The organism is Methylomonas sp. Kb3, from assembly GCF_002834115.1.
GTDB lineage: Bacteria > Pseudomonadota > Gammaproteobacteria > Methylococcales > Methylomonadaceae > Methylomonas > Methylomonas defluvii.
This window is the reverse complement of sequence record NZ_PIZT01000009.1, coordinates 1-57,671: the sequence shown is the minus strand read 5'-3', so window position 1 is coordinate 57,671 and position 57,671 is coordinate 1. Positions and strand designations below refer to the sequence as shown.

Below are 57,671 nucleotides of genomic sequence, written 5' to 3'. Positions count from 1 at the left end.
TAGCGAATACCTGGCGCCGATACTGTCGGTGAAGGTCGTGGACGGCATTCAACAAGCCATAGACCATATCAACCGCTACGGTTCCGGCCATACCGACGGCATCGTCACGCAAAGCCTAAGCCTGGCTCGGCAGTTTGAGGAACAGGTGGATTCGGCGTCGGTGATGATTAACGCCTCGACCAGATTATCGGGCGGTGGCGATTACGGCTTGGGTTCGGTGGTCGGTATCAGCACCGATAAACTCCACGTCCGCGGCCCGGTTGGACCAGATGAACTCACCACCTACAAGTGGGTGGCGTATGGGGATGGACATTTGCGCGGCTAGGTAGCAACGCTAGAGACCTGTCCGCGATGTAACTATAGGAAATGCCGATTATTTTTCTATCCTTAAACCGATACCCATGTGATCGGTAACAGCCGCTGTATATCTGCCGCCGCCGCTCACCGGCGTCGATTGTGAGAGGTAGACGACTTCCGCCAGTTTCAGGCTAGTGGTGTTAAAAACGGCTACATCGTATTTTTTAGTGGCCGTGCTGTTAGTGCCTTCAAAGCTGCGTTGATGCGAGTCGAAGGGATTTATGCTGTCACCGGGGTGGGCGTCGCTAAATTTGATGCCCAACGCTCGGCTAAGCACTCTGGCGGTAAAATCGTTGGTCGGCTGATTCGTATCGCCCATTACCACGTCAATCGGCCCCAGTCCGGCTTGAATCACCACGCTGTTAATTTTTTGGTAATAGCTCATCAGGCTATTTTCATCTTTGGCGATGGAATTTGGCACGTGTACGAATACCACGATGATGTTGTAACACGCTATCGCCAGCCAACCGTCGCCTTCGCCCAGAAACTTGTTGGCCGCATCTTTAGTGGAATGGACGCTAAAGCAATTACAAGCCTTGGCAGGCGAGGATGTATGAATCAATTGCCCGGCGTTACTATGCAGGGATGTCCAGTCCGAATGGCTGCTGTCCAGTTCGCCGCACACCAGTAAATCGGCGCCGCCGAAAGCGCGTATCAGGTTTTGGTAAATTTGCCGGACCTTATTGGCAACCATACTCGAAAAACTGTCGTTGCTGTGTTGGCCTTTATCCATGTATCCGGACGACGCTGTCGAACGCAATTCGGCCGGACCTTGTACCGGAATGTCCGGCGAAATATCGGGCGCGGTCGGCAGAACCAGATTCCAAGGGGCCGAATTTTGCGCCATATGCTCATGTGTCATTCTCGTGAAGTACTGAGAATTGGAGGCGCTGATACCGTGCTCGGAACTGGAGTTAGAGTTAAGGGATTGGTACGCAATAATCGGCATGTTTAGGTCCTTAAATCCGCTGAGATTTTGTTTGGAAGCAAAGAGAATATCGCGCTGAGATAGATCAATGAGGATATTGTCCGCCGATGGTAGCAGTTTGTCAGGCGGCTCTCAACAGCCTGTTTGGCGGCTTGGATAACCAGTCTTTGCGCAAATGGATTAACTAGGACTTTGCAGTCCGGAGCCTTTGGACCACGCCGCGATCCGGTATAGCCGCTGTGCTCCCGCCTGCGCGGGAGCGACGATACTGGCCTGGGCCGGATTAATAATCAGTTTTCGCCTCTACTGATATTATGCTGATGCTCAATAGATTCGGTTAAGTTATAGCCGTTGTCATTAAATAAATCGCCGGTAAAAAATAAGCGCATATCGATAATCCAGCCTATTTTTCTTTGCTTATTATTTTCGACAATAATAGTCGCCAGCTTTTGGTTGTTATCAATAACCTGCGTCACAATGGTCTTTGGATAATCAGGATCTTCTTTTAAAGCCCCGGATACTATGCGCTGAGCCGATTCTATGGTTAGTATCTGGGTGATATTAGGGGTTGCCGAGTTTTTATCGTTTATTAACGATTGCGCTTTAAAATAACCAATATCGTAAGCCAGTTTGGCAATCAGGCTAATGACAATAGCCACGCCCCAAACGGACAGGCCGATTTTTAATCGTCTTCTAACGCGAGGATGAGATAGTCTTTGCAGAAAAACTCTAAATTTCATTTTGATGTGATTATCCGGCCTTATCGGCCACTATTGAATATTAATGGTTGCAGTTTTTGCTCAATAACGCCCGAGCAACTGATATAACGCCAGTGCAAGACGGGTTATTGGAATCTTGGTTTAGTTCGGCAGTTGCACAAAACCGTGTTGGTCGATTGGAAAAAAAGGATTGAAACAAACTTCCCAGAGAAAGCCGTCGGGGTCGGAAAAATAACCCCTGAAGCCGCCCCAAGCCGCTTTTTCGCCCGGACGAACCAGCTTACCTCCCGCCGAAACCGCTTCAAGCAAGGTCGCGTCAACTTCTTTTGCCGATGCGACGTTGTGAGCCAGCGAAAATCCGGGAAAACCTGAGCCATCGGCCGATACCATCGCATCGTCTGCTAAAGCTTCGCGGCCGAACAACGCAAATGCCAGGCTCCCCACCTGGAAGAATGCCACTTCCTGCTGGCTGCCGGAGGATTCTTGCCAACCCAGCGCCTTATAAAAACGTCGGCTTCTAGCCAAATCGGCTACGCCTAGTGTGACAAAACTAATGGTCTGTTTCATGACGCTCCCTGTTACGTAAAAAGGCCGTCTAGTCGGCCCGTGCGACGCCGACTAGCTATAACCGTCAGCGCAGACCGTAAGCTTAACCAATTGGTTCCACTCTGCCAACAACCGGACGGTCCGGTTTCAACGTAACGCTGAAGGCTTCTTTGACGGAAATGTCGGTTTCGAAGGTAAATGCCTTGAAAAAACTGGCTATGACCAACAGCATTTCCAGCTCGGCAAAATGACGCCCTATACAATTATGCAAACCGCCGCCGAACGGAAAAAAGGCGTATTTGTGTCCGCCGGGCGTCGCGGTTTCCAGAAATCTGTCGGGATTAAAAGCGTCCGGGCTGTCCCAAAGCCGGGCGCTATGGTGAGTGGTGTGCATGCTCAATAACACGATGGTGCCGGCGGGAATCGCGTAATCGCCCAGCTCTATGTCCTGAATGGTTTGCGTGGACAGCGCCGACGTGGGCGGATACAGGCGCAGGGTTTCGTTCAACGCGGCTTTGGTATAACTCAGCTGGCCCAAGTGCGCGGCGCTTAAGGTTTCGTTCGGCAAGCTGCGGATTTCGGCGGCGATCTTGTCGCGTACCTCCGGGTGCCTGCCGGTTAAATAAAAAAACCATACCAAGGTATTGATGGTGGTTTCCTGGCCGGCGAAGAACAGATTGACGGCTTCGTCTTGCAGCAAATTGTCGGGCATCGTGTAACCGGTACTGCGGTCGCTGGCTTGCATTAACTGCGATATCAGACTTTGTCCCGGATTCGTCCGCGTCTGCGCAATTTCCGCACCGATAAAGGTTTGCAGATAGTTCACGGCGGCCAGATAACGCTTGGATTTTAGCGGGATGAAGCGTTTCAAACGGCGGCCAAGCACAATTTCGCTGCCCAACTGTACCGGCAACTCCTGACAGATGATTTCGATCACCTTGATCAGCTCCGCGCCGTTGCTTAGCTGATCCACGGACTTGCCCAGCAGGATACGGATAAAAATCCGCTGAATCAGCCGCTTTATTTCCGTGCTTAAATCAACTTGGCCGGACGCCGCCTTTTTCAACTCTTCCGCCATCGCCGCCGCTTCTTCGACCATGATCAACTCATAGTTTTTAACCGTGTCCTTGGTAAACAACGGTTGCATCAAGCGGCGCTGTTTACTCCAAACCTGGCTTTCGCTATTGACCAAGCCGTTCCCGAACAGCGATTTCTTGGCGCCATAAAGAAAATTTCGGTTCAACTGGCCTTTGCCCTCCAGATTGAAAATCTGCTCTATATATTCCGGGTCGCAGACGAACAGAATATATCTGCCCAACAGCCGTCCCAACACCAGCTCGCCGTATTGCTTATGAATTCCGGCCAGCGTCGCCAGCGGCCGCCAAATCAACTGCATCATCGGTAAAAGCACCGAATGTTCCGGCAGTGAGGTTTTTTTCGAACGGTTCAATAAAGTCGAGTTTTCCATGGTTTCAATCGGTCATAGACTGCAGTTTTAACGAGCGTTCAGCCCGCGGCCAGCATGTTAGGCGGGCGCCGTTGAATTGCCTTCCTCATATGCAAGCGGGCTGGAGTCAGGAACGTAAAGTAAGGTTAAAGCTTTGTTGAGCCCATTATCACCGGCATCTCCCAAAGGGCAATGGCAGTTTTTGCCTGTCTTAAGCAAGGCTGGTAAGACAAGGCATCACCTTGCCAAGTTTAGCGGGTAAAAGTGTCATCATGAGGCTGGCTTTATAGGTTTTGGCAAACTCAGTCCGGCCCGTAAAGGTCAGCCCGGTCACGCTTGAAAAACTGGTCTAAGCTGTTAGCGACAAATCATCAGGGATAGAGATTTCCGCCATGCATCACCTCGACAAAATCGTCAAACTCCACGGCTTGCTGAAAAGCCGCCGCACACCCATTTCCGGACCGGAAATAGACAAAGAACTAGGTTGCTCAAAAGCCACCCGTCAGCGCTTGGTGGACGACTTACGCGACCGTTTGAACGCGCCGCTGGTCTGCGACCGCAGCGCCGGCGGTTACTACTACGACCGCGACGACCCGCGCCACCCGTTCGAACTGCCCGGCATCTGGCTCACCGCCGAAGAGCTGCAAGCCCTGATCGCTTGCCAACACCTGCTCGGCAACCTGGCGCCGGGCTTATTGCAAAATGAAATCGGCCAACTCCGCGACCATCTGCAAAAACTGCTGGACCGCTCGCCGGGCGTTAAGACCCCGCAATTGGGCCGCATCAAAATCCTCAGTCAAGCCTACCGCAGCCGCAACGACGACTTGTTTCTAACGCTGGTCCAAGCCCTGTTCAATCAACACCGGCTAATTATCCAGTATCACGCCCGCAGCGACGACCAAACCAGCGAAAGACCGGTATCGCCGCAAAACCTGGTTTTGTATAAAGACAACTGGTACCTCGACGCCTACTGCCACCAACGCAACGAACCGCGTACCTTCGCGCTGGACCGCATCAGATCGGCAACCGCCAGCGGCGAACCGGCGCAACTGCTGGACCCGGCCACGCTGCAACAACATTTTGGCTCCTCCTACGGCATCTTCGCCGGCACGCCCAAACACACCGCCATCCTCAATTTCTCCGCCAAAGCCGGCCGCTGGGTCGCCGACGAAACCTGGCACAGCCAACAAGAATCCGAGTGGCTAACCGACGGCCGCTACCAACTGCGCATCCCCTTCAACCGTCACGAAGAGCTACTGATGGATATTTTGAAATACGGCGCCGAGGTGGAGGTAGTGGAGCCGGGGTTTTTGCGGGAGTTGGTGGTTAACGAGATAGCGAGGTTGAAGGATATATATTTTTAAAAATCTTTTCTCTTGAACTATTTTTGCATTTATCGTTATCTTGACCTATCATCTCACACGAACCCACTCAAGTACCGGAGGATTACGTGTTCAAAAAAGCTTTGGATTTTCTTATGGACTTCATCTTCGAGAAGTTGAAAGGCAATCCCAAAACCAGCTCTGGCAATGACGAAATCGAGATAAATATTTCGGTCAAGCTCAAATAGCCATTCTTTGATTCAGTTCTGAATCATCTACTGCCCCAGGATTTATGCAAGGAGGTTCTTGCCTTGGGCCTCATTGAAGCAAGAGCAGAGATTTTTATCCCTTCAGTCTCTGATTTATTTTCCGTGGCACTTAGGTGCCACGGCCTCATAGGCATTAACTTAAAAAATAAAAATTCTCGGTATCGGGTTTTGAGACCGAGACGTTGTAAGTTAGAACGCAGAGCACCCACGCATTAACCACCAAACTAGGTACGGTATGGCTATTGACGAAAAATTAGAGACGTATTTTCAAGAAATAACCAACTTTCCGATGTTGCGCTGGCAACGCCGGTTATTTCGCGAATTGACTGAAAACCGTTTGCGGGAGGCTCTGGATTTACCGACCGGCTTAGGTAAAACCTCGGTCATGATTTTGTGGTTGTTGGCGCGAGCCGTTAATCCGGCATTGCCCAAGCGGCTGATTTATGTGGTTGACCGGCGGGTGGTGGTCGATCAGGCCACAAAAGTTGCCGAGGACTTACAAGAAAACTAAAACAATTGCCGGAACTAAAGGCATGGCTTGGTCTAGGTGAAAAAGAACCCCTAGCCGTCTCGACTTTGCGCGGTCAATTCGCCGACAACCGCCAATGGTTGGCCGATCCGACCAAGCCGGCGATCATCGTCGGCACCATCGACATGATAGGCTCGCGCTTGCTGTTCGAAGGCTATGGCGTCTCGCGCAACATGCGCCGCTACCATGCCGGCTTTCTGGGCGCCGATAGTTTGTGCGTGTTGGATGAAGCGCATCTTTGTTTGCCGTTCCAAGCCTTGTTGCAGAGCATTGGTGCCGATAAAACGCTACATCCAATCGACGGTAAGCAGTCTTTGATTCCGCCTTTTAAATGCTTGTCGCTGTCGGCCACAGGCAAACGAACCGACAATCAGGCCTTTGGCTTGGAAGACGAAGACTACACCGACAGCGAAGTCGTCAAACGTTTAAATGCCAAAAAAGAACTTTCTCTCGAAATCGGAAACGAAGGCGATCCATTGCCGGAGCTGCTAAGCGAAAGCGCTTGGCAACTCAAAGACAGCGGCAAGCGGATTTTGATTTTTTGCCACAAACGGGAACACGCTCAAAAAATCAAGGACGATCTGGATAAGCGCATCAAGCAAGACAAAGCTAATCACCAAACCAATCTGCTGGTTGGCGGCTGCCGGGTGGAAGAACGGCGAACTTTGGCCAATTGGCTGACGGCCAAGGGCTTCCTAGCCGGAGATCAAGCTCCACCCGATACCGTCGCCTTTTTAATCGCGACTTCCGCCGGCGAAGTCGGCATCGATCTGGATGCCGATCACATGGTGTGCGATTTGGTGGCTTATGAGCGCATGGTGCAGCGGTTTGGCCGGGTCAATCGGCGCGGCGAGAAGCAGGCGCAAATCAAGGTGATTGCCGTACCGCCGAAACAGCCCAACATCAAGCGCCCGCTAAATCCGGATTTAATCGAGCCGCAACCGCCTGCAATTCCGCCGGAAAACGCCGATAAAACGCTGCTGAAGCAATACAAACAAGACCAAAAAGCCTTCGAGAAGGCACAAAAAGACTATTTGAAAGCGCAAGAAGATTACGCGCAGCAACTCGCCGCTTACCAACAATCGACCAAAGCATTTCAAAGTTACCAGGCGCAACTTGGCGTCATAAAGCGATTAGAAGCTGATGCCAGCCCAGGTGCAATTGTCGCGTTAAAAAATGCCATCCCCGTTGACGAATTAAATCGTGCGCTTTCGGAAGAACCTTTGCGACCTTCGTTAACCCGCGCTGTAGTCGATGCGTGGTCAATGACCTCGTTGGAACAGCATAGCGCTCGCCCGGACATTCAACCTTGGCTGCGCGGCTGGCAATCCAGCGATGAACCTGAAACCACGCTGGCGTGGCGCGAATGCTTACCCTGGCGCGAAAGCGATACCTTACCGAATGCGGCTGAAGTGGAAGTCTTTTTCGAAAGCGCGCCGATTCATCTGAGTGAAACGCTCGAAATACCAGTTCGCGAGGCAATGAAAACCCTGCTCAAACGCGCGCAAAAACTATTGAAGGAAAACCAGCAGGATTCGGATAAGCCGGCACTGATAGTCCTTAACCGATCCGGCGAATTGATGCGTAACAGTGCCTTAACGCTCCGGCAACTAGCGGAACAAAGCACCGACGAGTTGAAAGTATTGCTGACAAATCGCCATGCCGTCATCGCGCGCTGGTTAGGTGGCCTTAAAGACGGCCTGCTAAACGACGCTGCCGACAGCGAGGAGTTAACGACACTCGACTACCAGTGGACTGGTGACTTGCAAACAACCATTGGTTATCGAATTCAAAACGATGCCGAAGCAGAGCAGGACAACGCCGATTGGCATACCGTTTACCGTTTCATCGCCAAAACCGACACGGAAAGCGATGCGGCGGAAATTTGGCGAATCCAGGTTTATCGCGGTGCCAATTCCCAACGCCAGGGCGATCCGGCTGTTTCGCGATTCACACAAAGCCTGGAGAAACATCACGAATTAGCGGGCCGGGAAATGGCGGCGATTGCTCAAGGCCTATCGCTCTCTACGGAATTTGTCGATTTGATCGTCGCAGCCATGCGCCGCCACGACCTGGGTAAACAGCGTGACCTTTGGCAAACCGCGATGAATGCGCCGCAAGACGGCCGCCCCTACGCTAAAACCTTGGGCGGTGGCAATCCGCGCCTGCTAGCAGGCTATCGGCACGAATTCGGTTCATTGGCGGATGTCGCCAACGATGCCGAACTGAACCAGCTACCTGCCGAGTTACAGGATTTAGCCCTGCATCTGATCGCCTCCCATCACGGATACGCCTGCCCGGTGATTGCGCCGGTCGATCCGGGCGCGCCGCCGTCGGTTTTGGCCGAACGGGCGCAACAAGCGGCGCTACGTTTTGCCCGCCTGCAACGACAATGGGGGCCATGGGGCTTGGCCTGGTGGGAAGCGGTGTTTCGTGCCGCCGATCATCGCGCCTCGCAAATCAGCGACGAACAAGCGGAAATGGAGGGCAAGGCATGAGTATTTACGCAATACCGGTTGATTTGACCAACCCCGGCCAAGTGTTGGCATGCATGGGTTTTTTGGAGGCATCCGAAGCCTTGTTGGGCTATACCGAAGCGCGTTTCGATTGGCAACCGGCAACCGGTACACAGTTTCAGTTGAGAACGGAAATTTCGGAGAATCCATTTACCGACGTGCTTGCTTTTTTGGTCGATGCCAAAGCCATTGCCATTGCGCCCCGGGATTGGCTGGTGCCAAGCAAAATAACCGAATTCACGATTGCCGATACCTTTCCCGCGCTTGAGGCCGACGCAACTTCGCTACCGATCCTGTTACGAGACGCAACGGGGCATAGTGCTTTGTTAAGCCATTGGGCCGATGGCGGCGTGGATGAAACCTTCAAGTTGTATGCCGGCAATCGTAGCGCGCAGAAAATCGCCAACGACATGTTGCGGGAAATTACCACGCTCTGGAACACGAGGCACGACGCACTGTTACTCGATCCGCTCAATGTGCTGTGCAGCATGGGCGGCAGTTTCAATTTCGACCCGAGAGGCGCATGGATGGGCCTGGATGTCGGTTACTCGATTAACGATCTGAAAAGCGTTAAAGAGCTGGAGCAAAAAGTTGTTGCTTCGCCAGTCGTCGAGTTAATGGCGGCATGGGGGCTACAAAACGCTCGTCCATTTGAGCTGTCGCTACGCCAATACCGCTATGCCGTTTGGAACGACTGGTTGCCACCACAATTGGCTCGGCCTGCTTTGAGCGGGCAACTGCCTATGGCGCGCAAGCGTCAATACCAATTCGCGCTCGATTTGTCGGGCAAAAACAAAATCGTCTGTTACGCCATTCAGGAGAATACGCCATGAGCCAAACCCAAGCACTCAGCCACGACATCATCGACCAATGGGCGGACAATCCCAAAGGCCCGGTGGCATTGATACTCAAGCAAAAACTGTTGCCGGTGGACGGCGAAGGTGGCGTGATTTTTCCGCCCACCTACGCCGATATTGGTTACTCGATAGACACCTTGTCGGACGGCACTAAAGTCGCGCAAATCGACTCTGTACCTTCGCAGGCCAACCGCAGCGAACCGGTCTTTATGGATGAAGAGTACAAACAGTTGGTGCCGCAAATTGAAATCAACTTGGGCAACAAGGACGACCCGGAACGCAAGGTTTCGATTCTGGAACTGGCGCACCGGGCCGGTGATGCCGTGGTCAGGTCCACCGACAAATTGGCCGGCGAAATCGACGAGGCGTTTAAAACCCTGTTACGAACGCATAACGCCGTGCCACTGGCAAAACTGGCGCCGACTTCGTTGGTCTTCGGCGCCTGGGATTCCAGAGGCACCCAAGTCAAACGTCCGCGCTTGATTCGCTCCATTATCCGTGCCGAGGATGTGGAAGTCTTACACAATGCTTCGCAGTACAACAGTGTTTGGAAGTTATTAGACGACAACCAAAAAAAGGCGCTCTCTGAAGAAGCAAAAAAACAAAAAATGAAATTATCTGATAAAGGCTATAACGACGTGCCTGCCGTTTTCCGCAAAACCAATTTACCTAAATTGACCAGAGACGGACATTTCAACGATGACGCGAGGACACTAGGCGGCATTATTGCCCGTGGCCCCATTACCCGCCAGGTCACCATCAACCTGATTGCCTTGCAATCGATCAAAGGCGACAGCGAAGAATCCACCCGGCAACTAAAACGCTATTTGCTCGGCTTGGCACTGGTCGCCGCGACGGCCGAAACCGAACTGTATTTGCGCGAAGGCTGTTTGTTGCGTTGCGCCGATGACGCGGACATTTGGGAAGCGGTGGCCAGACGCGGCGCTTCGCAGTTTTATAGCTTGTCGGCGGATCAAGAACGCTTGCTGATTAAAGATTACGCGGAGCAAGCGGCGGCTAACTTCGGCATCGAACAACCGGAAAAGACCTACCAATTCAACATCAAAAAAGCCAAGGAATTACTCGCGAAAAAAGAAGAAGCGGACAGCGATGCCGGAGACTAAGCCATGAACGATCAAGCCTTGCTTATTTCCGTTCGCTTGTTGGATGACCGCTATCACGGAAACGGCACTTGGCCGCCGTCGCCCTTCAGGTTGTTTCAGGCCTTAGTCGCGGCGGCTTTTACCGGCCGCACCGTTTCCGACGCGGAGGCAGCGGCGTTGCGCTGGTTGGAACAATTGCCGCCGCCGGTGGTACTGAGTCCAACTTACCAGCAATCGGCATTGACCACTTATTACGTACCGCGTAACGGCGCCGATGCGCAACAAGGCAATTTGGCGGCGGCCGCGAAAAAGCGCGATGCCAAGCTAGCCAAGCCTTGGCTGTTCGAGAGCCAACAGCCGTTGCATTACGTGTGGTTCTTTCCCGAGCCAGCCGAGGAAGCACAAACACTGGCTGAACTAAGCGAACGCCTGTATCAGCTTGGTCGTGGCGTCGATATGGCGTTTGCCTGGGCGGAGCAACTCACTGCCGATCAAGCCAAACAAATCATTGTTCAACATGCCGGTCCGGTGTTTAGACCTACGCCGCAAGGCGTCAGTGATACGCTGGATTGTCCGATTCCCGGCCAATCGTTCGATTCCTTGTTAACCCGTTACCAAGGCCAATTAAAACGACTGCGCAACGGCGAATTTCACAAGCCGCCGCTACCGATATTCCAGCCCACCGGCTATAACTGCCCATCGTCGTTGCTGTTATTCGACATTCAAAATGAAAAAGGTGCGTTGACCGCGCAAGCTCTAACCGATGCGGGCCGACTAACCCAGCGTTTGATAGAACTGGCAAAAAATCGTTTGAAGCCGCATTTTCCGGAGTACTCCGAACGTCACTTGGCCGGCATTGGCGCTAACGACGCGGACAAAGCCTTGCGCATTCGCGTGATTCCGTTGCCGTCGATAGGTCATGAACACACTCAACCCGACATTCGCCGGGTGTTGGTCGAAGTGCCGGCCGATTGCCCGCTGCAATTGGCTGACGTTGAATGGGCATTCGCCGGCTTGCCGCTGGAAGTCGATCTGGAAACCGGGGAAATCCTCACCTCATTAGTAAAATCCATCGACCGCAAAATGCTTGACTACTACGGTATAGGCAAGCAAAAAGCAGCGCATGTTTGGCGAACCGTGACGCCGGTTGTCCTGCCGCTTGAACAGAGTCTTACAGCCCAATCCGGCGCCGAGCGGGTTTTGAAACAAAGCCAATTGCATCACGCCGCTCGTCAAGCGTTGCGGCATTGCGGCATTACCGCGCCGGCGCAAATCCTAAGAATTCAACGCGAACCTTTCGACAGCACCGGCACCTTGGCCGAGGATTTTGCGTTCCAGCGCTTCGATCGCTCTCGGCTTTATCATCTGGAGCTGGTGTTTCCCGAGCAGGTGGCCGGCCCGCTGGTCATCGGTAACGGACGCTATGTTGGACTCGGTTTACTGCGGCCAGCGGCCGAGTCGCATCGTTCGGTTATAAGCTTTGGCATCAATCCAAGCAATCGACCGACGCTGCAAAGTCGGTCGGACATGCTGCAAGCCGTTCGTAGAGCGTTGATGAGCTTGGATCGGCAATTGTTCGGGCAAGCAAGCCGCCTAATCTCCGGTCATGAAAAGGACGGTTCCACTGCCCGCTCCGGGAATCACCGGCATATTTTTTTAGCGGCGCATGACAACGATGGCGACGGTTTGCTGGACCGTTTGCTGGTCGTGGCTCCTTGGGAGGCCGACCGCAACGCCAAACCGGCGAGCACCGAGCGGGAACGCTTCGAAAGGGTGGTTAGCCGATTGACGACTGTTCGGGCCGGTGCGTTGGGAGTTTTCGACTTGCAAATGCAGGGCGACAGGCCTAACCAAAACGATCCACTGATGGGTTCGGTAAGACGCTGGAAAAGTATCTCTGCCTATCGGCCCACCCGCTGCCCTAAAACGTTAGCTCAAGCGGACGAAACCATACGCGCCGATGCGGTTAACGAATGCCTTCGCCGTGGTTTACCCGAACCCAAGGTGGAAATTTTGAGTATGCGCCAAGGCCCCAAAGGCGGCATCAAAGCCCGTCTCTGTCTAAGTTTTGCAGTCGCCGTCAACGGACCGCTGTTACTTGGCAAAGACAGCCACGAAGGCGGCGGATTGTTCGGAGCGGACTGATGTTCTCACCACAACCCCATCACCCCGCGCAAACTCTTCTCCACCGCCGCCAGTTCCTCGGCGGTGACGGTGGCGAGGGGGCCTTCGCCGAATCGGGAGCGGTCGATGGCGCGCAGTTGTTCGGCCATAACGTAACTGGCGGCTTTCAATCGGCCTTGCGGGGCAATCGGTATCCGCAACGGCGCCAGGTTTGGTCGAAACTGGCTGGTCAGCGGCACCACCACGATGGTGGGCAGGCCGCCGGTAATCAGCGTATCGTCCTGCAACACCAGCACCGGTCTAATTTTGCCGATTTCGGCGCCCTTGTTGGGGTTCAGATTGGCGGTCCACACCTCGCCGCGTTTCATCATTCCCACCATTTTTCGTCGGGGTTTATGCCGGCGGCGCGTTCATCAGCAATTATTCGGTCGAGACCATCGTCCACCGCGTCGAAATCCGCGGCAATTTGTAGCGCTTCCGCTCTGGCTTGCGGATCGTTGGCCAAGGCGCGCGCCGCGGCCACCATTTCCGCCATAAACCGCTCGCGTTCGCGGCGGGCCAAGTATTCGGTGATCGCCAGGCGGGCGATTTCCGATTGGCTTTTGCCTTCCAATTGGGCTTCGGCTTTGAGGTTGGCTTCCACATCGTCGGGTAAACGCAGGCTGATGGCGGGCATGGCGGGCTCCTTCAAAAGACAAAATGACAGACAAATTGTATGACAAAACGTATAACAAGCCTGGTTTTTTAACATGTGCGATGCAACGACAAGCGATTGGCCCGAAGACGCGCCTGTGCCCTTAGATCATCCGGAGATTCCGCCGTTAATCCTTGAAGCCGTTTTACAGTATTGGCAACCGGGGTATGTCTTGCATCGAATGGTCACAAAGCAAGGCTTGGAGTGGTGGCTGCTCGATACCGAAGGCGGGTTGATCGAAGCGTTTTGGCTTAACTAAATTTTAAGAGCAATCGAGCGAATCATGTCCGACGACCAAGTACCCATCCAGCTAGAGCTACCGCTACCGTTCCCGGAGCTATCCGGCGACATGCCCTTGTTGCCGGCGCGGATGATCAACGAATACCAGTACTGCCCGCGCTTGGCTTATCTGGAATGGGTGCAGGGCGAATGGGCGGCGTCGGCGGACACCGTGGAAGGCGACCACGCACATCGCCGGGTGGATACGCCGTCCAAAAGCTTCCCGGAAGCGGACGAGTTGGAGGAAACCGATAAGCTGCATGGCCGCTCTATCACGTTATCGTCTAACCGTTTGGGTCTGATCGCCAAGCTGGATTTGATTGAAGCCGAGGATGGCTTGGTCACGCCCATCGATTACAAACGCGGTAAACGTCCGCATGTGGCGCGCGGCGCTTACGACCCGGAACGGGTACAGCTTTGTGTGCAAGGCATGGTGTTGCAGGAACACGGTTATGTCTGCGAGGAGGGCGCCTTGTACTTTGTGCAAAGCCGCGAGCGGGTGCGGGTGGCTTTCGACGAAGAATTGAAGCAACTCACTGCCAATGCCATCAACGGTTTGCGCTTGATTGCCGCCGGTGGCCATATTCCGGAACCCTTGCAGGACAGCCCCAAGTGTTCGGGCTGTTCGCTGGTGGGTATTTGTCTGCCGGACGAAGTCAATTACCTGCGCCACGCCGACCTCGAACCCCGGCCGCTGGCGGTGATGCGCGACGAAGCATTGCCGGTTTACGTGCAAGCCTGGAAGGCCAAGATCGGCAAAAAGGGCGAGGAGCTGGAAATCAGCATCGACGACGACAAGGTGCAAACCGCGCGGCTGGTGGACACTTCGCAAGTGGTGGTAATGGGCAACGTCTACATCACTACGCCGTGTTTGCAAGACCTGATGAAGCGCGAGATTCCGGTCAGTTGGCACAGCTACGGCGGCTGGTTTGTCGGCCACACCATCGGCACCGGCCATAAGAATGTCGAGTTGCGCACCGCCCAGTACAAAGCCAGTTTCGACGACAAAACCTGTCTGGCGATAGCACGCAACCTGGTGCGCGCCAAAATCCAGAATTGCCGAACCCAGGCCCGGCGCAATTGGCGCGCCGACGAGCCGGTGGAAATGTTGCTGGAACCGCTGAAGTCCCTGGCCGACAAATCGCAACGTGCGCTGGATTTACCGCAATTGTTGGGTATCGAAGGCGCGGCGGCGGCCTTGTATTTCGGCGCGTTCGATAAATTGATCAAAAAGCCGGACGACAGCAAACAGATGAGTTTTGACTTCAACACCCGCAACCGCCGCCCGCCCACCGATCCGGTCAACGCCTTGCTGTCGTTTGCGTATGCCATGCTGGTACGCACCTGGACCATGAATCTGAGCGCGGTTGGCCTGGACCCGTATCGCGGCTTTTACCACCAACCGCGTTACGGCCGCCCGGCGTTGGCGCTGGATTTGATGGAACCGTTTCGGCCCATCATCGCCGATTCCACGGTATTGCAAGTCATCAATAACGGCGAAGTGCGGCCCACCGACTTTATCTGTGCCGCCGGCAGCGTGGCCCTGAACGAGGGCGGCCGCAAGCGCTTCATCACCGCCTTCGAACGGCGCTTAAGCCAGGAAGTAACCCATCCCATCTTCGGCTACAAGGCCAATTATCGGCAGGTGTTCGAGATTCAGGCGCGCTTGTTCGGCCGCTATTTGCTTGGCGAATTGCCGGAATATCCCAACTTCACCACCCGCTGATGGCTGCCCTCGAACACCTGTATATCGTGACTTACGACATCAGCGATACCAAACGCTGGCGGCGGGTGTTTCGGCTGATGAAAGGTTATGGCGATTGGCTGCAATTGTCGGTGTTTCAATGCCGGCTGAGTCGTAAGCGCCATGCGGAATTAATCGCGCTGTTGGATGGCATCATCCATCATAGCGACGACCATGTTCTGATCATCAATGTCGGGCCGGCGGAAACGGTGAAGCCCTCGGTGGTCAGTTTGGGGAAGGATTTCGATGTGGTGGAACGTCAGCCGGTCATCGTCTGATGTGGATTTTCCGCCGCCGCTTTGCGAGCGCTGTAGTGGCGCGCAAAAACCGGTCAGCTCTCGCAAGCTGGCAGCTCTTTAACAATCAAATACTTAGCAAGTTGGATTGGCGCGGTGCAAACTTTTCCGCTAAAGTTGAACGGCCGTTTTACGTAGTCCTCGCAAACGGCCCGCGCAGGCCGCGCCAATCATGGCCTCCAGCCCGCGCTGCATTCCCCGGCCTCCCGCCGGGGCCTCATTGAAGCTTTTTGCCTTAGTTGAATTATTTATAAAACCTGTCGCATTCCCCGGCCTCCCGCCGGGGCCTCATTGAAGCAACTTTACGGAAAAAGAAGTCACCTGTAGCTATTGAGCATTCCCCGGCCTCCCGCCGGGGCCTCATTGAAGCAGTATCATAGCGACCAATTTGAGCGGGTATGTTAAAGCATTCCCCGGCCTCCCGCCGGGGCCTCATTGAAGCGGCATGGTATACGCGCCCGAGTTAAAAGCGGCGGCGGCATTCCCCGGCCTCCCGCCGGGGCCTCATTGAAGCGTTGTTCATTGTTTTTCCTTTTTATTGGCTCTGTATCGCATTCCCCGGCCTCCCGCCGGGGCCTCATTGAAGCTAAATAAGGCGCGAGAGCACTTTCTTTGTAGCCCGCCGCATTCCCCGGCCTCCCGCCGGGGCCTCATTGAAGCAACTGTGCTTTGACAAAATCCGCACCGACCGAGATCGCATTCCCCGGCCTCCCGCCGGGGCCTCATTGAAGCCAGACTGCGCTTTCGCTCCGGTCGTGCCGACTGCCGCATTCCCCGGCCTCCCGCCGGGGCCTCATTGAAGCTGCGAAGGAGGTTATATGGCTGTTGTTAATTTTCCGGCATTCCCCGGCCTCCCGCCGGGGCCTCATTGAAGCCAGGCTTACATATCCATCGCCTTCACATTCTTCGCAGCATTCCCCGGCCTCCCGCCGGGGCCTCATTGAAGCGAACAAGTAGACGCCGAACGAGTCACGCCAGGCGCCATGCATTCCCCGGCCTCCCGCCGGGGCCTCATTGAAGCAGCACTTTCGCATAGGGTTATTAAATATGCGGAGAAGCATTCCCCGGCCTCCCGCCGGGGCCTCATTGAAGCAACATGACGTAGCCATGGAAGTCATTATGTTGTTTAGCATTCCCCGGCCTCCCGCCGGGGCCTCATTGAAGCTTTGATTAAATCGGCGGTTTCCACCTTGCCCAGGTCGCATTCCCCGGCCTCCCGCCGGGGCCTCATTGAAGCTTGCCGACATGGCGCAATTGGTAGCGCAGCCCGCTTGGCATTCCCCGGCCTCCCGCCGGGGCCTCATTGAAGCGTATTCAACTTCGGCAATACCACCTGCTCGTTCAAGAGCATTCCCCGGCCTCCCGCCGGGGCCTCATTGAAGCAGGTGCCCTCGCCGGTACTGCTCCCCGCCTTTATTGCATTCCCCGGCCTCCCGCCGGGGCCTCATTGAAGCTGGCTATGCAATGTCAATTGTGATAGCGGCAATACTGGCATTCCCCGGCCTCCCGCCGGGGCCTCATTGAAGCTTGCGATTTGAACCCCTTGCTGCTGCCGTTCTCGGGCATTCCCCGGCCTCCCGCCGGGGCCTCATTGAAGCCCAATTCTATTTGTCGTGATAAGACCGTTATCCGGCGCATTCCCCGGCCTCCCGCCGGGGCCTCATTGAAGCGATTGCACGGTGTAGACTTCGCCGCCGTCGAAAGGGCATTCCCCGGCCTCCCGCCGGGGCCTCATTGAAGCTATTGGTTGGGGATTTGTTATTTGCACTGCTTCGGTGCATTCCCCGGCCTCCCGCCGGGGCCTCATTGAAGCAATTGTTCTTGCAGGTTAAAAACTTGTTCGCGCCACGCATTCCCCGGCCTCCCGCCGGGGCCTCATTGAAGCCTGCTTGCATGACTCGGAACAATATTTTGCCGTGCGGCATTCCCCGGCCTCCCGCCGGGGCCTCATTGAAGCGGCGAGCTTGCGGGGGTTTTTTATGCTTTATCGACTGCATTCCCCGGCCTCCCGCCGGGGCCTCATTGCAGCTCAGTTGGCAATTGCACGTTAAACCGCCGGGGTTGAGATTGCATTCCCCGGCCTCCCGCCGGGGCCTCATTGAAGCAACATCCCGACATTACCGACCAGACCAACTTAACCGCATTCCCCGGCCTCCCGCCGGGGCCTCATTGAAGCAATTCGGCTCCGGCGTGGTGGAGCTTCAAGTGGAGTGCATTCCCCGGCCTCCCGCCGGGGCCTCATTGAAGCAGTTATCCGGGAAATGAGTCTTGATGATGTGACCTCGGCATTCCCCGGCCTCCCGCCGGAGCACTCAGCCCGAACGGCACATCCGTGATAAATAGGGCCGGGTCAATAATCCAAGCGTATTCCCCCCAACCATCTACCTGCTGCCAGCATTTAATTCCACATAAAAAGTGGCTAAACCTTACGCTGTTTGGGCTAGCTGCTATGTTTAGTTGTATCGGATTTAGAGAATCCAAATGCGGGTTATGCGTTAGCTAACGGATACGGGGCGACGGTATGTCGTTCAAGTTCCCTAAATCGTGCAAATCACTATTACCGATCTTCCTGCCATGAATGACATTCTAAAGTTCCTGACCGACAATAATTTTATGCCGCATGGCTATTGCCTGAGCTGGTCGCCGGGTTTGTTGTGGACCTTCGTGATTAGCGATGGCTTGATATTCCTGTCCTACTTTTTGCTGCCGGTTGCCTTGGGTTATTTCGCGCGGCATCGGCAGGATTTTCCGTATGTCCGGGTGTTGTGGCTGTTTGTGGTGTTCATTCTGGCCTGCGGTACGACGCATCTGATGGATGTCGTGGTGATTTGGGAACCACTTTACGGACTGGATGCGTTTGCCAAAGTGGTGACGGCGATAGTTTCGGTGATAACGGTGGCGGTGCTGATACCGCTGATTCCCAAAGCGCTGCAATTGCCCAGTCCGGCGCAGTTACGCGAGGCCAACGCCCAGTTGCAGCAGGAAGTGGCCGAACGTGAGCGGGTCGAGCAGGCTCTGAAGGCGGCGAACGTATTGCTTGAGCAGGGCTTGGTGGCGGAACGTACCCAGTTGGCGGCGCTGGTCAATTCTTCCGACGATGCGATTATCGGCAAAAATTTGGACGGAATCGTTACCAGTTGGAACCCCGCGGCCGAACGTATTTTCGGTTACAGCGCCGTTGAAATTATTGGTCAGCCGATCACGCTGCTGTTTCCCGCCGAACTGGTGATCACGGAAGCCGACTTGCTCCAGCGGATTTTAAACGGCGAGCGGATCAGCAATTACGAAACCCAGCGGGTGCGTAAAGACGGCAGCCGGATCGAGGTCGCCTCGACGATTTCGGCTATCAAAGATGGCGACGGCAAGGTCATCGGCGCGTCGAAGATCGTCCGCGACATCACTGAGCGTAAGCGTATCAAGGCGGCGCTGCGGGAAAGCGAAGCTAATTTCCGTAAATTGTTCGATGTGGCGCCGGTGCCGATGGCGCTGGTCGCCGCCGACGGTACTATGCTGGCTTTGAACCAGTCTATTGCCCGGACCTTTGGTTATACCTTGTCCGACATCCCAACCGTCGAGGATTGGTGGCAGCATGCGTATCCCGATCCGGTTTACCGGCAAACAGTTTTCGACACCTGGCAGAATTTGCAGCAGCGCGCGGCCGAGCAGCAGGCACCGATAGAATCTCACGAATATCAAGTGACCTGTAAAAACGGCGACGTGCGCACCGCCATCATCTCCGGGGTGACGATAGGCGACAATTTACTGGCAACGTTGATGGACATCACCGAGCGTAAGCGTGCGGAGGAGACGCTGCGCAAATTATCCTTGGTAGTCGAGCAAAGCCCGGAGAGCATCGTTATCACCGACCTGGATGCGCGCATCGAATACGTCAACGAAGCCGTGATCCAGACCACCGGCTACACGCGCTCCGAGCTGTTGGGCCAAAAAGCCAGTCTGTTTAAATCGGGCAAAACCAAGCCGGAGTATTTTGCGGTGCTTTGGGATAATTTGACGCACGGCCGGTCCTGGCAGGGCGAGTTTATCAATAAGCGCAAGGATGGCCGCGAGTTTGTGGAATCGGCTATCGTGGCGCCAATTCGCCAGCAAGACGGGCGGATTAGCCATTACATGGCGATCAAGGACGACATCAGCGAGAAGAAGCAGATGCTCCTAGAGTTGGAGAGCTATCGCGAGCATCTGGAAGAATTGGTGGTTGAACGCACCGAACAATTGGCCGATGCGATGCAAGCAGCGGAAGTGGCCAATGTGTCGAAAAGTGCATTTTTGGCGAATATGAGCCACGAAATCCGCACGCCGATGAACGCGATTATTGGTTTGACGCATTTGCTGCAAAACACCACGCTGGATGCCAAGCAACGTGAACAGCTGGCGAAAATTTCGGTCGCTGCCCAGCATTTGCTGGGCATCATCAACGACATTCTGGATTTCTCCAAGATCGAAGCCGGCAAATTGGTGTTGGACATCGGCGATTTCGATCTCGACCAGGTTTTCAAAAGTTTGAACGACCTGATTTGCGACCGCGCCGCCGAGAAAGGTTTGGAAGTGATTAACCGTATCGACCCGGCGCTACCGGCGGTGTTACGCGGCGATGCGCTGCGGCTGGGACAAATTTTGCTCAATTTTGCCAGTAATGCCGTCAAGTTTACCGACGCCGGACACATCGTGTTTCGGGCTAAATTGCTAGCCAAAAATCCGGTGGGGATTGTGGCTCGATTCGAAATCAGCGACACCGGCATCGGCATGAATGCCGAGCAATGCAGCCGTTTGTTTCAAGCCTTCGAACAAGCCGATTCCACCACGTCGCGGCGTTTCGGCGGCACAGGTTTAGGCCTAGCCATCAGTAAGCGTCTGATCGAAATGATGGGCGGCACGGTGGGTGTGCAGAGCAACTTGGGGCACGGCAGTACGTTTTGGCTGGAATTGCCGTTTGAGTATGCGGTGGGGTCGGCGCTGCAATTGCCTAAGCCGGATATTCGTAAAGGTTTAAAAGTATTGGTGGTAGACGATGTGGCCGAGGCCCGCGAAGACATCGCCCACATGCTGACGCGGTTCGAGGCGCGGGTGAGCGTCGCCGATTCCGGTTTGGCGGCCGTGCAACAGGTTGTCGATGCCCGGCAAGCCGATGCACCGTTCGATCTGGTGCTGATGGACTGGATGATGCCGGGGGTAGACGGCATTCAAACCGCGCGCCGGATGGGCGAAATCCTCGGCGAGGCCTTACCGAAAATTGTCTTGGTGACCGCCTATAGTTACGACGGCAGCGCCGAGGACTTGTACAGCGTCGGGATTGTGGGGCATCTTGCCAAACCGGTGACGCTGTCGGCCTTACACGATACGATTGCCGGCGTGCTGTCGGGATGGCGGCAAAAAGCGCCCGCGGATGCGCGGCATCCGGATTTATCCCGCCTAAAAGGCCGACGGGTGTTATTGGCCGAAGACAATCTGATCAATCAGGAAGTGGCGTTGGAGTTGTTGCAAGACGCCGGTTTGGTAGTCGATTTGGCCGAAAACGGCCGGATCGCTTGCGATATGGCCGCCAAACAGTTGTACGACCTGATTCTGCTGGACGTGCAAATGCCGGAGATGGATGGTATGGCCGCCAGTCTGGCGATCAGGCGCATGCCGGGGCGGGAAAAGACGCCGATATTGGCCATGACCGCCAACGCCTTTGACGAAGATCGGCGCGCCTGTCTGAGCGCTGGGATGAATGATCATATTCCCAAACCGGTGAATCCGGAGGTGCTGTACGACGTGATGTTACGCTGGATGCCGCCTTTGCCGCCCAGCCCGCCTGCCCGCGGTCATAAAACCCCGGATGAGCAAAACGACGGCAACGCGGCGCTGCTCGAGCGTTTGGCGAACATTCCGGGCCTGGATTTGCAGGCCGGTTTACACAATCTGCAACACAAGCTGCCGTTTTATTTGCGCCAGTTACGCCATTTCGCGCAGCGGCATGCGGCCGAAGTCGACAATATCCGGCATTTATTGGCGGTGGGCGATGGGGAGTCCGCACAAAGAGCCGCGCATTCCTTAAAAAGCAGTGCCGCAACCTTGGGAATAACCCACATCCGGGAGACCGCCGAGGGTATTGAGATCACGTTAAAACAGCGCGCGGCCGCAGCGGCCGAGTCCTTGCAAATTCCGCTCAAACAATTGACGGAGCAACTCGCCTGGTTTATTGCGCAGATTCTCGATGTGTTGCCGGCTGAACCTGCGCTTCAAGACATTTCGCCGCCCATCTATTCCGAGGAAGCGCTGCGTGCGGTGGTCGAAGGCCTGCGGATATTACTGGAGGAGGGCAATATTCAATCGCAAGTTTATGTACAAAACCATCGGGAGCAATTACGGCAAGCTTTTGGCCACGAGGGTGTCGCATCGTTGCTGCGGCATGTCGAGGTGTTTGCTTTCGACCAAGCCTTGGATGTTTTGCAGCGCGATCCGCACCTTTAGCCGGCTGAGACGGGTTTACCCATTTTTACAATTTACCTGCGCCGCTTGATACCGCTGTCGGCGATAATGCCGCACTCGAACCTGTCGCCGATTTTTTGCCGGAGTTGCAAAGTCATGTCCCAAGCTAATAAATTTTTTATGAATCCGGCCCTGTTTATCACGGGTATGCCGTTCCGGCTGGATGCGTCCAAGCCCAGGCGGCGGCGTCCTTCGATAAACTCCGTACCTTCAAGGGCATTAAGGCTAACGGGATTTGAGGGCTGGGTTAGCCATAAAGCGTGCCGATTGCTGTTGGCCTGTGCGCTCATGCTGTTGGTCGCCTGTTCCTCCAGGCCGCCGCTGCCCAGTCAGGAAGATCAGCAAGAAAAATTGAGTGAAATATTGAGCAATGGCGGCTACAAAACCGCGCGGAATTTTCCGGTGGATGTTACGCACGACGTCTGGATTTATCAGCAAACGGAACTGGAAGTAGAGCTGGTCGGGCCGAGTGCGCCGGGAAGCTATCCGTTGATTATTTATCTGCCCAGCTTGGGCGAAGATGCTAAAGCCGGGCGTTTGTGGCGGGAAACCTGGGCCAAGGCCGGCTACCTGGTGTTTAGTATGCAGCCGATGCCGGTCAGCCAAGCCTTGAAGGCCTTGGAGGCGGAGCGGCGCTTCGATGACCCGGAGGAGATTCCGGACGACGAAAATGCGGAGCTGGCTGATGAAAATATGGCGTTGCGACCCGAGCCGGCTGATGGCGGTTGGTTTGGTGACAAGCCGCGTCGGCAATCGCGGACGGCTAGGGAAAGCGAATTGCGTTATGTCGGTCATCAATACTTTGGCATGGAGAATCTGAAAACCCGCTTGGCGCAACTATTTTGGGCCTATGCGCAACTGCAAACGCGCGCCGGCTTACGGCAAGCTTTGTATGCGTCTGCCGATTTCAGCAAGGTGATACTGGCGGGCTACGACCTGGGTGCGCAAACCGTGACGGCAGCCTTGGGCGAGAATTTTGGTAGCGGTTTGCCGCGCGGGGACCAGCTGAAGCCGGTGGCGGCGATGGTGTTGAGTCCGTCGGTGGATTTGGCGGAAGGCAATGTGCGCAGCCGGTTTCAGGCTTTGCGTCTGCCGATGCTGACGATTACCGGCAGCGAAGATAACGATCCTTACGCGATTAGTTCCGCCGCCGTGCGTACGGCGGTTTGGGAACAGGCTCCGGCCGGCGGCAAATATCTGTTGTTATTGCGCGGCGCCGGGCATCGTTTGCTGTCAGGTAATGAGTTGGGCGGGCGGTTTGGCTTGAGCGGGGTGCGGCGCGGCGACTTTGGCATGGATTCCGGCGGCGGTCCGGGCGGACACAGTGGCGGCGGGCGGCGCGGCATGAGTGGTGGCGGTGCAGGTGGCGGCTTATTCGGCAAAACGGAGCGCCGCGATCCGAACTTGGGTTATAAACAAGTGGCAGCCATCGCCAGCGTGTCCAGCGCATTTTTGGATATGCTGATTAAAAAAGACGAGTTTGCCCAAGCCTGGCTGAATGAAAAAGCCGGCAAATGGCTGGATAGGGCAGGTACTTTACAAACGCGATAGCCTGCAAAACCTAGGCGTATCGCCTGTTGGCCTTGCCAGTGGACGCGGGCGAAAGCTTGCCCGACCGCTGTGTTTTGCGGGCTAGAGCCCGGGTCACTGTGGCAGTTACCACGCGGGCGAATTAAGTCCTGCCAACCACTGGCTGCGTAATTGTTCACGATGAATATACAGCCATTGAATGGCGAGGATGGGAATGCCGGATTCGATCTTGCCGTCTTCCAGCATTTGAAATGCCTCGTCGAATTTGACGGCTGTGACGCGGATGTCTTCATCTTCCTCGTCCAGGCCGTGAATGCCGCCGACCCGGCTGCTATCGACCCGGCCGCAGAACAGGGTAATCCACTCCGATGAGCCGCCTGGGGTGGTGAAGAACTGTTTGATTTCGATGAGTTCTAAAATCTCGCAGCCGGCTTCTTCGCGGGCTTCGCGATAAGCGACTTCTTCCGCGGTTTCACCTTCTTCAATGGCGCCGGCCACAATTTCCAGCTGCCACGCCCGTTCCGGTTGCAGCACAGCGCCGACGCGGAATTGCTCTATCAACACCACTTCGTCGCGGTTCGGATCATACAGCAGCACGGCCACGCAATTGCCGCGGCGGAACAATTCCCGCTTTAAAGGGGGGCTCCAACCGCCGTTGAACAGCGTGTGTTTCAGGGTGTATTGCTCCAGCCGGAAAAAGCCTTCATAAACAACCTGCGTATCCAGTATTTGAAATTGTTTGTCGTTCATCGGCCGTAGGTTACCCGGTAGATGACGCCCAAGCTGTCGTCGCTGATCAACAAGCTGCCGTCCGGCATTTGAATAATGTCGTTCGGCCGTCCTAGTACTTGGCCTTCCGCTGTCAGCCAACCGCTGATGAAGGGTAGTTCATTATAGGCTTGGCCTTCACGGAATTTGACCACATTCACCTGATAACCTTGCGGTACGGTGCGATTCCAAGAGCCATGTTGGGCGACGAACAACTGCCGGAAATAAGTGTCCGGAAATTGTTTGCCGGTATAAAAACGCATGCCGAGCGGGGCAATGTGGGCTTTATATTTCCAGGCCGGGGCCTTGAATTTGTAGCATTGCTTGTCGCCTATATATTCCGGGTCTGGAATGGTTCCGGCATGGCAATACGGGAAGCCGAAATGCTCGCCTTTTTGGTTCCATTCGTTCAGTTCGTCCGGCGGCATGTCGTCGCCCAGATAGTCGCGGCCGTTGTCATTGAAAAACAGATGGCCGCTGCGGGTTTCCCAATCGAACCCCACCGTGTTACGGATGCCGCGCGCTAGGATTTCCATATCGCTACCATCCGGATCCAGGCGAATTAGTGAGCCGTAAATCGGTTTGTCCGGGTCGCAGACGTTACAAGGCGCGCCGACGGCGGTGTATAACTTGCCGTCGGGGCCGAAGCGCAGATATTTCCAGCCATGGTGGCGGTCGGAGGGAAACTGGTCGAATACCGTGACCGCTTTGGGCGGGCTGACCAAGCGCTGGCCAACCTCGTCGAAACGAATGATGCGGTGAATTTCAGCGACATATAACGTGCCGTCTTTGTAAGCCACGCCATTGGGTAGATTGAGCTGTTGAATGATCAGATATTTTTGTTCGGCAACACCGTCGCCATCCTTATCCTGTACCGCATAGACGCTGCCTTGGCGGGAACCGACATAGACCAATCCATTGTCGCCCAGCGCCATTTGCCGGGCATTGGGAACGTCGTCGGCGAATATTCTGATATTAAAACCCGGCGGCAGACGTAATTGTTTTAGCACGGCTTCTTGTTCGGGGGTGGCTGCCAAGCAAACCGGTACAGCGGCAAACAGCATCAACAGCGACTTTATAATTTTCATTTTTATGTCCCTCAAGTAAACTTTGGCAGATGTTAACACTCTATAGTCTTGAATTTAATCTTTCGGCTCCCCAGATTAAACCCACTTTATAACAACACAGGAAAGTTACGCCATGATGAGAATATTGCTGTTTTTGGCCACCAACGTGGCCATCATGATTGCGATCAGCATCATATTTAGTATATTTGGCTTGCAAGGCGCACTGGATGCTCAAGGCGTCAACTTGAACATCGAAGGCTTGCTGGCTATGTCGGCGGTCATCGGCATGACCGGTTCGGTGATTTCATTGTTCATGTCCAAATGGTCGGCTAAAAGTTCGATGGGTGTGCACGTTATCGAGCAGCCGCAAAACCAAACCGAACAATGGTTAATCAGCGTGGTCGAGCGCCAAGCCCGGCAAGCCGGAATCGGTATGCCGGAAGTGGGTATCTTCGATGCTCCGGAAGCCAACGCCTTTGCCACCGGCGCCAACCGTAACAATGCTTTGGTGGCAGTCAGTACCGGTTTGCTGCGCAGCATGAGTGCCGATGAAGTGGAAGCGGTGGTCGGTCACGAGATTAGCCATGTCGCCAACGGCGATATGGTGACGATGGCCCTGATGCAAGGCGTGGTAAATACCTTCGTTTATTTCTTCGCCACCATCATCGGCTACGTGGTGGACCGAGTCGTATTTAAAACCGAACGCGGTTACGGTCCGGCGTATTACGTGACGCAAATGGTCGCGCAAATCGCCTTGTCGATTTTGGCTTCGATGCTGGTGATGTGGTTCTCGCGTTACCGAGAATTCCGCGCCGATGCCGGCGGGGCGAATTTGGCCGGCCGGCAAAAAATGATAGGTGCATTGCGCGCGTTACAGCGTTCGCATGAGCCTGCCGAACTGCCCGGCGAACTGGCGGCATTTGGTATCAATGGCGGTGGCGTACAACGCTTGTTTATGAGCCACCCGCCTTTGGAAGAACGCATCGCCGCTTTGCAAAACGCCCGTTAGGACGCTCCCCTGCCGCGCCGGGTCTACCGGCGCGGCTTTTTTTATGGCCAATCAATTTATCCGTTTCAAACTCGATTTAACTTACGACCAATATCTGGCCGTTTATCAAGGCGTCGCCAAAACCGTGGTGACGATTGCCGATGACGGCCGGCGCATCGTATTTCCCGCGGGCAACATTCAGCGTTATCTCACCAAAACCGGCATTCAGGGCCATTTTGAAATGGAACTGGCTGCCGGGAATAAATTTGTCGGCATCAAAAAGCTGGCGTGACGGCTTAAATCTTAGCCATGTTCGCGTTAATCGTTGATGTCGTCCCGGCGGACTGGCGGGACCCGGAAACCCCGAGTGCACTGGATTTCGGCAATCCACGCCAATGATGGCGTTGACGATCCTTCAATGGCTAACGCAAACATTGCTTAAATCTTTCCGCTATCCCCTCAAGTTAACCATCATCCAAGTTCGCGCCGGCCAACATGCGTCCGGTTTGGTACAGCACCCGCTCGACTTGGCGCTCCGAGATCTGTAATTCGGCGGCAATGTGCTGATGGCGCTTGCCGTCTAGCCGACGCAAGCACCAGATTTGCCGATTGAGCGCGGGTAAGCCGCGCAGCCAGCTTTCGGCCGCCAACCATTGCTGCTCGCCTTGCACCAACCGCTCAGGTAAAGGACAGGGACATTGCCAGTCCTGGTCCAGCGCCCCGCCGTCCCGCGCCTGTTGCCGGGCTTTGCTGCGCAAATAATCCAAAGCCAGGTTGCCGGCCACCCGGTACAGAAATGCCCGGCAATTGGTGATGGCATCCTGCCCTGCATAGTCGGCAATATGCAAAAAGGTATCTTGCAGTAAGTCGGCTGCCGCCTCCCGGCAATTGACCTGGCGCAGCAGAAATTGCTGTAGCTCGGCTTGGTGGCGTAAATACGCGGCGGTTAAGGGTGGGTAATGATCGTTCAACATTGGGCATGCCTAATTTTGCCGCATTTATAGCTGTACGTTGACGCGCGTGAGCACCGAGCAACGCTATTCGCTTGGTGAGCAAGCCACCGGTAACCTAACAGCGATTTAAAAATGATCCCTTCCTGATGAGTAATCAGTAGGGTGGATAAGCCGTGCGCATCCACCAAGATTGCCGGATAATTTTCTTTTTTGCGGGTTGGGGTGAGGTAACGAACCCCAACACGACAACCGTTGAACCACCAGCCAAACGTCAAAGCGAGACATCGCGACCCAAAAAATTATCAGCAAGGAGCAACGGGCAAACCGGTCGAAAATGTTGGGGTTCGTTACCTCACCCCAACCTACCAAAACCCAACTTACCAAGTTACGCAAACCCAACGTACAAGGTTAAAATTTCATTGTAATTTTAATGAAAACAATGAAAATTAAGCATTTAAGCCAATAAATTTAATACTCTACCCTGATCGATCCCATAAAGTTTCTTGGCATTCCAACTTCAATATCTGAGCGATCTTGTGAAGCGGGATAATAGGTTTTGTCCATAAGATTATTGACATTCAGTTGAGCAGTTAAATGACTTTTTCCTACTTTCCATCCATAACTGCTTAACAAATTGACCGTGGCATATCCAGGTAATATCGCTGTGCTCGAGTCATTATTAGTATTTCTAGCACCTCTAGCAATAACGCCACCGCCAAATTTCAAGCCTTGGAGAACGCCTGATTGAAGCTCATAAGTAGTAAATATGCTGCCACCGTGCAATGGCACTCCCTGAAAACGTCTGCCTAATTGGCCTGCACTGCCAACAGTTACGGAAGCGTCAGGGGTATAAGCATAAGCTCCAATAATATTCCATCCCGGTAATATCTCGCCTTTTAGATCTAGTTCTAAGCCTGCGCTTCTTGCTTCGCCAATCGCAAGAGAAAATCCTGGATGATCTGGATCAGATATAGCAACATTTTGTTTTGTTAAATCAAACCACGCGAGCGTTCCAAGAAACCTTTTATGGAATAGCTCGGTTTTTATACCTAATTCCCATTGTTGAGCGCTTGTTGGAGATAAGAATTTACCTCCGAATCCAGTTCCATTTACACCGCTGAAGTTTTCTGTATAGCTACCATAAAAACTAAGTTCAGGAATCGGCTGCCAAACAATGCCGCCTCTTGGCACTAAGCTATCCTGTCTTGGTTCTTTGGTAGACTGTCCATTAAAGTTACTGCTCGATTCAGTGCTGTCATATCTCATACCACCCAGAATTTGGATGTTATAAGGAAGCTTAATTTGATCTTGGAAATAGAGACCAAACCAATCCTGAATGCCAGAGTATTTTATATAATCTGCTGGATTCCCTCTTGCAGTAGCCAAGTCAGGATATTGTGGCTTGTATATATTGATACTATCAAATATAAATCCTTGGGTTGTATTAATCGAATATCTGTAATGATCGCCACCTAGTAATAAAGTGTGTCCTAATCCTAATGTTTCAAATTTGCCTGTCAAATTTAGACTATTAAAATAAACAGGCTGCTTACTAGGGTCTTGAAATTGCACTAATCCAAAGCGTCCCATGTTTCCATTTGCGTCTGGAGAACCGTCTGTATCTGATGCCACTCCGTCCGTTCCAATCCATTGCGCATTAAACCGATGACTGAGTTTCCAGTTATCGTTAAATGCATGAGACCAATTGATGCCTACCATTGTCCGCTCGTAATTGTAAGGGTAAGGGTTGCTTGTAAATCTTTCACGGGGTAGGTTTGCAGGGCGGTCGCCAATTGCCGGAATACCTCTGTCATAAACAATATGACCAGTGTCATATTCCATTTCAAAATTTACTTGAGTTTTTGGGCTTATATTCCAAGTGACAACTGGTGCTAAAAATGTTCTCTCACTATTGACGAAGTCTCTGAATGAGTTCGCACTTTTGTAGGCAAGATTAAATCTATATAAAAGCGACTTATCGTCGTTAATTGGTCCCGTTGCATCAACTGTTGTTCGATATAAATCAAAGGAACCAAATTGTTGTTGCAATGAATAATAAGGAGTTTCAAGCGGTTTCTTTGTCACATAATTAACCATTCCACCAGGGCTGGTTAATCCGTATAAAAGCGAAGCAGGTCCTTTCAATACCTCAACCCTTTCAGTACTTGCCAAATCTCGACCGCCAGTAACGTAACCGGCAATTGGAAAAGGCATCCCATCGCGATAGTCTCCTTGTGGATAGTTATCAAAACCTCGCCTTGTCGATGCTTCTAAAAAATCACCCGATCCGCCACTACGGTAAACACCGCTAACATAATCCAGCGCATCGTTTGGTCTAATGCCTTGAATATCTTCTAACACCTGTTTAGGCACGACTTGTATCGAATAAGGTGTTTCCATAATCGGCGTATCAGTCTTGGTCGCTGTAGACGCATTGGGCAAACTGTAATCTGGATTATAAGGATCGGTCGAATCATAAACCGCCTTCCCAGCAACCGTCACCGCCGGCAAAGTCGTCGTCGCATTGCTTCCGATTTCAGCCGCTTTAACTGCCACCGCATCCTCCGCCGTAAAGGTATAGGTCAACCCCGTGCCGGCCAGTAACTTTTGCAAGGCTTCCCGCGCGGTAAAGTCACCTTGAATGCCGCTGGTTTGCTTGCCTTTCAGCGCGTCACCATCACTAAAGATTTGGATGTGGGTTTCCGCTGCCAGTGCTTTTAATGCATCACTCATGCTTTGCGGGGCAATGCTCAGGTGGTGAGTTTGTTGTTCGGCAAGCGCTGCGCCGGTTGCAGACAGGATTGCCAGTGCCAGCAGGCTGCGACGCGGTTTCCATGTGAATTTTTTCATTATTGATCCTCTGATTGCTGAAAGGTCTGTGCCGTTTATTCCGGCTCATAAAGTAAGACAGCTCAGCGTCGAAAATCTGGTCAGCTTGGGAGAAGGTTTTTGCAAATTTTTTTCGATAGATGCTCTCTAAGGCCTGTGTTAAGATAATTTTGTGTGCATATGTGATGGCAATTTAACGAATCATGAGAGTCGTAATCGATACCAATGTATTGGTAGCAGGGCTGATAGGAAAGACAGGGCCGAATCGGGAAATCTTGCGGCGCTGTCTTGAAGGGGATTTACAGCCCTTTGTTGGCAACGCGCTTTATCTTGAATACCAAGATTTACTCAATCGTGAACATATCCAAGCATTATGCAATCAAACATCGGTTTCTTTGATGGCGTTTCTTGATGGCTTTGCGAGTGTCTGTACCTCTGTGGACGCGCGTTATCTTTGGCGGCCGAATTTGCAGGATGAAGCGGATAATCACCTTATTGAATTGGCTATTGCCGCACGTGCTTCTTACATTATTACCAACAATTTATCTGACTTCGCCAATGCGGAACTTAGGCACATCGGTTTTGACGTCGTTACACCGCAACAGCTATTGAGGTTATTAGAATCATGACTACCTTATCCATTCGTTTACCTGAAGACATGGCGGAAAGATTGAAAGATATTGCCAAAGTTAGAGGCATTAGCCTTAACAAATTAATGTTTGAGTTTTCCGCACAAGCGCTGGCGGAAGATGAAGCCAGGCAACGGTTTATGGCTGCACAGGTGCGCGGCAATCCGAAACAGGCTTTGAAAATGCTCGATGAATTGGATGCTATGGGGCTTTGATTGATCTTATGTCTAAGCATGTTTTGAAGGCTGTTTAGCGTTTTGACACACCATTTTATAACGCTCATACTCATAACTGGTATGACTGGACAGGAGAGATAGATGCATACTTGGCAATTACAAGAGGCGAAGAGCCGATTCAGCGAGGTGGTGGAGCTCAGCCTGAAAGAAGGCCCACAACTGGTGACTCGACGCGGTGAAGAGGCTGTTGTCATCTTGGCCGTTGACGATTATCGGCGCTTAAGCGGTCAATTGCCGCGTTTGAAGGACTGCCTGCTCAATGCGCCACGCGGTGAGGCCTTAGTGTTGGAACGATCCACAGAAGTGATTCGGGATCTGGCTTTGTGAAATATATGTTGGATACTTGTGCGCTCTCTGAGCTAGTCAAGAGTAAGCCCGATGCCAAAGTCCTACAGTGGTTTGAAGCTAGCAAAGCGCACGAGCTTTGCATCAGTGCGATGACTTTGGCCGAATTGCAGCGTGGTGTGAACCGGTTGCCAGAATCAAAGCGCCGATCTGAGCTTACGCTATGGCTACAAAAGTTGGAGATCGGATTTGAAGATCGAATTCTAGTATTTGACACTAGGGTTGTAAAGGTGTGGGCGCAAATGACGGTTGAGGCAGAGGAACAAGGGAAATCTCTAGCTGCCTTTGACTCGATCATTGCCGCGACTGCCCGAACGCATTGCTGTCGATTGGTTACTCGTAATGTTCGAGACTTCAGCAACGCAGGTATTGAAGCGCTTAATCCTTGGCTGTAAACATGATGGGCTAATCAGCCTCTTGGGACAAAGGGCTGGTTTGTATGCCTGTCAACCTCGGTTCGCATAAACCATAATCTTGCCATCTTGCAACTGCTGAGTTTTGATCGGCAATGCCGCCTGCAGGGTATTCAGTATTTTGGGCAGGTTGTCGATTTCGAAGCTGGCCGATACCCGAATTTGTTTAAGTGCTTCGCCGCTGTATTGGAAGCTTATTTTGTGATAACGCTGTACTTGGCTTAACACGGTTTCCAAAGGCGCCATCTCAAATACCAGCCGGCCACTGCGCCAGGCAATGATGTTGGCAGCATTGGTGGCAATCGGCGCGTTGACTTGGCCTTGGTCGTCGTAGCTAATTTGCTGGCCTGCTAGCAATGCAGGGGTTTCGTCATTTTTTGGCGTGCTGTTCAGGTGCAGCCAAAATGCCGATCGGCTGATGACATGATCCAGCCAGCGCGCTCCGGTTATTTTGCTGTCCGGAATGACCTGTACTTGACCTTCAGCGACGGTGACTTGCGTTGTGTTGTTGGCCGAATAGACATTAAAGCGCGTGCCAATATCATGAATGCGGCCATTGCCGGCTATCACATCGAAAGGCCGGTCTATTTCATGGGCCACACTCACGTAAACTTCGCCTTTTTCCAGACTAATCACCCGGCGGTTGCCGGTCATTTTCACCGACAGTTGGGTATCGGTATTCAGGGTGATTTGCGAGCCATCGGCCAAATCAATCGACTTGCGTTCACCGACTGCGGTGGCATAGTAATCGGTTAGCCGATAGTCATTTAAACCAAAAGTCGTGGTCAAAACCAGTAAACCCATCAACCCGGTTGTTTGCGCTTTGCGGATACGTTGTTTGCGCTGGATGCGCTTTGCCCGAGTTTCCTGTGCCGCTTGCCGAGCCGGAAAAGTGGCTGGTTTTAGTTGATCCAGCTGTTGCCAAAGCTGGAGCGCGCGCTCGTATTCAAAGCGGTTGCTGTCATTTTGTGCCAGCCAAGCTTGTAGCTGCTGTTCTGCAGCCGTCGTCCACTCGTCAGAATGTTGAGTAAACACCCAAAATCCGGCTTGTTCCTGTGGCGTACCGCTGAGTTTGTAAGTTTTGGATTTCATCTGGCCAGTCTTGTTTGCGCTTTACCTAATAAGACAGTTGAGCACTGCTTATCGGGTCAGATTATCGCCCAAAAAATCATGCCCCAGATGCTGAATAAGATGTTGCCAGGCTTTGAGCACATAGCGTTGCGCCGATTTGCTGGAAATGCCTAGCGCTTCGGCAACGTCCGGGTAACTTAAACCATCCAGTTTGCTCAATATGAAGGCGTGCTGTACGACTTCCGGCAGTTGCAGCAAAACCGATAGAAAACGCTCCAGTTGCTGCTGGATTGCGACCGTCGTTTCCGGCGCCGGCAGCTGGCAAACAAGTTGCTCCAGCTCTACCAGTTCGTCTGGCGTATACCGCAACCTGACCTGTTCGTGATCGTAGGCGTTTTTGCTGAGATTGGCGGCGGTTTTGAACAAATAGGCCCGGTGGTTTTCGATGGCCGGCAGATTGGGATGCTGCATTAATCGCAAAAAAGCTTCCTGGGTAATATCTTCCGCGATTGTGACATTGCTTTGGCGTTCAGCGAATGCCAGAAGCTCCTTGCCGTGTCTGCGGAATAGTTTGTCCAGTAATGTATTCATGCATTTTTGATCGAGGCTGGCTTAATGCAGTCAATCGGGTTGGTTTTTTGGGCAGAAAACCTGATAGAGCAGCAAAAAATATTCCATTTAACTGGCTTCGGGTTTTTTCATGGCATGTATTTTTCATAAAAACCCAATATATTCATGCGGTTAGATTATGGCTAAAGCTCTGGTCAAGCCGATATTTTGACAACGCACCCAGTGCTGGTAAGCAATTGTTTAAGAAAAATCGTGGCATATGACTTATTTTCTTGTCGGAGTAAGTGAAATCTCATATCCGATAGATATCAACAATCGTCCAGGCGGGCTTCTGCCAGCAATTTTCCGGTTCGGTACAAGAGGTGTTCGACCTGACGTGTCGAGAGCTTTGATTCGGCGGCAATTTGTGGGTGACGTTTGCCGTCCAAGCGATGCAAGCACAAGATTTGTCGGTTGAGTGTGGGTAAACCGTAAAGCCAACTTTCGATCGCCAACCATCGTTGCTCGCCCTGTACAAAGCGCTCCGGCAGCGGCTTGGGGCACTGCCAGTCTTCATCCAAAGCGCCGCCGTCCCGTGCCTGTTGCCGAGCTTGGCGACGCAAATAATCCAAAGCCAGATTGCCGGCCACCCGGTACAAAAACGCCCGGCAATTGCTGATGGCATCTTGTGCTGAGTATTCGGCGATATGCAAGAAGGTATCCTGCAATAAGTCTGCCGCCGCTTCCCGGCACTGGACCCGCCGCCACAGAAATTGCTGTAGTTCGGTTTGGTGCTGTAAAAACGCGGCAGTTAAGGGTGGGTGTGGTTCGTTCGTCATCTAATATCAAAAAGATTGCCGCTTTTAAGCTGTGCCTCGGCGCCCATGAGTTCCGAACAACTTTGAGTAATTCGTGTTTTGCATCAGCGTATGGAATGCGCGCGGCATTTGGTTTGACCGGGTTTTGGGTTCAATTTGAAAGTGGGCGGAAAATCGCCGAGAGCGTCGGTTGGAGTGAGGCACGAACCCCAACACGACAACCGTTGAGCCACCAGCCAAACCCGAACGCGACACATCACGCCCCATAAAGCCATCAGCAGGCAGCCAAGGCCGAACCGACGACGATTAAAAATACCGTCATCATCAGGCCTGTGTAGCGATGCAGCAAAACCGAAAACGGGCGAATTTTCATCATGACTCCCATGCTATATTTCCAAACATCCCAAACCCCAACCCAACGGCTACCATGCTATACCGACGTCATTTCAGCGAAGGCGGCAGTTATTTTTTTACCGTTAACCTGGCGGAAAGAAAGCGGCACTTATTGGTGGAACACATCGACGCACTCCGCGAAGCCATTCGCATTGTGCGCAGCCGCCATCCATTTCAAATCGACGCCATGGTGGTCATGCCCGATCATTTGCACGCCATATTTACCCTGCCGCCCAATGATTCCGATTACCCGACCCGTTGGATGCTGATCAAAGCCGGTTTTTCCAGACAAATCCCCAAAACAGAACGCATCAACGCTAGCCGCCGTAGCAAAGGCGAGCGCGGCATCTGGCAGCGCCGGTTTTGGGAACACACCATCCAAGACGAAGACGATTTTCGCCACCACATCGATTACATCCATTACAACCCCGTCAAACACGGTTACGTCACCCGCCCAGCCGATTGGTTACATTCCAGCATCCATAAATACATAAACGCCGGCACATTGCCCGCCGAGTGGGGCACCGCCTCCCCCGAAAACAACAAACGGTTTGGGGAGCGTAGGTTGGGGTGAGGCACGAACCCCAACACGACAACCGTTGAGCCACCAGCCAAACATGAAAACGAGACATTGCAGCCAACAAAACAGCTAATGATTTGTAAAGTTCAAACCGGTCAAATGTTGGGGTTCGTTACCTCACCCCAACCTACGCAAGCCCAACTTACCGAGTTAAAACTCCAATTTCAATGAACCAAGAAATGACCTTGGCGTACCGATAGTGACACGTGTTCCGGGGCCAGCAGGAGTAAAAGACACGTCTTGAAGGTATTCCTTATCCAACAGGTTATTAATATTCAGTTGAGCTGATATTTTTGAACGCCCCACTTTCCAGCTATATCCAGCCAGTAAGTCGACAGTGGCATAACCCGCGTTACTGTAGACATTTGTAAAATCAACGGAAGAATCTCTTAGAGAGACCCCTCCACCTAACTTCAAACCTTCAAGTGCCCCCTGTTGAAAATCGTATGTGGCCCAAAGGCTACCCATGTTCCGAGGAACGGCATAAGGACGCATACCTTGACGACCGCCGTTATCTTTTATAACGAGTGTGTCAAGATTCGCGTAAGTCGCGATCAGGTTCATTCCCGGCATAATTTCGCCACGAATATCAATTTCCGGACCTCGTGATCGCACTTCACCGGTGGCGACAGAAAAGAGCGGGTTAGTCGGATCTGTGGTGGCAACATTCTGCTTGGTCAAATCAAAATAAGCTAAGGTGGCGCTTAATCGACCGCCGAAAAACTCTGTTTTGGCACCCACTTCCCATTGCTGAGCACTCTCAGGTGGTAACGGCTTAAGTGAAACAGATTGAGCATTTGATACACCAAAATTTTCCACATAATTACCGTATAGGCTTAGCCAGTCCTTCGGCTGCCATAAAACACCAACCCTTGGAGTAACCGCATCATCAGCAGTCAAACCCTGATTCAAGATATTGTCTTTTTGTTTGACATATTGATATCGAAGTCCGCCCATGATGTGAACGCCAAACGGCAAAGTTATCTGATCTTGCCCATAAATTCCAAAATAGTCAGTGCTATTGTCATAAGGAGAGTAGGTGGCAGGATCATAGGCTAACGAGGATGTGTGAACAGGATTATAAATATTCACTGATGGGAAAGATGTACTGTTTAGAAAAGCCCCAGAATTATCAATACGATAGTAGTCGCCACCGACAATTAGGGTGTGATTGAGCCCATAGGTGTCAAAATTCCCACTTAAATCTAATGTCGTGTAATAAGTATTTTGATGCTGAGGTCCGGTATAAAAAATTCGGTCGAGCGTATTGTCATTCGTTAGTTCGAAACTGTTCGGTAGAACCGCTGCATCGGTACGATCCATTAGATTGGCATTAAAGCGATGACGGACAGACCAATTATCATTGAATTCATGTGACCAATTTATTCCAACCAATTTTTCTTCAACCGGATTTGGCGAACGCTCCATCAGGTTACGGCTCTTCGGCATATTGATAAATTGTCCGTTGACATAGGGCCAAACCATCGGATCGTAATTGAGATTATCGTGGCGATATTCCAGTTCTAAAGTCGCTTGAGTTCGCGGACTTAAATGCCATGTAATAACAGGCGCTAGAAATGTTCTCTCGTTATTAACCAGTTCTCGATACGACCCGCTACTTTCAAAGGAAGCATTAAATCGGCATAGCAGTGATTTATCCGCGTTTATTGGGCCCGTTGCATCAACGGTGGTTCGAAATAAGTCCCAAGATCCGAATTGTTGTTGCAACGAATAATAGGGTGTTGCTAAAGGTTGTTTCGTAACGACGTTTACCATGCCTCCTGGCTCCATCCGGCCATACAGGATAGATGCGGGCCCTTTCATGATCTCAATTCGTTCTATATTAGCCATTTGGCGGGTTCCAATGGATGAATATTGATTGTCGATCCTGAAGCCATTTCTGAAATAGGTGGAAGAACGAAAACCTCTTAACCAGATATCGTCAGATAGCCCCCCAGAACCTGAACTAGTAACAACTCCGCTAACGTATTTAACAGCTTCAGACATTTGAATAACCTGTTTGTCATTAAGCACCGCTTTAGGTATGACCTGAATATTTACAGGCGTTTCCATTAGGGGAGTATCCGTTTTTGTGGCAGTGCTAGCATCATGAATTGAATACGCTTTGTTAAACGGATCGGTCGAGTCATAAACCGCCTTCCCCAAAACCGTCACCGCCGGCATCGTCGATGCCGCATTACTCCCCGAATCCACGGGTTTGATCGCCACCGAGTCCTCACCGGTAAAGCTATAAGTCAAACCGCTACCCGCCAGCAGCTTTCTAAAGCCTTCTTCAACGGTGTACTCGCCATCCAGCCCGCTAGTGGTTTTGCCGTCGGTCAATGTGGCTTCCGCTGAAAATAGCAGTCCGGAGCTAGTCGCAAACTGCCTTAGGGCCTGACTCAAAGAGCCGCCGCCAATATGGTAGCTGCGCTTAATGCTGGCGTGGTCGTTAATGCTTTCCGCATGGACGGGGCCGGACAGGGTTAATGCGGAGGCCAGTAGAATGCCTTGTATAGCCAGGTGCAATCGAGAGGGCTGTGAGCCTGGGGTGCCTGGGCGTTGGGTCGATGACATCGGTTTTATCTCCTTTAAAAAATGCGGTTGTCATTACCTATGTCAATCGAGACTGAAAAAGCGGAACTGGAAATTGAAAAAATTTGAAATATTTTTTAAGTATTTGTTTTTTTGTAAAAAAAATTGAGTTTTTGGTGTAAATGCATAGGGTGGAGCGCGCCTCGAACCCCAACACGACAACCGTTGAGCCACGCTACGTAAGCTTGATTTGCAGGAGGTAGGGAGATGCCGGGAGCGATTACCGAGACGATAGGATCATTTCGAAATGCGTGACAGGATGATGTAGCTGGCTTATCAAGGAACGGCCAAGTCGATTGAGGAGATGGGAAGTAGCTCACTCATGAAACATCAAGATGAATTTTGTTAGACGTATATTGATGCACCAAAATTTGAATAATATTTTGATACGGCACGCCATTTTCCAGTCCCTTTTTCTTTAACGCATAAAGATCGTTTTCAGAAAGTCTGATGGAAACTGATTTTTTCTTTTCGTGTTTCAAAAAATCTTGCAGTTCTACCAGACGCTCCTGAATATTGCCTTTACTGCACCATTCATCGTTTTCAACACTATCGAGAATGTCTTGTTCAAAAGCATCTAAATTTAGCTTAGTCATCATTTGCCGCCTTGTTGTAACGTTTATTCATTTTTCGGGAAGGGATAATCGTCTTTAAAAAAATGCTGTTCTCTTCTTCAACGTAAGGCACGATGTAAACATAATTTTTTATGGCGATTAAGATGATAAAAACCGATTGATTGGGATATTTTTCAGAATTTGGATGCGCCAAATCATCGAGTACATGTCCCATTTCAATGGCTAATAAGACATCCTCAAAACCAATCCCTCTTTCCGCTTTTAGCAAAGCGTTTTTTTCAGGAGAGAAATATACTTGTTTTTGCCTGTATGCCATACGATGTATGGTATTTTCTCAAGCAAGGTGCAGTCAACTAATATCGGTGTATAGCGATGTTAAGTTGTCTGGCGCGCTTAGCGCGGCAAGACCTTAACCCAATACGGCAGCGGGTTTGTTATCTTGACCGGCAAGTTGGTAGCCAGCGAGGCGAGGATTTTGTCGGTATCCTTGAGCGGGAAAGAGCCGATGATGCGCATGTCGGCAATTTCCGGCGCGCAGGTGACGTAGCCTTGCCGGTAACGATTCAGTTGTAGCAGAAACTCGCTGAGCGGGATGTCGTCGGCGACGATGACGCCTTGGCTCCAGGCGGGTTTGTCCAGTTTGCTTGGCTGTATGGGTTCGATGCGATCAGCTGCAAACCGGGTATTTTGTCCGGCATGTAGCCGCTGTTTAGGGCTGTTCGTATGGGCGGGCTGGATTTCCACGCTGTCGGCAAACACTGTGACCTCGCTGCGGTCGGCTTGTTGGCTGACGCTAAAGCGGGTGCCCAGCGCCCGAACCCGGCCATCCTGGGTATCGACCACAAAGGGGCGCTGCCAACCTGCGTTATCCTTGGCGGTCTCGATATAAATTTCCCCGGATACCAGTTGCAAGCGCCGCAAATCAGCGCCGAATGCCACGTTCAAGGCGCTGCCGCTGTCCAGCACCACTGTCGAGCCGTCCGCCAAGGTGATCGTTTGGATTTGGCTTTGCGCGACATGGTAATCCGCCGTCCAGGCTTGCCAATAGCCGGCACGTGAAAACTGCCAGCTCGCCAAGCCGACGCCGCCGAGCAATGCCAAATGTTTGATAGCGCGTCGGCGCTGCAAATCCGGCGCCGTCAAGGCGGCTAAAGCGGCTTTGGGTGGCAGCGCTTTAAAGCGCTCGATATGAAATTCCACTCTGGACCAAGCGGTTTGATGGTCAGAATGTGCGGCTAACCAGGCTTGCCATTGTGCGGTTTCTTTGGGTTGCACTCGTCCGGATCGGAATAACGCAAACCACTCGGCTGCTTCAGCCAGAATGCGCGGGTCGATTTCCAGGGGGCGTTTTTGTTGCATCTGGGATTAAAACCCGGCGTTCAGGCACTGAAACATGGCTTGTGCCATGTATTTTCTGACCATGCGGTCACTGACGCCCAATTGCCGACCGATTTCGGCATAAGTGAGGTCGTCGAGTTGCGCCAACAAAAAAGCCTTACGCACTTTTGCCGGTAGTTGATTGAGTAGTTCGTCGATTTCCCGCAAGACTTCGAGCACGATGGCGCTATCCTCCGCCGAAATGACCCGCTCCTCGGGATAGGCCGCGAGTCTCGCCAGGTAAGCCTGTTCGATGCTGTTGCGCCGCCAGTGATTGATCAGCAGGCGTTTGGCGATAGTGGTCAGGTAGGCGCGGGGTTCGTTGAGACTTGGTGTGTCTTTTGCGGCGATGACGCGCAGAAATGTATCTTGGGCATGATCTTCCGCCTGCAGGCGGTCCTGCACCCGTTTTTCCAACCATTGCAGCAGCCAGGGGTGGTGGTCCTGATACAGGCGGGTGAGGTCTTGTTGGCCGTCGTCAATACACTCTGTGCTCATCGATTTAGTTTTACATGCCCAGTTTACAAAAGGTCTTACGGTTTGCCGTTAATGCTTTCGGCCTAGCGGCCCCGCTTTTTTTGCAAACTCAAAACTAAGCAAGAACTGCTCCGAAGTCGTTAATTTAGGCGGCTTGTCTGTTTAGGGTTTTAAAAAAGTAAATAAAATCATTTTCTTACAGTTGTTCACACTCAAACGCATTGTCGAGCCGGGGAGTGCGCTGCTTCGAAACCGGATGTCTAAAATGCGTGATTTGGCGTATTTTGTTTGGGAATGCGTGAAATCACCTAAATCCCCCAGGCCCCGCCGTTGAGGTATGGATCGGCTCTGTTACACGCCATCGAAATGGGTGTGGTTCAACGGGGGGCGTAAGTTAAGATGTGCAAAAACTCATCGGCTTAAACGACATGTCTCATTCCAATGACCCGTACTCGGAAACAAGGCGGCTGTTCAATATCTTCAGCGGCTCGGTTGGCAACCTGGTGGAATATTTTGATTGGGCCATTTACGCCGCGTTTGCCTTGTACTTTGCCCCGGCATTTTTCCCGGAAACCGATCAAACTGCTCAGTTGTTGAACAATGCGGCGATATTTGCGGTGGGCTTTATTTTTCGGCCTTTGGGTGGATGGTTGCTCGGCAGTCTGGCGGACCGTAATGGCCGCAAAAGCGCTTTGCTGCTTTCGGTCAGCTTGATGTGTTTAGGATCGTTAATCATCGCTTGCACGCCGGGCTATGCGGTAATTGGTATGTGGGCGCCGGCCTTGTTATTGTTCGCCCGCATGTTGCAGGGGTTTAGTATCGGCGGCGAATACGGCAGCTCCGCGACATATCTGAGCGAGATGGCTGCACCCCAGCGGCGCGGCTATTACTCCAGTTTTCAATACGTCACTATCGTCTTGGGGCAAATTCTGGCGTTGGGTTTATTGATGTTGCTGCAAAAATGCCTGCTGAGCAGCGCAGAGCTGCATGATTGGGGCTGGCGCATCGGTTTTATCGTCGGCGGCTTGTTGGCGGTGGTGGCGATGGGCTTACGCGGCAATATGGCCGAGACCACGGCTTTTGTCGAACAACAGACTTTTACTGGCCAACGCGCCCAGCTACGGGAACTGCTGAACTATCCCAAACCGGTAATGACGGTGGTGGCTTTGACCGCCGGCGGGACCTTGTCGTATTACACCTTCACCGTCTACATGCAAAAGTATCTGGTCAACACCACCGGCTTTAGTAAGGACGATGCCACCACAATCTGCACGCTGGCCTTGATCGTGTTCATGTTGCTGCAGCCGTTGTTCGGATTAATTTCGGATTACCTCGGCCGCCGTACGATGCTGATTGCCTTTGGCGCCGGTGCAACCCTGTTTACGGCGCCATTGCTTGATCTATTGGGCCACGCGCAAACCATGGCTTCGGCGTTGGGCTGGTATGTTTGTGCATTGCTGATTGTCTCGGGCTATTCGTCAGTTAACGCCATCGTCAAAGCCGAGCTGTTTCCGGTGCATATTCGGGCCTTGGGGGTGGGGTTTCCCTATGCCTTGACCGTAGCGATATTCGGCGGCACTGCCGAGTATCTGGCGCTTTGGCTGAAAAGCCTGGGACACGCGGAATGGTTTGCATACTACGTTAGCGCATGCGCGGCCGTGTCGATGCTGGTGGCCTTTACGATGAAAGAGCCTATGCGGCTGTCTCGCTTGGACGGATAGTTGGGCAAGTTCTTGTCCATTATGACCACGAATCAGCTAATCGACGCCCAAGCACATGCGGAACTTTAGGTGGATAAGCCTCGTGTATCCAGCATACTTGCCGGATACGCTTCACCTAAAAAAGCGCGGAATTTATTAAAAAGTGCGCAGCCACGCTGCCCAAATACCCTAGGGCAATCACCGGCGTCCATTTCAGATGAGTCATGAAGGTGTAAATGCCCTTGGCTTGGCCCATAAGCGCCACGCCTGCTGCCGAGCCGACCGACAATAAGCTGCCGCCAACACCGGCCGTCAGCGTTACCAGCAGCCATTGACCTTCGGACATCTCGGGGCGCATGGCTAAGATTGCAAACATTACCGGAATGTTGTCGATCAAGGCCGAGATCAGGCCAACTAAGACATTGGCAGGCGTTGCGCCGAGTTCGCCGTACAGAAACTCTGATAAATGGCGTAAATAGCCGAGAAAGTTCATACCACCCACACACAGCACCACGCCGTAGAAAAACAGCAAGGTATCCCATTCCATGCGCGCCAAATGATGAAAGACGTCGAAGCGCATACTATCCTCGCCGTCGGCAGTGGGGTTTTCCTCGCCGGACATCGGATCCAAGCCCAACTCCGGTTCGTCGCTGTGAGTAATATGCAGAAAATAGCCGAAAAATTGCAGATAGGTCAGGCCAGCCATCATGCCCACTGCTGCCGGCATATGCAGGCTATTCTGAAAGCCGACTGCCGTGAGAACGGTGAGCAGAAACAACGCTACGATACGCTTGGCGCCGCGACGCGTGACAACCTGGGCATGAAGAGGCGCCGGCAGGGTTTTCGGAATGGCAAAATGCATGATGGCAGCGGGAATCAAGAAGTTAAGCACCGAAGGCACAAACAACTTGAAGAACGCCCAGAAATCGATGATACCTTTTTGCCAGACCATCAAAGTGGTGATGTCGCCGAACGGGCAAAACGCACCGCCGGCATTGGCGGCTACCACCGTGTTGACGCAGGCAATGCCGACAAATTTGGGATTGTCCTTGCCAACCGCCATGACGACCGCGCACATCAGCATCGCGGTCGTCATGTTGTTGGACACCGAGGAGATGAAAAACGCCAAGACTCCGGTCACCCAAAACAGTTGGCGATAACTCAAACCTTTGTTAACCAGCCAGGCCCGCAAGCTATCAAAAACCCGTCTTTCTTCCATGGCATTGATGTAAGCAATCGAGACGATCAGGAATAGCAACAATTCACCATAATCCAACACATCGTGCCGAATCGCCGTTTCCGCGACCGGAGACATGCCTTGGTCTTTATAAACCAGGGCAATCGCCACCCAAATCAGAGCCGCAGCCAACATCATCGGTTTGGATTTGCGTAATTCCAAGACTTCTTCCAGCACTACCAGCAGATAAGCGATCGCAAACAGGCCGACACATAGATAACCTACCCAATGTTCGCTCAAGTCCAGGGATTGAGATAAGCTCTCCGCCAGCAATTTGGGCGACGATAACAATAGTCCGGCACCCGTTAAACAACCGAGCAAAATCTTGTTTAATTCTTTCATACAGTCTTCTATTTCAGTTACGCAGCGATTGTCTTCTGAGCCACTGGTTATTCTCGGGTATCAATATTCCGTATTGATGTCACAAAAGCAAACCCTGTTGCTATAGCTGCGGGATAGGTCGAAATGCTCATGCCTTCTTTCTAGGGGAAAGCGGTTTTTTAGGCAGCGCGTTAATCGGCAGCATAGCCGCCTCGTCATCCTTGATTTTCATCTCTTGGACAAGGACATCCAGATTCTTGGCCAGAGACTTGAGAACATTTTCCGGTAAGTCAAATAAGGCATGTTGCAGTATGCCCTGAGGCGGGGTGGGCACTTGGTTTAGTAAGTCAATACCCTCCTGGGTCAAAGTCACCGTGACGACCCGCTGGTCCTCACTCACGCGTTCTCGCAGGATCAAACCTTTCTTGGCGAGTTTATCGAGCATATTGCTGGCGGTGGAATGATGAATCGACATCGCTTTAGCCAACTCGGTGACCTTCAATCCGGGCGTTTTTGACAATTCCCAAAGTGCCCACAGTTGCGCGCTGGTGACACCGCAATGCGTTTCGACCCATTGGGAATGTTGTTGGACAGCCTTAAAAATCAGGCGAAACTGTTTCAAGACCTCATAAGGCCATTGTTTGGAGTCGTCGGTTTTCCGAGTTTGCAGTGCGGTTTTGTCCATTGCGTTACGATTTATGTTCGGCAAAATTGCCATTAAAAGACATCATTATCCACCAAAGCGTTAATGTGGTCAGGTTGATTCCAAGGGTTTGTGCGTAGTTTGTGGTTACCTGCTAAAACACAATTCATGGAGAAAACAAGGATTCCTAAGTTTGTCTTTATATGTTTACACAAACATTGTTTGCATCAACATTATGCGGTTATTATAATGCCCTCGGCAAGTCTAAGAGCCGATCAACCGTTGTGAAAAGGCTTGATGTGGTTTCAAAAATTTAACCTGAGTTGATCTGTGTCACTTAGCTTGCCAACTAACTTTTTGAGTTGACGCGAAACAGAAAGACAAATGCTGTTTCGCGCTTGCTCAAGTCCCCATGGTTTCCGTAGCAATACTTACAAAGCAGCATAGAATCCGAAACTAGAATGTTTTCAAAAAATCACATGAGACGGCTTATCTACTGGATTTGCCTTGCCTCCCTATTGTCGCTGGCATCCTGTTGCGCTCGACATGATGCGGTCCCTATCGATCAATCTTCGTCGACGACTGCCTAGAGCTCGATAAATTTTGCCGATGTCCGGAATGTCACTGTGGCCGCAGGGATAAGCTGAGTAGGGATTGCCTAAAATCGTGGTCTCAACTGCGAGGCCGCAAATGACTAGGAATAACGTATGAAATCGAAATATGGTCACCGGGTATCCGTTAAGAGACAGAAATCCAATCGAATCTATCTCCCCCGCGAAGCGAACGCCTGCGCCACCGTCGTGATACCGGCTTTGAACGAAGCCAAACGCATTCGGGAAGTGGTCGCTTACGCCCTGGCCGATCCGGCAACGGCCGAAGTGATTGTCGTCGACGATAGCTCCATAGACAACACAGCGATATTGGCGCAACAGGCAGGCGCCCAGGTTCTGACCAGCAGTATGCTAGGAAAAGGCGCGTCGATGCGTGACGGTGCGGCGGCAGCCGCTCATGATCTGGTCGTTTACCTGGACGGTGATCTGAGGAATTTGCGTCCCGGTATTGTCACCAGCCTTTGTTTGCCGCTGCTCAATGAAAGCGCGGACTTTGTCAAAGCCCGCTTCGGGCGTGGCGGTGGCCGGGTGACGGAACTCACCGCCAAACCGATGCTAAAGGTCTTTTTTCCCGAACTAGCTTATCTATCCCAACCGCTGGGCGGCATCATCGCTGCGCGCAAATGCCTGCTGCAAACGCTAAGCTTCGAAGATGGTTATGGCGTGGATGCCGGTTTATTGCTTGACGCGCATTTGGCCGGTGCCCATCTGGCAGAAGTCGATATCGGTTCGTTAGAACATGATAGCCAGCCGCTGCAAGACTTATCGCTGATGGCCAATGAAGTCAGCCGCGTCATTTTTAACCGCGCCAAACTGGCGGGACGTCTGCACGTTGAACAGGTGATAGCCATGTATGAGAGCCAACGCCAAGTCGCGGCTAGCATTGACTACGTACTGACCTTGCGCAAGGGTCGGCGCTCCCTGGTCTTGCTGGACATGGACGGCACCATAACGCCCTCGCGCTTTGCGCTGGAACTGGCGCGCAATACCGGAAATGAAACGGCACTGATGCAATTGCTGGATACGCCCCACGACGATGCCATAACCCGTAGCGAGCGGATAGCCGAGTTGTTTCGCTTTGTTCACAAGCAGCAATTCGAACAGGTGGCTCGTACAATGGAAATTCGTCCTGGCGTCATCGAATTCGTCAAGCAGGCAAGGCGAGCCGGTTTCATGGTCGGCATAGTCAGCGACAGCTATTTTGTTGCTGCCGATATCATCAGACGCCGCATATTTGCTGATTTTGCCTTGGCTCATACCTTGACCTTCGAGGGAAGCGTCTGCAATGGGCAACTTCAAATCAATCCGGCTTTCTTGCCTGACGAAAGTGATGCAATGACTTCCATTTGTAAAAGCAATGTTTTGCGTTGCTTCTTGACTGATAAAACACTGCCCCCTGTCGAACTGATCTGGGCGGTCGGCGATAACCTTAATGACCTGGAAATGTTGCGGCTAGCGGACAATGCCTTCGTCATCGATCCGAAGTTGCCCAAACTGCTTGAGGAGCCCGGTATCACACTGATCACTGAGTTCAATGATTTAGTGGAATTGTTAGTCTACGAGGCGTCGGAAAGTATGGAATCCTAATGGTAGCCGAGTTTAGTTGTTTTTAATGGTGTACCTAATATCGCGATTACTCAGCTAGTCCGAACGTCACCAAACCCTTGGTGTTTTTATGAGCCACATGCTTTATGTTGATGTGCTATTTCTTGTCAGTTTGCTATGTATCTTCGGTTGCGAACAGCACAATCCGCAGCCAGTAGCTCAATCTAGTCAATCAAAACGCCTTGCTGACAGTAACAAGCAAACGCACGTACATTGCCCTAAGTCGCATCCCTATACAATCAGCTCCGATAATTCAACCCGAAGTATCCGCGGACATGATTTTGAAACGGACCCGCATAGATTGTCTTGCTCAGACATTTATTATCGCAATCAGGGGCGAGTGGCTCGACACCCTAATACTCTAAAATAGGCGACAAAATATCCTCTTGCGATGTTGTTCTGTCCCCTGGCAACACCATTCACAATAAGCTGTAGAAGACGATAGTCTCCTCAATACACATGATTAGGATAGGTGATTTTTTGCGGCAATATGTTCATGCAAACATTGTTTGCTTCAACATTGAGTCATCACTAAAATGCTAACGGCCTGATCGATTTCTGCTGCTCCTCAATGCATTTAAAAAGACCAGGATTATCTAAAACCCGAGCCGCAACCTAATTCACGGCCATTGGAAATTACTTACTGTGTCGTGAGCCCGATAAACGTAAATTCCCCCACCTGAACCGGAGAAGGTTGTTGAAATGTGACTTATCAGAACACCAGCCGGCGTCAGCGGCGGAGCTTAACCGGCAGCGGAACCGTTTGATACCCCAAGCAATCGTTCTCGGCTTACTGACCGGCGGAACTTCGGTAGCATTTCATTTTGCGATGAATAGCGCCGAAGCATTTCGACATAAATTTTTCGACTTTTCCCATCAGAACAGCCACCTTGGCATGGGCATGGTTCTGGGGTTAGCGCTAGTCACCGTGAGTATCTCAGCCGGAATGGTCAGGCAATTTGCACCCGAGTCAAGCGGTAGTGGCATTCCCCATATTAAGGGGGTATTGATTGGGCACCGGCACTTCCGTTGGGTACGGGTGCTGCTTACCAAGTTCTTCAGTATGGTCATTGGCAGCGTTGGCGGCCTAGTCGTTGGCCGGGCCGGTCCCTGTGTGCACATGGGCAGCTCTATAGGGCAAGGGTTAGCCGATATTTGGCCTAAAGATGGTAAGCACTATCATACGATTTTGATCGCTGCCGGCGGCGGTGCCGGCCTCACGGCGGCATTCAATGCTCCGCTTTCCGGCTTGACCTTTGTACTGGAAGAACTTGAAAGGCGCTGCTCGTCGCTTGAATTCATTACCGCTGCCATTGCCTGTCTGACCGCTGATATGGTTTGCCGCTTAGCACTTGGGCAACAATCAGTCTTCCATTTCGCCCATGTCGCTGCTGCGCCGCTTAGTCAGCTCATTGCCTTCGTAGCTTTGGGCTTGTTATCAGCCCTGTTGGCTGGCTTGTTTACCCATACTTTATTGTGGGGACAGCGCTTGATCACCCTGGGACCTTGGTCAAGATCGATCTGGTGGCTAATCTTGGCTGGTGGGTTGACTGCCACAGCTTGGTATGCACCGCAGTTATTGGGCGGTGGGCATGATTTCGTGAATGATATTCTCGTCGGTCAAGAACTCACATTGCAGACCATCGGACTGTTATTTATCAGCCGATTCGTGTTGACTATTGGCAGTTCCTGCTCAGGCGCGGCCGGGGGAATTTTTATGCCGATCCTGGTGCTGGGTGCGCTGTTGGGGTGGGGTGTCGGTGTGTCCACCCAACTGGCTTTCCCCGCATTAGATGTAGACCCCAGATTATTTGCCGTAGTCGGTATGGCGGCGTATTTTAGTGGCGTGGTGCAAGCGCCCTTGACCGGCATTGTGTTAATCATCGAGATGACCGGTGATTACGCGTTGATTTTGCCGCTATTCACCGCCTGTTTTACCGCATTGCTAATCGCGAATTGGTTGGGGTGCCCGCCCGTTTATGAAGCGTTGTTGGAAAACGATTTGCGAAAAGAACGGATTCAGTGAATGGTTCATTGAAAACGCTTGATACTCCCCACATTGCCAACCCGCCCCATCAGGAGACAGTTATGGAATCTTACCGAATAGCGCTATTTGTCATTGCTTTGGTGGCGGCTTTCGCGCCTTTGCTCGCCAGATTACCCACTCGCCTGCGTATGCCGGTGGTGGTGGTGGAAATGCTTTTGGGAATGCTGATTGGCCCGCATATTTTCAATTGGGTATCCCCTGACGGTTTAGTGGGCATGTTGGGCGAGCTAGGTCTGACGTTTTTGCTGTTCATGGTGGGCATTGAAATTAATCTCGGCGAAATTCACGGCAAACCCTTAGCGCTGGCGATTGGTGGCTGGTTTCTGTCGTTTACGGTAGCCATGGTGTGCATGTTTTTTGTGCATGCCATCGGCCTGATTCAGGCGCCGCCCTTATTGGCTGCCATCGCCTTGTCGACCACTGCGCTGGGAATATTGGCGCCGATCCTGCGCGACGAGGGCATTTTGAATTCGGACTTTGGCAAGCTGCTTCTCTCGGCTGCGGCGATGGGAGAATTCGGCCCGCTCATGGTTGTCTCCTTACTGATCATCCCGACCCATAGTACCTTTTTGCATACTGTGTTCATCGTGGCCTTCGTGGGGATTACCTTTGTGATTGCGGATACGGCTATCAATGCGCGATCCTCTGCTTTAATCAATCTCCTGGCTCAAACCATGCAAAGCAGTGGCCAATTGCCGGTGAGAATCTGCATTGCGCTCCAAGCGTTATTAGTGGTTTTGGCCGGCGAGTTCGGGCTGAATGTGGTGATCGGAGCCTTCGCGGCCGGCATGGTGGTCAGCCTTGCCAGCCAAGGCGACCATGGCGTGATTCTGCGTCAGAAATTGGATGCCATCGGTTATGGCTTCTTAATACCCATCTTCTTCATCGTCTCCGGGATGAAATTTGATGTCAGTGCGCTTTGGGCGAATCCGTTGGTTCCCGTGCAGATTATCTGTTTATTGGGCCTGCTGATCCTGATTCGTGGCGCTCCGATACTGCTTTACCATCAAGTTTTATCAAAAAAAGACAGGCTGCCTTTTGCCCTTTATTCCGCCACCGGCCTACCCATGATTGTCGTCATTACCGAGATGGGGGTTTCGTCCGGCTTGATGTCTCCGGACCGCGCCGCAGTTCTGGTCAGTGCTGCGATGGTTTCAGTTCTGCTGTTTCCTCTCCTTGCCGAAAGGATAAGAGTGCACTCGTAGGGTAGTATGCAAACACCATCGATAAACCGACCCGTTTTCAAGCTCATTCCGTTACCGCTATATTTAAATTAACACCGGAAATAATCTCTTGTTCAGCCTGATTTTCTGATTTAGCGGTAACGGTTTGAGTGGGGCGTTTCAGGTTTCGGCCTAAGGTTGCTTTTTGCATGGCCTCGATCACTGTAGGATTGGGCGAGAAATAGTCCGGCGTGTTCCATCGACTCCATTTGGACTTGATCGTGTTGAAATCATCCGTAGCAATATCGGCAACATTGCTATTCTGCTCTGCGGTGTTGTACATGCCCCAATTATTGCGGCCCAACACCTTATACGACCAGGTAGTCCAATGGCTGCCGGATTCCGTAAATTGCTGAAGGCCGTAATTCCAGGATTCGGCATTGCCGAACAACGTGAACTCTCCTATAAAATGCGGTACGTTATATTCCGCACCCCATTTTTTCGCGTCCTGAATCCACCCGTCCACGGCATTCTTCATGACCATGAAGTCTTCATTGTTTTGCCATTGGTAATAGTGCAGAGAATAGACGACGTTCTCCCAGTTTTTTTCTTGAGGATTCGGCAGGGTGTTCCACCACCAGATGGCTTCCATAATGATGATATGGTCGGGATCAATCGCCCGGATAGCGTGATACAGGCGATCATATAGAGTGACCACCTCAGACCCCATCCCGCCGGGAAAGGTTTCCGAGGGTTCATTTAGCAGGTCATAACCGGCTACACCCGCATTGTCTTTAAAGCGCATGGCAAGGGTTTCCCAAAATTCCACCAGTTGATTCTGATAGAGCGGAGTGGAATAAAGCAGCGTGCCGTTTTGCCGGCCTGAGTGATGGGCTCCGTTTTGTGAACCCGGCGCACCATGCAGATCAAGGATGGTGTACAGCCCATATTCCCGAGCTTTGTTGACCGTCCACTCAATCCTGGATAAATCAATGGCGCCGGTATCGTCCAGTCGCCAGTTGCCTCCGTCATCCATATGGTTTAGCGCATAGATGGGCAATCGGATACAGTTGAGACCGGCGGCGGCGATGTTCTTAAAATCGGTTTCCGTGATCCATGAATCCCAATAAGCTTGGTAGAGCTCCCAGACGGCATCCTTACCAAAACGCTTGTTAAGAATATTTCGCGCATCCCATTCATTTGACGCGCCGGCTAATGGCGACATCCAGGGTTCATGCCCCCGCCAGCCACCCAGGTTGGTGCCGTAAAGATGAACCTCCTTACCCATACCATGATTGTCTTTGATAGTCGCGCCATCCACTTTCAGAAAATCTGCAGCGGAACGACATACAGGCGACCATAGCAGCAGCGTGCAGAGTAAGACAGAAATTGTCGGTAAGAGTGGGAGAAAAACAGAGTTCAGTTTCATAATCATCACTAAAGCTTGGTGGGCTCCGTCCCTTGGATCTTAGCATCGAACAAGCGACCGTTTATTCTCGAGCTAACGGTAAAAGCGTGGGCAACATAATCCGCATTATTAGCAATGCCGCTACAGATTTTACAGGCTATTCAGCCAATATACGCGATCATGGTCAGTCAATGTCGGGTGATCTAATGATTATATTTCCGTCAACCAATAGAACTGATAACCCTGCAACACCATCCGCCTATCATATTGCGCCGGCTTGCCGCCGCTGTACAAATCGACGAATTGCCCAAAAGGATCGATGCCCCGACTCCTGAGCAGATATAAATCAAGATATTGCGGGTTGGCGTCGAAATTGGCGACGACCAAAACGCGTTCCGATGGCCGGTCGTGATTGAAACGAATGAAGCACAGCAAATGCGGGTTATCGACCTCGACCAGTTCCCGGTTGTTGAAGTCGGCGAACGCCGAGGTTTCCTTGCGGATTGCTATCATCTTTTTCATGGCATTAAACAAGCTATATTCAGTGGTGCCCAGTTTTTTTCGCAATTCCGCTCGGTCCCAGTTGATTTTTGGGCGATGTATCCAACGGTTGTCGTCGCTTTTGCCGGGGTCGTCGCGGTAGCCATAATCGTTAACGACGCCGAGCGCATCGCCGTTGTAAAGTAAGGGAATACCGCCAAAAGACAATATCAGGCTATGCAATAACAGAATCTTTTTGATCGCGGTATCGATCAAGCCCTGGTCATTCATTTCCTGACCCGCCTCCAGTCCCGCCAGGGACGCCAGCGAGCCACTGATACGGGCATCTCCGGTGGTTTCGTTACGCATGAACACCATCCCTCTGGCTGGCGACGCCTCGAACTGGCCGCTGAAATAATTGACTAGAAACTGCCGGTGCGCATAGGGATCGTATCCTGCGGCCCGGATGTCGTTGTCGTCAAAGCCAAAGCCTATATCATCGTGGCAGCGCACATAATTCAGCCAAGTGGCTCGTTCCAGTTTCGCCGGCAGGTTTTTGACGCCTTGATAAAGCAATTTGGTATTTTGCGTGGCGATGGCATCCCACAGCAAGGCCATCAAGGTAGCGTTGTAGGCGATCTCGCATTCCTTGGCGATGATCGCGTCCTCGCCGAAATATTTGATGACTTCGAGCGGCGTGACGATGGCTTCGGCGATGAATAGCACGCCCGGCGCGGTGACCTGACAGCAATCCTTCATCAGTTGCAGAATCAGATGGGCATTGCGTTCGTTCTGGCAGGAAGAACCGATTTTCTTCCACAGGAAGGCGACGGCATCCAGCCGCAGGATGTCCACTCCCTGATTCGCCCAGAACAGGATGATATCCAGCATTTCGATGAAGACTTCTGGATTGCTGTAATTTAAATCCCACTGATAATGCTGGAACACCGTCATCACCCATTTCTGCATCTTCTCATTCCAGGTGAAGTTGCCAGAGGCTGATTCCGGGAAAATTTGCGGCATGGTCTGCTCGAACATATCGGGAATTTCCCGATTGTCGAAAACAAAGTAGTAATCCTGATAACGCTTATCGCCCTCGACCGCCTTGGCAGCCCAGTCGTGTTCGTCGGAGGTATGATTCATGACGATGTCCAACACCAGCAGGATATCGCGTTTCCTGAATTCCTCAGCCACCCGCCGCAGATCATTCAAATCGCCCAACCTGTCGTCGATTTGCCGAAAATCGCTGACTGCATAGCCGCCGTCACTCTTACCGGTCGGACACATCAGAATCGGCATGATATGCACCAAATTGATGCCAAGTTCCTGAAAGTACGAGATCTTGGTGGCCAGATCAGCCAAATTGTCCGCGAAACCATTGGTATACAGGGCCATGCCCACCCATTTCTGCGACAGAAACCAGTTGTGATCCTGTTCGCGTTCGATGTCGACCCGTTCCAACTCGGCGGATCGATCAATATAGCCCTTGGCCATGGTTTCCACCAGTCGCAGCATTTGTGCCTTGAAATCCTCGCGGTGACCATATAAGTTGAAAAACAGCGAATAAATCGCATAAAAATTAGCACCCAGCCGGGTGTAGAAGTGCCGAAGATCCTGGCGCCGAATCTCCGGCTTCAGATCATCCAGAATGGCGTTCAAGAGCGAGTGGGAAACTTGTTCGTACATGACCGTAACCTGTTCGAGTTAATGTGGCAACATGGCGTAACGAATGCGAAACTGGGATGGGCATTGGCGCCCATTGCGAGCTTAGTAGCCCCGCAGCAATTGTTGCATCATGCCGTTGTCTGCAAGACGCTTGAACTGTAAGGTGCAGAAAACGGCCATACTGCGATCAATCTTCATGGGTCTCCATCATCCAGTACCGGGTTTTCGGAAGATAATGGGCGATGCCTTCGAGTATACCCGCACTGTAATTGCCATTCATGCCCAAAAAGCCGCCTCGCGCCAGATAAAAAGCCACCTGGTTGCTGTTTTGCTCAATCAAGATTTGCGCCTGTTTGACCACGGCACGGTCAGCATTGGCGACCAGCACCGACGGTATCCGGCTGACAATCACCGGCAGATCGTTGCCGCTGTCGCCGGCAAATACCGTATCGCCAATATCGAAGCCCTGATGCCGCATCAAAAATTCCACGGCGTGCAGCTTGGTGGCGCGGGCCGGCAGCACATCCAGCAAACCGGTCGCCGAGGCTTCGTCCACGCTGTAAATCAGGCTGGCCGCCAGGTTTTGAGCCTCCAGCCGACTAGCCATTTCCTGGCGCAAAGCCTCAGTATCACACTGCATCGACAGATAATAACTAAGTTTGAAACGGTTTTGTTTGGCCTGTTCCTGCACGCGCAAATCCGGCAAATCGTCAAACAAGGGCCGCAAGTCCTTGGCCATCAGACCACGCCAGTCGCTGTTGATATTGTCTTCCCAGGCGGTCCAATGCTGCCATTCTGTGGAGCCCGCTCTGTAGATCGTGGTGCCGACGTCGCCGATGATCCAATCCGGTAACGGCAAATCGTATTCGAGCATGGCTTCCTCGACCAGTTCGCGGTGCCTGCCGCTGACATAGGCCAACGTCACCTCGGGGCGCGCAACCAAGCGCCGGAAAATGTCGCGCGCACCCGGCGATTCCGGCTGGCTGCCGTTGGGCAACAGGGTACGATCCAAGTCGGTGCAAATCAGGATACGCGTCTGCATGACACTGGCGCTTTGTCAGATATTGAAGAAATCATAATGTTCGATGGCCTCCAGTATGCCCCAGGCATTTGACCGCTCGGCGAAATAGACTTGCTCCACCTCAGCTAAATTCGCCAGTTCCTCGCGATGGCGGTTGGCGACCACCACGCCCAGCGTATTGCCTGCCACCATGTCGCAATCGCCGCCGGAGCCGCCCGTCGCCAGGATGCGCTCTAGTGGAATATTCCATTGCCGGGCAACATATCGCAATGCTTGTCCTTTCGAGGCTCGCGCCGGTACGATGTCCAGAAACTGCCCAAATGACAGGGTGGGATTCACCGATAATTCCTTTTGGCGCAACAAGGTCAGAATCTCGTCCATCGGCGGCGCACGCTCGCTATCGTAATAATAGGAAATCTTGAAGCGGCTTTGTTCTCGCTTGGGTTGCGGTGTCAGGCCGGGCAGACCGCCGAGAACACGGCGCAGCACCTGTGGCGTCCACAAATGATCGATATGATAGCTCCAGGCAATATCGGCAATCAGTTGTGACGTGAAATAGATTTCGGTACCCAAGCTGGTGATCAAAATATCCGGCTTGGGAATCCGCTTTTGCTTCAAAATCGCCAAAACTGCATCCAGCCGGCGTCCGGTGGCGATACCGAACAGACACTTTCGTCGCTTCTCCCTGATCAAGTTGACGAATTGTGCCAATCACTCGTCATCCCCCAAGAGCGTGTTGTCCATCGCCGTAAAAATCGCCTGCCGCCGCAGCCGGCCCACTTTTCCCACCGGCGGCGTTTTCGGCAGACGTTCGAAATGTTGCAACAGCGGCTGCAGTTTTTGTAGATAGGCTTGAGTATGCGCCTCCCAGGAATAATAGCGGGCTACATTCCGTAGTCCGTTGGCGGACAGTGTCCGCCAGCGCTCGGGATTGTCTAGTATGCTCAGCAAGGCCTCGGCAATCGCGGTTTTGTCCAGCGGGTCCACTAACAACCCGTTATGGCAGTTGCCGATGATGTCGACCGGGCCACCGTTTTCGGTGGCCACCAGCGGCAGGCCGCTGGCGGCCGCTTCCAGCAGTGTCAGTCCAAACGGTTCGGTCAGGGCTGGATTGATGAAAATCCCCTTGGCTGCCGCCGCCAGACGATAAATCTCCGCGACCTCGTCCGCGCTGTGGTGCTTGGGTAGCGCAACCCGGCCGTACAGATCATAACAATCGATCACCAGCAACAATTCGGTCAACACGCCTTGCGCTCCGTCGTTCATTTCCCGGATGTCGTCACGGTTGCCGGCGACGATCACCAGGTTAGCCATCGCCTGTAAACGCGGCGATTCGCCGTAGGCTTCCAATAAGGTGACAATATTTTTGCGTTCGTCGGGTCTGGACAAGGCCAAAATCATCGGCTTATCCGTTTCGTACAAGAATTTATTGAGTGATACGGCAAACGCCGAATCCGCGGTTTTGGCGCTGGGCGGGTGAAATTGCTGGAGGTCCGTGCCGGGCGGAATGACCGCCATCTTCTCCGGGGTGTAGTAATCGTAAAGTTCGTATTGGTCTTCGATTTCGTTGCGGGTACTGGTGATGATCAACTCGGCATTGCTCAGCGTATCTTCTTCCGCATTAATGCGCCGGGAAATGTGATAACGCTGCTCGATTTCCTCCATTGCCAGGCCCAGTGCCAACAACCTACGGCACTTGTCCCGCCCCAAGGAATGGCCGGTATGAATCAACGGCAAACCTGTCAAATGCGCCAGTCGCACGCCAACATAGCCGGCGTCGGCATAATGGCTGTGCAACACATCCGGCCAGCGTGGCTGACGATGCAGCCAACTCAAAAGATTATCCGCGAAGCTGTCCAGATGATCCCAAAGCTCTTCTTTGCGGATATAGCCTTCTGGACCGGCATCGATACGCACGATCTGCGCGTTTTCCGCCAATGCTTCGACGGCTTCTGCGTAATCGTCGCTGACGTCGCTGTCGACGATGCGCCGGGTAATCAAGTCCACCCGCTCGACCTGTGGCTGTTTCGCCAAGGCTTTGGCTAATTCCACGACATATTTGGTCTGCCCACCGGTATCGGCGTCGCGGCCCAATTCCAAATCATGCCCACGTATCAGGCCGTGGATGCTGATCAAGACGATATGCAGGCGTCCGGTATCTCCGTGTTCTAGCATGGTTCGCTCCGTGGACGACGTTGGTTTGCCCCGTCGACCTAGGTTAATACCGCTAAGAAATAGAGCAATCGACTTATTTCACGTAGCGGTAAAAACCTTTTAATAACACGGGCGCAAACAGGGTAGTCATGGCTATGACAATAATCAGCGCCGCGTAAACTTCGTTGACCATAATACCTGATGTGCGGCCGAGCTAGGCAAAAATCAGGCCGACTTCGCCGCGTGGAACCATGGCAATACCGATAGCCAGGCGCTCAGTCCAAGGTCCGCGTAGCACTAAGGCACCCAGCATTTTACCGAGTATAGCCACAGCCAACAGGCTGGCGGAAAACCACCAAATGAACGGCGAGGCCTAATCGATTTCACGCAGATTCAACGAAAGCCCGACCATCACGAAAAATATCGGCACGAATAATTGGATGATAGGCCGCATCTGAGCTTCGATACGCCCGGTAAAATCCGGATCTTCATGCAACGCCATAGCAAACGGCAGAAAAAAGCGCCGTGAAAGCGCTAGTCCCGCGGCAAACCCGCCCAACAATTCCGGGGCGCCCATTTCGTGGGCTAACCAGGCGAAAAACAGCACAAGAGAGACAATCAGCGTGGGGATGAGTCCGTCGGTCTGGCTGATTTTGGCAAATTGCCGGATCAGCAAGGAAATAGCTTTAGCAAACAACGGCGCCAAAACGAAGAACATGGCGATAAAGCCGATGACTTGCAGGGCATTGGCTGTGTTGATTTGTCCGACCTGCGAAAAATCGTACAGTACGGCCAGCAGCACGACGCCGAGTATGTCGTCAATCACCGCCGCGCCCAATACCACCTGTGCTTCCCGGCTGTGCTGACGTTTTAAATCGGTAAGCACGCGGACAGTAATACCGATACTGGTGGCGGTCAGGGTGCCGCCGATAAATAGCGATTCCAGCAAGTTACGATCAAACAGCCAATGGCTGAGACCGAAACCAAGCACAAACGGCCACAAAAAACCGCTGACCGCGACAAACAAGGCTTGCCAACCGGATTTTGCTAGTTGGCGTATGTCGGTATCCAGCCCGACTTCAAACAACAGCAAAATGATGCCGATTTCCGCCAATAATTTGATGACCTGACTTGGTTCCATCCAACCTAGTGCTTAATTCCGTAAGTTAGCGATAGTATTTCGTAATTGCGCACCGCGGACCTC

Annotated in this window: 50 protein-coding genes and 1 CRISPR repeat array (1 of these 51 running past the window's edge); of the genes, 23 read left to right on the top strand and 27 right to left on the bottom strand. The window is 52.5% G+C overall.

Annotation, left to right across the window (positions count from 1 at the left end; genetic code table 11):
* Positions 1-325: the end of a glutamate-5-semialdehyde dehydrogenase gene (locus CWO84_RS07180; RefSeq protein WP_101052200.1), read on the top strand. It extends 929 nt beyond the left edge of the window; the window shows 325 of its 1,254 coding nt (coding positions 930-1,254); its start codon lies off the left edge, out of view; it ends in the stop codon at positions 323-325.
* Positions 326-373: 48 nt separating this feature from the next.
* Here CWO84_RS07180 and CWO84_RS07175 read toward each other — a convergent pair whose 3' ends face one another.
* The 4 genes from CWO84_RS07175 to CWO84_RS07160 form a co-directional block, all read right to left on the bottom strand.
* Positions 374-1,306 carry a hypothetical protein gene (locus CWO84_RS07175; protein WP_240617990.1) on the bottom strand — a complete coding sequence of 311 codons (933 nt, stop codon included), beginning with the start codon at positions 1,304-1,306 and terminating at the stop codon, positions 374-376.
* A gap of 269 nt (positions 1,307-1,575) precedes the next feature.
* Positions 1,576-2,025, bottom strand: a complete 450-nt coding sequence (locus CWO84_RS07170; RefSeq protein ID WP_165786281.1) for a hypothetical protein — start codon at positions 2,023-2,025, stop codon at positions 1,576-1,578.
* Between the two features lie 120 nt (positions 2,026-2,145).
* Complete coding sequence (locus CWO84_RS07165; RefSeq protein WP_101052176.1) at positions 2,146-2,571, bottom strand: VOC family protein; 426 nt, start codon at positions 2,569-2,571, stop codon at positions 2,146-2,148.
* 82 nt (positions 2,572-2,653) lie between these two features.
* On the bottom strand, positions 2,654-4,018 hold the full coding sequence (locus CWO84_RS07160) for a cytochrome P450 (RefSeq protein ID WP_101052175.1): 1,365 nt from the start codon (positions 4,016-4,018) through the stop codon (positions 2,654-2,656).
* A gap of 371 nt (positions 4,019-4,389) precedes the next feature.
* Between CWO84_RS07160 and CWO84_RS07155 the strand changes: the two genes are divergently transcribed.
* The 6 genes from CWO84_RS07155 to csb2 all read left to right on the top strand — a co-directional run bounded on the left by CWO84_RS07155 (position 4,390) and on the right by csb2 (position 12,738).
* The gene (locus CWO84_RS07155; protein WP_101052174.1) at positions 4,390-5,361 is read left to right on the top strand and encodes a WYL domain-containing protein; all 972 of its coding nucleotides are present in this window, start codon (positions 4,390-4,392) and stop codon (positions 5,359-5,361) included.
* 462 nt (positions 5,362-5,823) lie between these two features.
* Positions 5,824-6,099 carry a DEAD/DEAH box helicase family protein gene (locus tag CWO84_RS07150; protein ID WP_101052173.1) on the top strand — a complete coding sequence of 92 codons (276 nt, stop codon included), beginning with the start codon at positions 5,824-5,826 and terminating at the stop codon, positions 6,097-6,099.
* Positions 6,100-6,104: 5 nt separating this feature from the next.
* A complete protein-coding gene (cas3u, locus tag CWO84_RS07145; RefSeq protein WP_101052172.1) occupies positions 6,105-8,615 on the top strand; it encodes a type I-U CRISPR-associated helicase/endonuclease Cas3 in 2,511 nt (836 codons plus the stop codon).
* Positions 8,612-9,466: a type I-U CRISPR-associated protein Cas8c gene (cas8c, locus tag CWO84_RS07140; protein WP_165786280.1), complete on the top strand. Its 855-nt coding sequence runs from the start codon at positions 8,612-8,614 to the stop codon at positions 9,464-9,466. Before cas3u ends, cas8c begins: the two co-directional genes overlap by 4 nt.
* Entirely contained in the window at positions 9,463-10,614 is a 1,152-nt protein-coding gene (gene cas7u, locus CWO84_RS07135) for a type I-U CRISPR-associated RAMP protein Csb1/Cas7u (protein WP_101052170.1), read from the top strand. The genes cas8c and cas7u overlap by 4 nt, the downstream gene beginning before the upstream one ends.
* 3 nt (positions 10,615-10,617) lie before the next feature.
* Positions 10,618-12,738: a type I-U CRISPR-associated protein Csb2 gene (csb2, locus tag CWO84_RS07130; protein WP_101052169.1), complete on the top strand. Its 2,121-nt coding sequence runs from the start codon at positions 10,618-10,620 to the stop codon at positions 12,736-12,738.
* Between the two features lie 5 nt (positions 12,739-12,743).
* Here the strand turns inward: csb2 and CWO84_RS07125 are convergent, their stop codons facing one another.
* Positions 12,744-13,085: a type II toxin-antitoxin system PemK/MazF family toxin gene (locus tag CWO84_RS07125; RefSeq protein WP_225893021.1), complete on the bottom strand. Its 342-nt coding sequence runs from the start codon at positions 13,083-13,085 to the stop codon at positions 12,744-12,746.
* Positions 13,085-13,393, bottom strand: a complete 309-nt coding sequence (locus CWO84_RS07120) for a ribbon-helix-helix protein, CopG family (RefSeq protein ID WP_033157063.1) — start codon at positions 13,391-13,393, stop codon at positions 13,085-13,087. Before CWO84_RS07120 ends, CWO84_RS07125 begins: the two co-directional genes overlap by 1 nt.
* 73 nt (positions 13,394-13,466) lie before the next feature.
* On the opposite strand from CWO84_RS07120, the gene CWO84_RS07115 reads away from it, so the two are divergent.
* From CWO84_RS07115 to CWO84_RS07100, 4 genes are all read left to right on the top strand, one after another.
* Positions 13,467-13,670, top strand: coding sequence for a hypothetical protein (locus CWO84_RS07115; RefSeq protein ID WP_033157062.1), 204 nt, complete (start codon positions 13,467-13,469; stop codon positions 13,668-13,670).
* Between the two features lie 24 nt (positions 13,671-13,694).
* On the top strand, positions 13,695-15,416 hold the full coding sequence (locus tag CWO84_RS07110; protein ID WP_101052168.1) for a CRISPR-associated endonuclease Cas4/Cas1: 1,722 nt from the start codon (positions 13,695-13,697) through the stop codon (positions 15,414-15,416).
* Positions 15,416-15,712, top strand: coding sequence for a CRISPR-associated endonuclease Cas2 (cas2, locus tag CWO84_RS07105; RefSeq protein WP_033157060.1), 297 nt, complete (start codon positions 15,416-15,418; stop codon positions 15,710-15,712). Before CWO84_RS07110 ends, cas2 begins: the two co-directional genes overlap by 1 nt.
* Before the next feature lie 209 nt (positions 15,713-15,921).
* A CRISPR array of direct repeats spans positions 15,922-18,051; the repeat unit is 36 nt; unit sequence GCATTCCCCGGCCTCCCGCCGGGGCCTCATTGAAGC.
* 253 nt (positions 18,052-18,304) lie between these two features.
* Positions 18,305-22,201 carry a PAS domain S-box protein gene (locus tag CWO84_RS07100; RefSeq protein WP_165786279.1) on the top strand — a complete coding sequence of 1,299 codons (3,897 nt, stop codon included), beginning with the start codon at positions 18,305-18,307 and terminating at the stop codon, positions 22,199-22,201.
* A 32-nt stretch (positions 22,202-22,233) separates the two neighbouring features.
* On the opposite strand, the gene CWO84_RS07095 is transcribed toward CWO84_RS07100, so the two are convergent.
* Positions 22,234-22,509: a hypothetical protein gene (locus CWO84_RS07095; RefSeq protein WP_033157059.1), complete on the bottom strand. Its 276-nt coding sequence runs from the start codon at positions 22,507-22,509 to the stop codon at positions 22,234-22,236.
* Here CWO84_RS07095 and CWO84_RS07090 point away from each other — a divergent pair.
* Positions 22,508-23,770 (top strand): hypothetical protein, encoded by a 1,263-nt coding sequence (locus tag CWO84_RS07090; RefSeq protein WP_101052166.1) that lies wholly within the window; start codon positions 22,508-22,510, stop codon positions 23,768-23,770. The two genes, CWO84_RS07095 and CWO84_RS07090, sit on opposite strands and share 2 nt — an antisense overlap.
* 105 nt (positions 23,771-23,875) lie before the next feature.
* Here the strand turns inward: CWO84_RS07090 and CWO84_RS07085 are convergent, their stop codons facing one another.
* Together CWO84_RS07085 and CWO84_RS07080 are read right to left on the bottom strand one after the other, a co-directional pair.
* The gene (locus CWO84_RS07085; RefSeq protein WP_101052165.1) at positions 23,876-24,499 is read right to left on the bottom strand and encodes an NUDIX domain-containing protein; all 624 of its coding nucleotides are present in this window, start codon (positions 24,497-24,499) and stop codon (positions 23,876-23,878) included.
* Entirely contained in the window at positions 24,496-25,605 is a 1,110-nt protein-coding gene (locus CWO84_RS07080; RefSeq protein ID WP_101052164.1) for a PQQ-dependent sugar dehydrogenase, read from the bottom strand. The genes CWO84_RS07085 and CWO84_RS07080 overlap by 4 nt, the downstream gene beginning before the upstream one ends.
* Positions 25,606-25,717: 112 nt before the next feature.
* On the opposite strand from CWO84_RS07080, the gene htpX reads away from it, so the two are divergent.
* Both htpX and CWO84_RS07070 read left to right on the top strand, forming a co-directional pair.
* A complete protein-coding gene (gene htpX / locus CWO84_RS07075; protein WP_020484993.1) occupies positions 25,718-26,593 on the top strand; it encodes a protease HtpX in 876 nt (291 codons plus the stop codon).
* Between the two features lie 43 nt (positions 26,594-26,636).
* The gene (locus CWO84_RS07070) at positions 26,637-26,864 is read left to right on the top strand and encodes a DUF2835 domain-containing protein (protein ID WP_101052163.1); all 228 of its coding nucleotides are present in this window, start codon (positions 26,637-26,639) and stop codon (positions 26,862-26,864) included.
* Between the two features lie 172 nt (positions 26,865-27,036).
* Here CWO84_RS07070 and CWO84_RS07065 read toward each other — a convergent pair whose 3' ends face one another.
* Together CWO84_RS07065 and CWO84_RS07060 are read right to left on the bottom strand one after the other, a co-directional pair.
* Positions 27,037-27,546 carry a sigma-70 family RNA polymerase sigma factor gene (locus CWO84_RS07065; protein ID WP_101052162.1) on the bottom strand — a complete coding sequence of 170 codons (510 nt, stop codon included), beginning with the start codon at positions 27,544-27,546 and terminating at the stop codon, positions 27,037-27,039.
* Between the two features lie 447 nt (positions 27,547-27,993).
* Entirely contained in the window at positions 27,994-30,375 is a 2,382-nt protein-coding gene (locus CWO84_RS07060; protein WP_033157053.1) for a TonB-dependent receptor, read from the bottom strand.
* A 182-nt stretch (positions 30,376-30,557) separates the two neighbouring features.
* Here CWO84_RS07060 and CWO84_RS07055 point away from each other — a divergent pair, with 182 nt between their 5' ends.
* The 4 genes from CWO84_RS07055 (at position 30,558) to CWO84_RS07040 (ending at position 31,959) form a co-directional block, all read left to right on the top strand.
* Positions 30,558-30,983 carry a putative toxin-antitoxin system toxin component, PIN family gene (locus CWO84_RS07055; RefSeq protein ID WP_101052161.1) on the top strand — a complete coding sequence of 142 codons (426 nt, stop codon included), beginning with the start codon at positions 30,558-30,560 and terminating at the stop codon, positions 30,981-30,983.
* Complete coding sequence (locus CWO84_RS07050) at positions 30,980-31,198, top strand: ribbon-helix-helix protein, CopG family (RefSeq protein WP_033157051.1); 219 nt, start codon at positions 30,980-30,982, stop codon at positions 31,196-31,198. Before CWO84_RS07055 ends, CWO84_RS07050 begins: the two co-directional genes overlap by 4 nt.
* Before the next feature lie 102 nt (positions 31,199-31,300).
* Positions 31,301-31,546 carry a type II toxin-antitoxin system Phd/YefM family antitoxin gene (locus CWO84_RS07045; RefSeq protein WP_033157050.1) on the top strand — a complete coding sequence of 82 codons (246 nt, stop codon included), beginning with the start codon at positions 31,301-31,303 and terminating at the stop codon, positions 31,544-31,546.
* Positions 31,547-31,551: 5 nt separating this feature from the next.
* Entirely contained in the window at positions 31,552-31,959 is a 408-nt protein-coding gene (locus tag CWO84_RS07040) for a type II toxin-antitoxin system VapC family toxin (protein WP_240617992.1), read from the top strand.
* A 51-nt stretch (positions 31,960-32,010) separates the two neighbouring features.
* Here the strand turns inward: CWO84_RS07040 and CWO84_RS07035 are convergent, their stop codons facing one another.
* From CWO84_RS07035 to CWO84_RS07025, 3 genes are all read right to left on the bottom strand, one after another.
* On the bottom strand, positions 32,011-33,069 hold the full coding sequence (locus CWO84_RS07035; protein ID WP_101052159.1) for a FecR domain-containing protein: 1,059 nt from the start codon (positions 33,067-33,069) through the stop codon (positions 32,011-32,013).
* Between the two features lie 48 nt (positions 33,070-33,117).
* A complete protein-coding gene (locus tag CWO84_RS07030; protein WP_101052158.1) occupies positions 33,118-33,639 on the bottom strand; it encodes a sigma-70 family RNA polymerase sigma factor in 522 nt (173 codons plus the stop codon).
* 287 nt (positions 33,640-33,926) lie between these two features.
* A complete protein-coding gene (locus tag CWO84_RS07025; protein ID WP_033157046.1) occupies positions 33,927-34,436 on the bottom strand; it encodes a sigma-70 family RNA polymerase sigma factor in 510 nt (169 codons plus the stop codon).
* A 406-nt stretch (positions 34,437-34,842) separates the two neighbouring features.
* On the opposite strand from CWO84_RS07025, the gene CWO84_RS07020 reads away from it, so the two are divergent.
* Positions 34,843-35,382, top strand: a complete 540-nt coding sequence (locus CWO84_RS07020) for a transposase (RefSeq protein ID WP_033157045.1) — start codon at positions 34,843-34,845, stop codon at positions 35,380-35,382.
* 156 nt (positions 35,383-35,538) lie between these two features.
* On the opposite strand, the gene CWO84_RS07015 is transcribed toward CWO84_RS07020, so the two are convergent.
* From CWO84_RS07015 to CWO84_RS06995, 5 genes are all read right to left on the bottom strand, one after another.
* On the bottom strand, positions 35,539-37,965 hold the full coding sequence (locus tag CWO84_RS07015; protein ID WP_101052157.1) for a TonB-dependent receptor: 2,427 nt from the start codon (positions 37,963-37,965) through the stop codon (positions 35,539-35,541).
* Between the two features lie 338 nt (positions 37,966-38,303).
* Complete coding sequence (locus CWO84_RS07010; RefSeq protein ID WP_101052156.1) at positions 38,304-38,579, bottom strand: antitoxin; 276 nt, start codon at positions 38,577-38,579, stop codon at positions 38,304-38,306.
* Positions 38,572-38,874, bottom strand: coding sequence for a BrnT family toxin (locus CWO84_RS07005; protein ID WP_101052155.1), 303 nt, complete (start codon positions 38,872-38,874; stop codon positions 38,572-38,574). Before CWO84_RS07005 ends, CWO84_RS07010 begins: the two co-directional genes overlap by 8 nt.
* 77 nt (positions 38,875-38,951) lie before the next feature.
* Entirely contained in the window at positions 38,952-39,917 is a 966-nt protein-coding gene (locus CWO84_RS07000) for a FecR domain-containing protein (RefSeq protein WP_101052154.1), read from the bottom strand.
* A 6-nt stretch (positions 39,918-39,923) separates the two neighbouring features.
* Positions 39,924-40,433, bottom strand: coding sequence for a sigma-70 family RNA polymerase sigma factor (locus CWO84_RS06995; RefSeq protein WP_101052153.1), 510 nt, complete (start codon positions 40,431-40,433; stop codon positions 39,924-39,926).
* A 407-nt stretch (positions 40,434-40,840) separates the two neighbouring features.
* Here CWO84_RS06995 and CWO84_RS06990 point away from each other — a divergent pair, with 407 nt between their 5' ends.
* Entirely contained in the window at positions 40,841-42,133 is a 1,293-nt protein-coding gene (locus CWO84_RS06990) for an MFS transporter (protein WP_033157238.1), read from the top strand.
* A gap of 115 nt (positions 42,134-42,248) precedes the next feature.
* On the opposite strand, the gene nhaD is transcribed toward CWO84_RS06990, so the two are convergent.
* Together nhaD and CWO84_RS06980 are read right to left on the bottom strand one after the other, a co-directional pair.
* Positions 42,249-43,691 carry a sodium:proton antiporter NhaD gene (gene nhaD / locus CWO84_RS06985; RefSeq protein ID WP_101052152.1) on the bottom strand — a complete coding sequence of 481 codons (1,443 nt, stop codon included), beginning with the start codon at positions 43,689-43,691 and terminating at the stop codon, positions 42,249-42,251.
* A gap of 127 nt (positions 43,692-43,818) precedes the next feature.
* Positions 43,819-44,355, bottom strand: coding sequence for a MarR family transcriptional regulator (locus CWO84_RS06980; RefSeq protein WP_101052151.1), 537 nt, complete (start codon positions 44,353-44,355; stop codon positions 43,819-43,821).
* Positions 44,356-45,020: 665 nt separating this feature from the next.
* Between CWO84_RS06980 and CWO84_RS06975 the strand changes: the two genes are divergently transcribed.
* The 3 genes from CWO84_RS06975 to CWO84_RS06965 all read left to right on the top strand — a co-directional run bounded on the left by CWO84_RS06975 (position 45,021) and on the right by CWO84_RS06965 (position 49,781).
* Complete coding sequence (locus CWO84_RS06975) at positions 45,021-46,511, top strand: HAD-IB family phosphatase (RefSeq protein WP_051670056.1); 1,491 nt, start codon at positions 45,021-45,023, stop codon at positions 46,509-46,511.
* A gap of 715 nt (positions 46,512-47,226) precedes the next feature.
* The gene (clcA, locus tag CWO84_RS06970) at positions 47,227-48,555 is read left to right on the top strand and encodes a H(+)/Cl(-) exchange transporter ClcA (RefSeq protein ID WP_101052150.1); all 1,329 of its coding nucleotides are present in this window, start codon (positions 47,227-47,229) and stop codon (positions 48,553-48,555) included.
* A complete protein-coding gene (locus CWO84_RS06965; RefSeq protein ID WP_240617989.1) occupies positions 48,552-49,781 on the top strand; it encodes a cation:proton antiporter in 1,230 nt (409 codons plus the stop codon). Before clcA ends, CWO84_RS06965 begins: the two co-directional genes overlap by 4 nt.
* 43 nt (positions 49,782-49,824) lie before the next feature.
* Here the strand turns inward: CWO84_RS06965 and CWO84_RS06960 are convergent, their stop codons facing one another.
* The 6 genes from CWO84_RS06960 to CWO84_RS06940 all read right to left on the bottom strand — a co-directional run bounded on the left by CWO84_RS06960 (position 49,825) and on the right by CWO84_RS06940 (position 57,608).
* Entirely contained in the window at positions 49,825-51,174 is a 1,350-nt protein-coding gene (locus CWO84_RS06960) for a cellulase family glycosylhydrolase (RefSeq protein WP_101052148.1), read from the bottom strand.
* A 183-nt stretch (positions 51,175-51,357) separates the two neighbouring features.
* Entirely contained in the window at positions 51,358-53,313 is a 1,956-nt protein-coding gene (locus CWO84_RS06955; protein WP_101052147.1) for an alpha-amylase family glycosyl hydrolase, read from the bottom strand.
* A 166-nt stretch (positions 53,314-53,479) separates the two neighbouring features.
* A complete protein-coding gene (locus CWO84_RS06950) occupies positions 53,480-54,334 on the bottom strand; it encodes an HAD-IIB family hydrolase (RefSeq protein WP_101052146.1) in 855 nt (284 codons plus the stop codon).
* Between the two features lie 15 nt (positions 54,335-54,349).
* Positions 54,350-55,024: an HAD family hydrolase gene (locus tag CWO84_RS25245; protein WP_346426963.1), complete on the bottom strand. Its 675-nt coding sequence runs from the start codon at positions 55,022-55,024 to the stop codon at positions 54,350-54,352.
* Positions 55,025-56,488, bottom strand: a complete 1,464-nt coding sequence (locus tag CWO84_RS06945) for a glycosyltransferase (protein WP_346426962.1) — start codon at positions 56,486-56,488, stop codon at positions 55,025-55,027.
* A 352-nt stretch (positions 56,489-56,840) separates the two neighbouring features.
* Positions 56,841-57,608: a cation:proton antiporter gene (locus CWO84_RS06940; protein WP_240617988.1), complete on the bottom strand. Its 768-nt coding sequence runs from the start codon at positions 57,606-57,608 to the stop codon at positions 56,841-56,843.
* Positions 57,609-57,671 lie beyond the last annotated feature (63 nt).

Coding starts and splice junctions, on each gene's coding strand:
- CWO84_RS07175 (WP_240617990.1), bottom strand. CDS start 1,306: ATGCCGATTATTGCGTACCAATCCCTTAACTCTAACTCCAGTTCCGAG.
- CWO84_RS07170 (WP_165786281.1), bottom strand. CDS start 2,025: ATGAAATTTAGAGTTTTTCTGCAAAGACTATCTCATCCTCGCGTTAGA.
- CWO84_RS07165 (WP_101052176.1), bottom strand. CDS start 2,571: ATGAAACAGACCATTAGTTTTGTCACACTAGGCGTAGCCGATTTGGCT.
- CWO84_RS07160 (WP_101052175.1), bottom strand. CDS start 4,018: ATGGAAAACTCGACTTTATTGAACCGTTCGAAAAAAACCTCACTGCCG.
- CWO84_RS07155 (WP_101052174.1), top strand. CDS start 4,390: ATGCATCACCTCGACAAAATCGTCAAACTCCACGGCTTGCTGAAAAGC.
- CWO84_RS07150 (WP_101052173.1), top strand. CDS start 5,824: ATGGCTATTGACGAAAAATTAGAGACGTATTTTCAAGAAATAACCAAC.
- cas8c (WP_165786280.1), top strand. CDS start 8,612: ATGAGTATTTACGCAATACCGGTTGATTTGACCAACCCCGGCCAAGTG.
- cas7u (WP_101052170.1), top strand. CDS start 9,463: ATGAGCCAAACCCAAGCACTCAGCCACGACATCATCGACCAATGGGCG.
- csb2 (WP_101052169.1), top strand. CDS start 10,618: ATGAACGATCAAGCCTTGCTTATTTCCGTTCGCTTGTTGGATGACCGC.
- CWO84_RS07125 (WP_225893021.1), bottom strand. CDS start 13,085: ATGAAACGCGGCGAGGTGTGGACCGCCAATCTGAACCCCAACAAGGGC.
- CWO84_RS07120 (WP_033157063.1), bottom strand. CDS start 13,393: ATGCCCGCCATCAGCCTGCGTTTACCCGACGATGTGGAAGCCAACCTC.
- CWO84_RS07115 (WP_033157062.1), top strand. CDS start 13,467: ATGTGCGATGCAACGACAAGCGATTGGCCCGAAGACGCGCCTGTGCCC.
- CWO84_RS07110 (WP_101052168.1), top strand. CDS start 13,695: ATGTCCGACGACCAAGTACCCATCCAGCTAGAGCTACCGCTACCGTTC.
- cas2 (WP_033157060.1), top strand. CDS start 15,416: ATGGCTGCCCTCGAACACCTGTATATCGTGACTTACGACATCAGCGAT.
- CWO84_RS07100 (WP_165786279.1), top strand. CDS start 18,305: ATGAATGACATTCTAAAGTTCCTGACCGACAATAATTTTATGCCGCAT.
- CWO84_RS07090 (WP_101052166.1), top strand. CDS start 22,508: ATGCTGTTGGTCGCCTGTTCCTCCAGGCCGCCGCTGCCCAGTCAGGAA.
- CWO84_RS07095 (WP_033157059.1), bottom strand. CDS start 22,509: ATGAGCGCACAGGCCAACAGCAATCGGCACGCTTTATGGCTAACCCAG.
- CWO84_RS07085 (WP_101052165.1), bottom strand. CDS start 24,499: ATGAACGACAAACAATTTCAAATACTGGATACGCAGGTTGTTTATGAA.
- CWO84_RS07080 (WP_101052164.1), bottom strand. CDS start 25,605: ATGAAAATTATAAAGTCGCTGTTGATGCTGTTTGCCGCTGTACCGGTT.
- htpX (WP_020484993.1), top strand. CDS start 25,718: ATGATGAGAATATTGCTGTTTTTGGCCACCAACGTGGCCATCATGATT.
- CWO84_RS07070 (WP_101052163.1), top strand. CDS start 26,637: ATGGCCAATCAATTTATCCGTTTCAAACTCGATTTAACTTACGACCAA.
- CWO84_RS07065 (WP_101052162.1), bottom strand. CDS start 27,546: ATGTTGAACGATCATTACCCACCCTTAACCGCCGCGTATTTACGCCAC.
- CWO84_RS07060 (WP_033157053.1), bottom strand. CDS start 30,375: ATGAAAAAATTCACATGGAAACCGCGTCGCAGCCTGCTGGCACTGGCA.
- CWO84_RS07055 (WP_101052161.1), top strand. CDS start 30,558: ATGAGAGTCGTAATCGATACCAATGTATTGGTAGCAGGGCTGATAGGA.
- CWO84_RS07050 (WP_033157051.1), top strand. CDS start 30,980: ATGACTACCTTATCCATTCGTTTACCTGAAGACATGGCGGAAAGATTG.
- CWO84_RS07045 (WP_033157050.1), top strand. CDS start 31,301: ATGCATACTTGGCAATTACAAGAGGCGAAGAGCCGATTCAGCGAGGTG.
- CWO84_RS07040 (WP_240617992.1), top strand. CDS start 31,552: ATGTTGGATACTTGTGCGCTCTCTGAGCTAGTCAAGAGTAAGCCCGAT.
- CWO84_RS07035 (WP_101052159.1), bottom strand. CDS start 33,069: ATGAAATCCAAAACTTACAAACTCAGCGGTACGCCACAGGAACAAGCC.
- CWO84_RS07030 (WP_101052158.1), bottom strand. CDS start 33,639: ATGAATACATTACTGGACAAACTATTCCGCAGACACGGCAAGGAGCTT.
- CWO84_RS07025 (WP_033157046.1), bottom strand. CDS start 34,436: ATGACGAACGAACCACACCCACCCTTAACTGCCGCGTTTTTACAGCAC.
- CWO84_RS07020 (WP_033157045.1), top strand. CDS start 34,843: ATGCTATACCGACGTCATTTCAGCGAAGGCGGCAGTTATTTTTTTACC.
- CWO84_RS07015 (WP_101052157.1), bottom strand. CDS start 37,965: ATGTCATCGACCCAACGCCCAGGCACCCCAGGCTCACAGCCCTCTCGA.
- CWO84_RS07010 (WP_101052156.1), bottom strand. CDS start 38,579: ATGACTAAGCTAAATTTAGATGCTTTTGAACAAGACATTCTCGATAGT.
- CWO84_RS07005 (WP_101052155.1), bottom strand. CDS start 38,874: ATGGCATACAGGCAAAAACAAGTATATTTCTCTCCTGAAAAAAACGCT.
- CWO84_RS07000 (WP_101052154.1), bottom strand. CDS start 39,917: ATGCAACAAAAACGCCCCCTGGAAATCGACCCGCGCATTCTGGCTGAA.
- CWO84_RS06995 (WP_101052153.1), bottom strand. CDS start 40,433: ATGAGCACAGAGTGTATTGACGACGGCCAACAAGACCTCACCCGCCTG.
- CWO84_RS06990 (WP_033157238.1), top strand. CDS start 40,841: ATGTCTCATTCCAATGACCCGTACTCGGAAACAAGGCGGCTGTTCAAT.
- nhaD (WP_101052152.1), bottom strand. CDS start 43,691: ATGAAAGAATTAAACAAGATTTTGCTCGGTTGTTTAACGGGTGCCGGA.
- CWO84_RS06980 (WP_101052151.1), bottom strand. CDS start 44,355: ATGGACAAAACCGCACTGCAAACTCGGAAAACCGACGACTCCAAACAA.
- CWO84_RS06975 (WP_051670056.1), top strand. CDS start 45,021: ATGAAATCGAAATATGGTCACCGGGTATCCGTTAAGAGACAGAAATCC.
- CWO84_RS06960 (WP_101052148.1), bottom strand. CDS start 51,174: ATGATTATGAAACTGAACTCTGTTTTTCTCCCACTCTTACCGACAATT.
- CWO84_RS06955 (WP_101052147.1), bottom strand. CDS start 53,313: ATGTACGAACAAGTTTCCCACTCGCTCTTGAACGCCATTCTGGATGAT.
- CWO84_RS06950 (WP_101052146.1), bottom strand. CDS start 54,334: ATGCAGACGCGTATCCTGATTTGCACCGACTTGGATCGTACCCTGTTG.
- CWO84_RS06945 (WP_346426962.1), bottom strand. CDS start 56,488: ATGCTAGAACACGGAGATACCGGACGCCTGCATATCGTCTTGATCAGC.
- CWO84_RS06940 (WP_240617988.1), bottom strand. CDS start 57,608: ATGGAACCAAGTCAGGTCATCAAATTATTGGCGGAAATCGGCATCATT.